This is a genomic window from Pseudosulfitobacter pseudonitzschiae (genome assembly GCF_900129395.1).
Classification (GTDB): domain Bacteria; phylum Pseudomonadota; class Alphaproteobacteria; order Rhodobacterales; family Rhodobacteraceae; genus Pseudosulfitobacter; species Pseudosulfitobacter pseudonitzschiae.
The window spans coordinates 162,987-219,486 of the sequence record NZ_FQVP01000003.1 but is presented as its reverse complement, the minus strand read 5'-3'; the positions used below and the strand labels follow the sequence as shown (position 1 = coordinate 219,486).

Sequence of the window (56,500 nt, the reverse complement as noted above, 5' to 3'; positions counted from 1 at the left end):
CCTTGTGACGCATACGGCCAGCTTTACCAAAGTTCTGGTTGCTGTTGTCGGGGTTCGACACGGCACCGACGGTGGCCATGCATTCCTGACGCACCAGACGCAGTTCGCCGGACGACAGGCGGATCTGGGCGTAGCCACCATCGCGGCCCACGAACTGGGCGTAGGTGCCTGCGGCACGTGCGATCTGACCACCCTTGCCGGGCTTCATTTCGATGTTGTGGACGATTGTACCGATGGGCATGCCGCTGAAGGGCATTGCGTTACCGGGCTTGATGTCGGCCTTTTGGCTCGACACGATCTTGTCCGCCACTGCCAGACGCTGGGGCGCGAGGATATAGGCCTGTTCGCCGTCCTCGTACTGCACCAGTGCGATGAACGCGGTCCGGTTGGGGTCATATTCGATGCGAACGACTGTGGCCGTCACGTCAAATTTGTTACGCTTGAAATCGACGATCCGGTAGAGGCGTTTCGCCCCACCGCCTTTGCGGCGCATCGTGATCCGTCCGGTGTTGTTCCGTCCGCCATTCTTGGTCAGACCCTCTGTGAGGGCTTTGACCGGGCGGCCTTTCCAAAGCTCCGAACGGTCGATCAGTACCAGCCCGCGCTGGCCCGGCGTCGTCGGCTTATACGACTTAAGTGCCATGTTTGCTGTCTTCCGTTTTGCTTGTCAGCGACCGAAGTCGCCGTGGTTGTAGGGCCCCGAAGGTCCCCGTTTGGAGTGCTCAGAGGTCAAGAATAATGTCTGGACCAAGAACAAAGGCAAAGCCCCGGACGAATCCGGGGCTGGTGCCGATGGGGTCGTTTAGGGGAGCGCGGCAGCGGGGTCAAGCGGTAAGGCTTGGAAATATGGGGATTGGGTGTTTGCACGCCCTTCCCCGTCCGGGACAAGGCGCAGCCGCCGGACGATCGTCGGCCCGCAGTCCTCAAACAGACCACTCAAGATAGGCCAGCCAGCACCCGACACCGAAGACAACCGCCAACAGCACCCACTTCAGCAGCGCGCGGCGCGCCAGCCTTCGGTCCAGCCAGTCCATCAAGGCCCCCAGAACGATCTCCATCACCACCGCCAAAACAGAAAAACCCCCGGCCACTTTCGCAGCCGGGGGTTTTCCCAATCAATACCGAACGACTTACAGTCCCGAGGACACGTCGATGGTGTTGCCCTCTTCGAGGGTCACATAGGCTTTCTTGACGTCCTTGCGACGGCCGGGCTGGCCGCGGAACCGCTTGGTCTTGCCTTTGGTGATGGACGTGTTCACGGCCTTCACCTTGACGCCAAAGACGGCCTCGACGGCCTCTTTGATCATCGGCTTGTTGCTGTCCATCGCCACTTCGAACACAACCGCGTTGGCTTCGGATGCCATGGTTGCTTTCTCGGTGATGATCGGCTTGCGGATCACGTCGTAGTGGTTTGCTTTGGCGCTCATTTCAAACGGGCCTCCAGTGCTTCGACCCCTGCTTTGGTGATCACGAGCGTGTCACTTTTCAGGATGTCATAGACGTTTGCGCCCATCGACGGCAGGATATCCAGACCTTCGATGTTGCGCGCGGCGATCAGGAACTCTTCGTTGACCGAAGCCCCGTCGACAACCAGTGTACGTTTCCAGCCCAGGTCCTTGACCTGTTTGGCCAGAGCGGCGGTTTTGCCAGCAGCGACTGCCGCGTCGATGATGACCAGTTCGCCCGCTTTCATCTTGGCGCTGAGTGCGTGACGCAGGCCCAGTTTGCGGAACTTCTTGGTCAGCTCGTGGCCGTGCGAACGCGGGGTCGGACCCTTGTAGATACCACCTTTGCGGAAGATCGGCGCGTTGCGGTCACCGTGGCGTGCGCCGCCGGTGCCTTTTTGGCGATAGATCTTCTTGGTCGAATAGGAGGTTTCCGAGCGGGTCTTGACCTTGTGCGTGCCTTGCTGGGCGTTGTTACGCTGCCAGCGCACGACGCGGTGCAGGATGTCGGCGCGCGGCTCAAGACCGAACAGGGCCTCGTCCAGCTCTACCGAACCGGCTTTGCCGCCGTCCATTTGGATGACATCGAATTTCATGCGTCACCTTCTTTCTTGTCGTCGGCGTCCGAGTTGTCGGCGTCCGAACCTTCGGCTGCGATTTCGGCTTCAGCGGCTTTCAGCGCTTCGGCTTCTGCTGCGGCTTGCTCTTCAGCCAGACGCTTTGCTTCTGCTTCGGCTTCGGCTGCTGCTGCGGCGGCTGCTTCTTCGGCTGCTTTTGCAGCTTCGTCAGCGGCGGAACGCAGGGCGGCGGGCAGGATTGCTGTTTCCGGGAACGGTTTCTTGACCGCGTCCTTGACAGTCACCCAGCCACCTTTGGAGCCGGGAACGGCGCCTTTGACCATGATCAGGCCACGGGCACTGTCTGTGCGGATCACTTGCAGGTTTTGCGTGGTGACACGGGCAGCGCCCATGTGACCGGCCATTTTCTTGCCTTTGAAAACCTTGCCGGGATCCTGACACTGGCCTGTCGAACCGTGCGAACGGTGCGAGATCGAAACACCGTGCGACGCGCGCAGACCACCGAAGTTGTGACGCTTCATCGCACCGGCAAAACCTTTACCGATGGATGTGCCTGCCACGTCCACGTACTGACCTTCAAAGTAATGGTCGGCGATGATTTCCTCGCCCACGGCCAGCATGGCCTCGGGGTCAACACGGAATTCAGCAACCTTACGCTTGGGTTCAACCGAAGCGGCGGCAAAGTGGCCGCGCATCGCCTGGCTTGTGCGTTTGACTTTGGCTGTGCCCGCGCCGAGCTGAACAGCTGTATAGCCGTCTTTCTCGGGTGTGCGTTGGGCAACAACCTGCAGTTTGTCGAGCTGGAGAACGGTCACAGGAATCTGTTTGCCGTCTTCCATGAACAGCCGGGTCATGCCGACTTTTTTCGCGATAACGCCTGAGCGCAACATATGATTACCCTCCTACGCTTACGATTGCAGCTTGATCTCGACGTCCACACCAGCGGCCAGGTCGAGCTTCATCAGCGCGTCCACGGTCTGGGGAGTCGGATCAACGATGTCCAGCAGGCGCTTGTGCGTGCGGATCTCGAACTGGTCACGGGATTTCTTGTCAACGTGGGGGCCACGCAGAACGGTGAATTTCTCGATTTTGTTCGGCAGCGGAATGGGGCCGCGAACCGAAGCGCCTGTGCGCTTCGCGGTGTTGACGATTTCCTGTGTGGAAGCATCAAGCACCCGGTAGTCAAACGCCTTGAGGCGAATGCGGATGTTTTGGCTTTGTGCCATGTGCATATCCCTTGACTTGGGATTTCAACGGATTGGAGGAAGGACGCTCATCGCCCGCCCTCTTCGCGTGTTGTGTAGAACCAAGAAGGGCACGCATAGGCGCACCCTTCAGAGAACTCGGGCCGTTTACGAGGAGTCGGATGCAAATGCAATGGGCAACTGGCAAAAACTTGCATGCGCATTAGTTACTTTGTAAGCGTCAAGTTTGCATATTCCCGCCGGTACTCTATATTAAACAAAAAAATCAAGAAGATGTTTGAGCAGGTCCATATGATTGAAGTCCTCAGAAAATTCTGGGGGGCCACCCTGGCCCCGATGTTGCAACGCCCCAAGCGTTTGCAAGTGGCGGCGCTGTGCCATCGCACCAAGGGCGACGACACCGAGGTTCTGCTGGTCACCAGCCGTGACACCGGCCGCTGGATCATTCCCAAGGGATGGCCGATCCGCGGATTGAAATCCTCGGAGGCGGCCTTGCAGGAAGCCTGGGAAGAAGCCGGCGTGCGCAACAGCAAGGCCACCCCTGCCCCGATCGGCACCTATACCTATGACAAGCGTCAAAGCACCGGCTGGGACATGCCCGTGGAAACGCTGGTCTATTCGGTGTCCGTGAACGAGTTGAGCGAAGAGTTCCCCGAGGCGCACGAGCGCACGCGCAAATGGGTATTGTCCAGGGAAGCCGCCGACATGGTGGCCGAACCCGAGCTGCAAATGATCCTGCGCCAGCTTTGATGTGCCGGCCTCAGCTGGCCGGCCACGCTTGAACACCAGCGCCTCTTCGGGCAAGTACGGTCAACGCTAAGAGGACCGAACCCATGAGCCACCCCGAAGGCGATCCGCGCCACCTTGAAACCCTCGACCGCGACCTTGCGCGCTTTTCCAACGTGGAACTGGCCGCATTGTACGTGTCGCGCCCGATGGTCAGCACCGGTATCGCGCTGATTTTCGTCGTGATGGCGGGACTTGCCGCGGCGCTGTTCTTTGAGCAGGCCAACAATTCGGTCATCGTGGTCGTGGCGGCCTGTCTGGGCGCCTATATGGCGCTGAACATCGGTGCCAACGATGTGGCCAACAACATGGGACCTGCAGTTGGGGCCAATGCGCTGACCATGGGCGGGGCCATTGCCATCGCCGTGGTGTTCGAAAGTGCGGGTGCGCTGCTGGCGGGGGGCGACGTGGTTTCGACCATCGCCAAGGGCATCATTGCCCCCGAGAGCATGGGCAACGCGACCACCTTTATCTGGGCGATGATGGCGGCGCTTTTGTCCGCCGCGCTGTGGATCAACCTGGCCACATGGGTCGGTGCGCCGGTGTCCACCACACATTCCGTCGTGGGCGGCGTCATGGGTGCAGGCATCGCCGCCGTGGGGTTTGCCGCCGTGAGCTGGCACACAATGAGCACCATCGCCGCCAGCTGGGTGATCTCTCCGGTGCTGGGCGGTGTCGTGGCCGCGCTGTTCCTGGCGCTGATCAAATCCCGCATCATCTACCGCGAGGACAAGATTGCCGCCGCCCGTACCTGGGTGCCGGTGCTGGTGGGGATCATGGCGGGGGCTTTTGCCGCCTACCTGGCACTGAAAGGGCTGAGCAAGGTCTTTAGCGTGGAGCTGCACAGCGCCCTGTTGATCGGGCTGGTCGTCGGCATCGTGACATGGGTCGTCATGATCCCGCTGATCCGCAAGCAGTCCGAAGGGCTGGAGAACCGCAACAAATCGCTCAAGGTGCTGTTCGGCATTCCGCTGATCGTCTCGGCGGCGTTGCTCAGCTTTGCCCACGGGGCCAATGACGTGGCCAATGCGGTTGGCCCGCTGGCGGCCATCGTTCAGGCCTCGGGCACCGGCAGCTTTACCGACGCGGTCAGCATCCCGACATGGGTGATGATCATGGGCGCCTTTGGCATCTCTTTCGGGCTGTTCCTGTTCGGCCCCAAGCTGATCCGCATGGTCGGCGGCCAGATCACCAAGCTGAACCCGATGCGCGCCTATTGCGTGGCGCTGTCGGCGGCCATCACCGTCATTCTGGCCAGTTGGCTGGGCCTGCCCGTCAGTTCGACCCACATCGCTGTGGGCGGCGTCTTTGGCGTCGGGTTCTTCCGCGAATGGGACGCCGAACGGCGCATCCGCAAGGCCAAGCTGGCGATGCCCGACCGCGCCAGCTATGCGCCCGAGGAACGCCGCCGCCGCAAGCTGGTGCGCCGGTCGCATTTCATGACGATCATCGCCGCATGGGTGATCACCGTCCCCGCCGCCGCGATCCTGTCCGCCGTGATCTTCTTTGGCATCCAAAGCGTGGCCGGGTGAGCCCCGGACGGACAGACCGCGGTCAAGGTGATTCGGTCTTTGAAATTCTCCCTATACGAGAATCGAGGACAGTTCACCCGATTGGCGCGGATTGATCCGAAACCGGAAACCGGATCGTTAAATCTCCGGCTCTTTTCCGCCGTTCACAGGGGATAGTTGGCGTCACGCCTCGCTCGCCTATCGCAATGCGTGTAGCTTTGTGCCAACGGACAACCTTCGGACGCCCTGCAGGGGGCCAATCCGTGCGACAGGTCTGTTCGGGCACGGCAAGGGGCCGTTCACACCGGTTCCAAGCTGCAATGACGTGAACACGCATCGCCCGGCGGCAGGATTGCCACGGGCCATCCTCGAACCAGTGGAGCCCTCGCAATGAGCCATCAAATTCCCCCGGACCAGCCCTTTTCCGGCACACGAGCAGACCGGTCTGGCACAGACCTCAAGATGACCGCCGTTCCCGACCTGGAGCGCCGCATGGTCAGCTTTACCACCGGCACGCAAATCTCCACCCGCAGGGGCCTGGTCGCCATCGAAAATCTTGAAGTCGACGACGAGGTGATCACCCGCGAACGCGGCTATCAGGCGATCCGCTGGATCGGCTCCAGCCGCCTGACCGCCGCCGAACTGGCGCAGAACCCCCATCTGCAACCGGTGCTGATCCGCAAGGGCGCGCTGGGAAAGAAACAGCCGCTGCGTGACAGCTTGCTGAACCCGAACCAGCGCATCCTGATCAACGATTCCGAGGATGACGAGAGCGACACCCCCAAGGAGCTGGTCAAGATCAGCGCGCTTCTGGATCACGACGGGGTTGAACGGGTCGTGGCATCGGACGTCACCTATATCCACCTGGTGTTTGACTTGCATCCGGTGGTGATGGGGGATGGTCTTTGGTCCGACAGCCTGCAACCCGGCAACACCAAAGCGAAACACTCCCGGTCGGATGGCGCCGTGGTGGACCTGTTCCCCGAGCTGAGCCGCGCCGCAACCGACAGCGCGGCTGTCTACGCCCAGGCCGCTGCCGAAAAGGAATACGCGGAGCGCCTGTCGAGCCAGACGCAAAAGCAGAACTGAAACGCTTCCGCCTGAAACGCAAAAAGGCCGCAGCGATTGCTGCGGCCTTTTCGTTTCAGATGTCATCCGGGCGCGGGGCCCGCATGAGGATCTTATTCGACGATTTTCGACACCACGCCGGCGCCGACGGTGCGGCCGCCTTCACGGATCGCAAAGCGCAGGCCCTGCTCCATGGCGATCGGTGCGATCAGCTCGACGTCAAACTTCAGGTTGTCGCCGGGCATAACCATTTCGGTGCCTTCGGGCAGGTTCACGGTGCCGGTCACGTCTGTGGTCCGGAAGTAGAACTGCGGACGGTAGTTCGCGAAGAACGGCGTGTGACGGCCACCTTCATCCTTGGTCAGGATATAGGCTTCGGCTTCGAACTTGGTGTGCGGGTTCACCGAACCGGGCTTGCACAGAACCTGACCACGCTCAACGCCTTCACGGTCGATGCCGCGCAGCAGGGCGCCGATGTTGTCACCAGCTTCACCACGATCCAGCAGTTTGCGGAACATTTCCACGCCTGTGCAGGTGGTTTTCTTGGTGTCGCGGATGCCGACGATTTCGATGTCGTCGCCCACGTTGATCACGCCACGCTCGATACGGCCGGTCACAACGGTACCACGGCCCGAGATCGAGAACACGTCTTCGACGGGCATCAGGAACGGCTGGTCCACGGCACGCTCGGGTGTCGGGATGTACTCGTCAACAGCGGCCATCAGCTTCTTGATCGACTCTTCGCCGATTTCCGGGTCGGTGCCGTTCATGGCGGCCAGGGCCGAACCGGGGATGATCGGAATGTCGTCGCCGGGGTACTCGTACGAGGACAGCAGCTCGCGGATTTCCATTTCCACCAGTTCCAGCAGTTCTTCGTCGTCCACCTGGTCCACTTTGTTCATGTAGACAACCATGTAGGGGATGCCCACCTGGCGGCCCAGCAGGATGTGCTCGCGGGTTTGCGGCATCGGGCCGTCGGCTGCGTTCACAACCAGGATCGCGCCGTCCATCTGTGCCGCACCGGTGATCATGTTTTTCACATAGTCAGCGTGGCCGGGGCAGTCGACGTGCGCGTAGTGGCGGGTTTCGGTTTCATATTCGACGTGGGCGGTCGAAATGGTGATGCCGCGGGCTTTTTCTTCGGGCGCGCCGTCGATCTGGTCGTACGCGCGGAAGTCACCAAAATACTTGGTGATCGCAGCCGTCAGCGTGGTTTTACCGTGGTCAACGTGGCCGATTGTGCCGATGTTCACGTGCGGTTTGTTACGTTCAAACTTTGCCTTACCCATGGGGGAGGTCTCCTATTTGTCTTGGTGGGGAGGCGGGGCGCAGGCCCCGCCCTACGAGTGGTCGGTAGGGCGGGGCATCCCCCGCCATCCCGTTAGGCGAATTTGGACTGGATCTCGTCCGAGATGTTCTGCGGAACAGCTTCGTAGTGATCGAACTGCATGGTGAAGTTCGCACGACCCGAAGACATCGACCGCAGGGTGTTGATGTAGCCGAACATGTTGGCCAACGGCACGAATGCGTCGATCGCAATCGCGTTGCCGCGGGTGTCCTGACCCTGAACCTGACCGCGACGCGATGTCAGGTCGCCGATGATGCCGCCGGTGTATTCTTCCGGTGTCACAACTTCGACTTTCATGATCGGTTCCAGCATCTTCGCACCGGCTTTGCGCATGCCTTCACGCATACACATCCGCGCCGCGATTTCGAACGCCAGAACGCTCGAGTCAACGTCGTGGAACTTACCGTCGATCAGCGCAACCTTGAAGTCGATCACGGGGAAGCCAGCCAGCGGGCCGCTGTCCATGACCGAACGGATGCCTTTTTCAACGCCCGGGATGTATTCCTTGGGCACCGAACCACCAACGATACGGCTCTCGAACGAGAAACCTTCGCCCGGCTCTGTCGGCGAGATGATCATTTTCACCTCGGCGAACTGACCCGAACCACCCGACTGTTTCTTGTGGGTGTAGGTATGCTCGGTCTCGCGGCTGATGGTCTCGCGGTAGGCCACTTGCGGGGCACCGATGTTCGCTTCGACCTTGAACTCACGACGCAGACGATCCACCAGAATGTCGAGGTGAAGTTCGCCCATGCCCTTCATGATGGTCTGACCGGATTCGATGTCGGTCTCGACGCGGAACGAGGGATCTTCGGCGGCCAGACGCTGCAGGCCCATCGACATTTTTTCCTGGTCGGCTTTGGTCTTGGGCTCGACGGCAATCTCGATCACGGGATCGGGGAATGTCATCGTTTCCAGAACGACCGGGTCGTTGACCGCGCACAGCGTGTCGCCGGTTGTGGTGTTCTTCAGACCGGCCAGCGCAATGATGTCGCCCGCGAACGCTTCGGTGATTTCTTCACGCTCGTTCGAGTGCATCATCATCATACGGCCAACACGTTCTTTGTTGCCCTTGGTCGAGTTCAACAGCGTGTCGCCCTTGTTCAGCACGCCCGAATAGATGCGTGTGAAGGTCAGGGTGCCGACGAAGGGGTCGTTCATGATTTTGAACGCCAGCGCCGAGAACGCCATTGCATCATCCGCGCGACGCGGGATGTTCCGTGTTTCTGTTTCGTCACCGGGTTTGAAGCCCATATAATCGACAACGTCCATCGGCGACGGCAGATAGTCGATCACGGCGTTCAGCAGAGGCTGGACGCCTTTGTTCTTGAACGCGGAACCACACAGGACGGGGATGAATTTGATCGCCAGAGTACCAGCACGGATCAGGCGGCGCAGAGTCGGCACGTCGGGCTCTTCGCCTTCCAGATATGCTTCCATCGCGTCGTCGTCCATTTCGACGGCCACTTCGATCATTTTCGCGCGCCATTCGTCAGCCAGATCTTTCAGGCTGTCACGGATCGGCTTCTTGACCCAGCTTGCGCCCAGATCTTCACCTTCCCAGACCCACTCTTCCATGGTGACCAAGTCAACCATGCCTTCCAGCTCGTTCTCGGAACCGATCGGAATCTGGATCGGGCAGGGTGTCGCGCCGGTGCGGTCCTGAATCATGTGAACGCAGTTGAAGAAATCCGCGCCGATCTTGTCCATCTTGTTGACGAACACGATGCGCGGAACCTTGTAGCGGTCAGCCTGACGCCACACGGTTTCGGTTTGCGGCTCGACACCGGCGTTGGCGTCGAGAACGGCAACCGCACCATCGAGAACCGCCAGCGAACGTTCGACTTCAATGGTGAAGTCCACGTGGCCGGGGGTGTCGATGATGTTCATGCGGTGCTTGGGCGTGTCGGGTGTCTCACCGTCTTCGGTGCGTTCCCAGAACGTGGTGGTCGCAGCCGAGGTGATGGTGATCCCACGCTCTTGCTCTTGTTCCATCCAGTCCATGGTTGCGGCGCCGTCGTGCACCTCACCGATGTTGTGCGACTTGCCTGTGTAGAACAGGATGCGTTCCGAACAGGTGGTTTTGCCGGCATCAATGTGCGCCATGATGCCGAAGTTGCGGTAGCGGTCGAGCGGATAATCGCGTGCCATTGGGCTGCTTCCTCAGAGATTGCGTCGGAGAACCGACGTATTACCAACGATAATGGCTGAACGCTTTGTTGGCGTCGGCCATCTTGTGTGTGTCTTCGCGCTTTTTCACCGCTGTACCGCGGGACTGAACGGCATCCATCAGCTCGCCTGCAAGGCGCTCTTCCATGGTGTTTTCGTTCCGTGCGCGGCTGGCTTTGATCAACCAGCGGATTGCCAGGGCTTCGCGGCGCTCGGGGCGCACTTCGACGGGAACCTGGTACGTGGCACCACCGACGCGGCGCGAACGCACTTCGACGGATGGTTTGATGTTGTCCAGCGCTTCGTGGAAGACTTCCACGGGGGCGCGTTTGATTTTGCCTTCAACGCGCTCAAGTGCGTTGTAGACGATGCGTTCGGCGGTCGATTTCTTACCGTCCAGCATCAGGTTGTTCATGAATTTTGTCAGAACCTTATCGCCATACTTGGCGTCGGGCAGGACTTCGCGTTTTTCAGCAGCGTGACGACGTGACATCCTCAGCTTCCCTCTACGGTGGCCGCACAGCTGTCACGATGACAGGACTGGCAGCAATTTGATTTGTTTCGCAAGATGCGAGAGCGAATTTTCAATCTGTCCCGCAGTCATGCCGCGGTAAGACCAGTGCGCTTTCACCCGTGGCGGGCAAAAGCGCGAACAATTACTTCGGACGTTTCGCGCCGTATTTCGAACGACGTTGTTTCCGGTCTTTGACGCCTTGGGTGTCCAGAACGCCACGCAGTACGTGGTAACGGACACCGGGAAGGTCTTTTACACGGCCGCCACGGATCAGAACCACAGAGTGCTCCTGAAGGTTGTGGCCTTCGCCCGGGATGTAGCTGATGACCTCGAAACCGTTGGTCAGGCGCACCTTCGCAACGCGGCGCATCGCCGAGTTCGGTTTCTTGGGTGTTGTTGTATAAACGCGTGTGCAAACGCCGCGCTTTTGCGGGCATTCTTGCAGGTGCGTCGATTTCGAACGTCGGATTTTAGGCTGGCGCGGCTTGCGGATCAGCTGTTGGATCGTTGGCATTCCGGTTTTTTCCCCGTCTTACACATGTGCTGCGGGAAGACCCCGCGGTTTCAATTCAATTGTCCGCGCGTCCACGGACCAACTCAGGTGCACCTCGAAAGATGCGTTATACGTTGCGCATAGTGCGCCAATGCAGAAATGACCGCGACGTTCCCGTACCGAGGCGAACGTTGCGGTGTGTTTCCAGAGGAACGGGTCCATAGGAGACCGGTTCGTGCGCACTTCATATCTGATTTCGGGACGAGAGCAGGCCGCTCCCTCACCGAGATGACGCGCGTATAGGGGGAGTCGCAGCGGGTGTCAACAGCACCGGTCCGGGCGCGCAGCCCATGGGAGGCATCTTGCACAGGCCCCCGCCCCTTGTCATGGTCGCCCGGCATATTTGGACAAAGGGCAGTGCAATGCAAGTGATCGGGCTGTGCCGGTTTTCGTATCCCGCGATCGGCGGTTTTCAGGTGGACCACCCCACGCTGGAAGAGCGCATTGCCTATCTCTATTCCCCTGCGCGGATGGAGGAACGCTTTGCCACCTTTGAAACCATCACCCTGCCCCCGCTGCGCGCGCAGACCGATCCCGACTTTACCTTTCTGGTGGTGATCGGCGACAGCCTGCCCGACCATTACCGCCAACGGCTCGACGCCTTGCTGGCCGATGTGCCGCAGGCGATCATTGCCGCCTATCCGCCCAAGCGGCACCGCAAGATCATGCAGGATGCGATCAACGAGGTGCGCGCCTTTGACGGGGAACACTGTCTGCAATTCCGCATGGACGACGACGACGCCGTAGGCGTGCGCTATGTCGAGCGGCTGCGCGAGGTGGCGCAGGACATCAAGGGGCTGGCGGCCAAGAACAAATATGTGGCCATCGACTTCAACCAGGGCTTTGTCGCGCGCGCCAGCGCCAAGGGGATCGAAGCGATGCCGACGAAACTGCCCTATACCACGGCCGGTCTGGGGTTGATGTTCAAACCCAAGATTGTTCAGAGCGTGATGAACTTTGCCCACGTCAAAGTGGCGCAGAACATGCCCACGGTCACCATCACCAACGAGGATATGGTGCTGCGCGGGCACAACGAATTCAACGACAGCCGTCAGAAGGGCAACGTCAAACCGGTGCCGTTGGAGTTGCTGGACGCCGAGGGCGAGGCGCATCTGCGCGACGTGTTCAACATCGACGCGGATCACGTGCGGCGGGTGTTCTCAACGCTTTAGCAACTGCCGCTCGCGGTACAGGGTGAACAGCCCCATGCCCACCACGATGGCCGCCCCCAGCAGGGTCAGCGGCGCGGGCCAGTCGCCGAACACCAGCCACCCCATCACCAGCGCCCAGATCAGACCCGTGTACCGGAACGGTGCGATGAACGCGATGTCGCCAGTGCGCATCACCTGCACACTGAAATAGTAGCCGCCAAAGATGAACACCGACGATCCCGCCAGCAAGGCCCACAGGCGCGGCGTGACCGGCTGCCATGTTTCGCCCAGACTGAAAGCGCCGAAAAACAGCAGCACTGCAAAAGCGGCGCTGAAGGTGACGGTCATGCCCGGCACATCCGGCGACAGCCGTCGCGTTGCCAGATCGCGCACGGTCACACACAGCACCGCAGCCAAACCGTACAGCGACCAGACGTTGAACCCTTCGGTTCCCGGTCGAACGATCAACAACATGCCAGCAAAGCCCACGCCAATCGCCACCGCCCGCCGCCACCCGACGGCCTCACGGAACACCAGCGCGCTGCCCAGTGTCACGGTCAGCGGCAGCGCCTGAAGGATCGACGTGATATTGGCCAGCGGCATATTCATCAGGGCCGTGATAAAGAAATAGGCCGCCACGACCTCGCTGGTCGAACGGATGCCCACCAGCACCCAATCACGCCACCGCAAATTAAACCGCAGCGCGCCCAGATAGCGGGCCAGCGCAAAGATCAGCAGAGTCGAAAAGATGCCACGCAGGGTCAGCAACTGCCCCAGTGGCAACGCCCCGTCGGTCAGTTTTATCGCAGTGTCGTTCAGCGTGAAACACGCCATCGACGCCATCATCAGCAACGCGCCCAGCACATTGGGGGACATCAGAGACCTTCCAGCATTTCGGGCGTCAGCCCAAAGCCCTTGCGCAGCACGCGCAGGATGCCGCGCGGGCGCAAGCTGCCCTCGCGCCCTGACGGCTCGGCCCCTGAATCGTTGTCCTGATGCACCGAGCGGATGAACATCGGTTCGGCCACCTCGGTGTAGCAGTCATAGTATTGCGTGAACTGGCGATGATTGCGCCGGAACACGGTCGCGTGGTCGCCCTTGCGCGCGACCAGGGTCAGGCCGATGCCCAACGGGGTCCGCTCGAACCGTTCCGTCAGCATTGGGTCAGCGCTGGTGTTCAGGTAAAAGCCACGATTGAAGCCGATGACAAACGGCGCATCGACAGGCCGCGCGGACAGCAACGCCCGCGACAGCTTGCGGATACGGGAGATGGTGCTGCGGTGCATCCCATCGTCGTCATCTTGCCGGAAGGTTGCGATGTGCGTCGCCTGCGGGTCGTCGGGCAGCGCGAAATAGGCCTGTTTCACCGCCTGCACATGGGTCATTGGCGGCAGCGACACGATCTGCGCCGGCGCGAACCCGTCGACCAGTTTTTCCAGCCGGGTGCGGTAGGCGTCGGGAAAGCTGTCACCGATCAGGATCGCGACGGAAAAATCGGTATCGTCCTGCAAGGTCAGCGTGTGAAAGGCCAGCTTTTCAAACCATGCGAACCGGCGTTCCAGCCGCGCGGGATCATAGAGCATCCGGCGCGTTTTCTCGACACCCTGCTTGGACTTGGCAAAGCCGTTTTCAGACAGGTAGGAAAACCGGATCAGCCCCTTGATCTGTACTTTTTTCTGATCCGCCATGCCCTGCCCTGCCCTGTTCGGCCTCACGCTAAGCGATGATCTTGTAACGAAAAAGCCCTCTTGCACATTTTCAGCGCTCCGCAGGGCAAACCGTGACCGGTCGGCCGCGAGAACCAAAGGTTGCGAGCAAACCGGTGCCACAGCATGCGCCGTTGCGTTTCCAGGGCTCTGGGACTTGAAACCTTGACGGCAACTGGCAGCTTTTGCTTATTTTTCCAAAGGATATTTCGAAAGGCATTCCATGCGTACAAAAAAATTTTACATCGGCTTTATGATTCTTGGTTTGGCATCGGCGATACCCGCACAGGCACAGTCACCCGAAGACCTCCTCAGGGGGCTGGTTTTGCGCGGTGTCAACGAGGCGATCCGCAACTCGAACGAGACCGAACCGCCAAGACCATCAACGCAACAGGCTGCCCCCGCACCGGGAAAGACTGTGCCGCGCGAGGTTGTGCAGCCCAGCCTCCTGATCCGCGACATACAGGCTGCTCTGGCTGCGCGTGGGTTCGATCCCGGACCGTCTGACGGCTTGATGGGGCGACGCACACGCGCAGCAATCATCGCATTTGAAAACACAACCGGCGCGCCGCAAAGCGGACAACCGACACAGGCTCTGCTGGACCAGATCCTGAAGACAAAGGCGGAAAGCCCGACCACTTTACACGCCAATGCGGGCGATTTCACGCCACAAACCCGTCTGTGGTTGTCCTATTACGATTTCGCCATATCCGAAGAAGAGAAACGCAACGACGCCCTGCGCTATGTTACCAAGGTTTTCAACCAGGCAAACGGCAAGCCGAATGTTGGAGCATTCAAGGACGATACCGGACAGTTCACGCGCAGCGAATTGCAGGGACGTGACCTGAGCTTTGTCCAGAACGAAGCCGATCTGGATGCCTTGATCGCTTATATCACGGGTTTCAAGGCCACCGAACCCGTCGCAGTGACCATCGTGGAGGACTGGCAGCCGACGCGCTATGATTTCGACAATGGTACGTTGATTTTAGCAGCCGGAACTAACTCCGTTGTCGGCGGTGCCACAAATCGTTTGTTTCGCTCGGACGTGCCTGACGCCATGGTCCCGCAATCCGACGACAGCTATTTCCAACTTCTGGCTTATGCGAATATAGGGCGGACCATTTTTCCCTTTGCGGTTCAATTTGATCGGACCCTCCCGAACCTAAGCAGAAACGGCCTGCCACTGGACGCGCAAGAGGCGGAAAGCCTTTTGGTCAATCAGGGCAGGCTGACCGCGCGCCTGGACATGGTGGTCGACCCGACCTCGTTTCACATGGCGGACAATGGGGTGACGGCGAATGCCAACGTGACGCGACTCTGGCTGGAGACAGCCGACGGGCAGCTTCTGTTGGACCTGGCCGGGGCCGAAATGCCCAAGGTAGAGCCGGAGCAACCGCCGGTGCAGGAAACCGCCACCCCAGCCGTGATCGAAACGCCCCCACCACCCGCCGACCCCGTGGCCGAGGTATCGCAGGCGCAAACCGTGCCCACCGTTCCCTTCACGCCCCGAAAGAGCGAGGGTGAAAGCGTATACCTGATCTATACCCCCGAAACGCGAAACAGAACGCAGCCGATTACTGTCCAGATGACTTGCTTGGACCAGCCAGAGGAAAACTATCTCGGGGCGGTCGAACAGGTGTTTGGCACGGACGGCAAACCACGTCTGTATGCGCAGGTCTTTCCCGAAGATGAAACCGATGCCTATATCAAACAGATTTCGACCCCGGAACATATGGCCTTTGTCGGTGTCGGGGATTGCGCCTATCGGATCCTGAAATCGGCACGCGCCCGGTATGGTTCGCAGGTTCAGCTGGTCACGCTGGTCGAGGGCACCCGCGGCAACAATGTTCTGACGCTGCTACAGCCGTCGGACAAGCAGGATCTTGCCCCTTATCAGCGGCTTTTGCTGACCAATGCAAACGATGCCATGGATGACGCCAGGCTGAAATCCATCGTCGCAAGCTATCTGACCCGTTACAAGCGACGCCCGGAAGAGGAAACTTCCGGCCTGTTCGACGCTGACAATCTGGTGGAGAAAGACCCGAATTTCCTTGCCGCAAGAGAGTTGAAAAACGTCCGTGCGCAGATTGAGCGGGCGGCGCTGACCGCTCCGGTGCGCTTTGGCTATACGATCACCGCGAAAATCACCGACTATGATTTTGACAAACAAGAGATTGTCCTGCGTGGTGACACTCTTTTCAAACTGCGCCGCGATGGGAGTTTTGAGATCAGGGCCGATAATTTTGTTCCGTTGGAAAACAACCTGATCCGTCATATTCTGGCCAAGGGGGGCGATTGGGTGACGCCCGGCCTGTTCTCTGATCGCGTCCTGTCGATGCCGCGCATCCCCGCCGATCCCGCACTTGCCGAGCAGCTGATGTCGGGACGCCAAAACATTGCGCTCTATCTGGAATTCGAGGCAGGCACCCCGACCCCGACGGGTAAAAACGGAAACATTGGCGTACCGCTGAGCTTGCTGCGCGTGGTGCCAACGTCGTCAAACGGACACAGGTTCGACCCGATCCCGGCGGAAGCCTTTGCGCTGGTCGAGGTGGCCGACGTGGAAACTGCGATACCACCCGAAAAAGAGAAGGCCGCCTCTCCAGCCCCATCCTCTGCACCAGCGACCACAGATACCCCGGTGTCCAAAGGTGACACCTTGATGCGCACCAAGGTGGAATATGACCTGCTGGGCATCCGCCTGACCGACAGCACGGCCGAGGCCCTTGGGAAGCTGGCTGAACATGGCAAGATCGTCTATCAGGCGGCGTGGCAAGGCCGCGATCCGGACCTCGTCGGTGCGACTTTGACACTTGTCGTGCTTGTGCTGGAAAACGGGACCACCGAATATTGGAACCTGACCCATATCGGCGGTGATTTTGACCATTTCGCCGCCATCAGCCGTTCATTCGCGGTGCCCGGTACAGTCCCCTTTGCAACATTGGTCTCATCCTTCCATGACAAATATGGAAAAGACGACACCGGCGCCGACATGATGGAGCCGGTGATGTTCTGGGGAACGGGCGATGCGCCTGAATGTCGAAAGACGCTGTTCATCAAATCGCATCCTGCACGCGGTACGCTGGTTTCCAGCCAGGGCAAGATCAACGACATTCCCGAGTTCAGGAATGCAGGCACCCTACCGCCAGAGGCCATCGTGTCGATGTCGGCCAGCTTCAGCATCCCCAAGGACAGCTCTGCGTGCGGGGATATCGTCATTGCCGACATTGCACCGGCGGCCGGTGCCGGTGTGACAGAGCACGGGATCGGTATTTTTCTCGCGGCGACGGACAAGTTGGTCGAGCCCCCGCAACCCGCAGCAGCACCAGAGCCAGGTTTCAAGCTCTGAAACCGCCTGCTCCGCCGGTGGACCAAGGTGTCGGCCCCTGAAACGCAAAAAGCCCCCGGCGAACCGGGGGCTTTTGCAGTTTCATGTCAGTGCGATCAATCGCGGCTGTCTTCGTCCGAAATGATGGTGTTGAACACGTCGCCACCCACCACATCGTCCTGCGCCTGCGGCTCGGGTGCGGCGAGGGCTGCTGCCTTCTCCGCCTCTTCGCGGCGCGCCTCGATCACGACATTGTCGCGGTCCGAAGCAATCTTGCGCATCTGTTGCGTTGCACCGCCGGTGCCCGCAGGGATCAGACGGCCCACGATGACGTTCTCTTTCAGGCCAACCAGCTTGTCGCGTTTGCCCTGAACCGATGCTTCGGTCAGAACGCGTGTGGTTTCCTGGAACGACGCCGCCGAGATGAAGCTGCGGGTTTGCAAGCTTGCCTTGGTGATGCCCAACAGGATCGGTTCGCCCGTTGCGGGACGGCCCTTTTTCGAAATCGCCTTGGCGTTGGCGTGATCGAATTCCTGCTTGTCGACATGTTCGCCCTTGAGCAGCGTGGTGTCGCCGCTGTCCTGGATTTCCCACTTTTGCAGCATCTGGCGCACGATGACTTCAATGTGCTTGTCGTTGATCCGCACACCTTGCAGGCGGTAAACGTCCTGCACCTCGTGGATCATGTAGTCTGCCAAAGCTTCGACACCCAGAATGGCAAGGATGTCGTGGGGGGCCGGGTTGCCATCCATGATGTAGTCGCCCTTCTGAACAAAGTCACCTTCCGCGACGGGAATGTGCTTGCCCTTGGGCACCATGTACTCAACCTTGTGATCCGGATCTTCCGAGCTTTCGATCGCGATGCGGCGCTTGTTCTTGTAGTCCTTGCCAAAGCGCACATAGCCGTCGATTTCCGCGATGATGGCGTGGTCTTTGGGGCGACGTGCCTCAAAGAGTTCGGCCACACGCGGCAGACCACCGGTGATGTCCTTGGTTTTGGACCCTTCACGCGGGATACGCGCAACGATCTCACCGGCCTTGATCTCCTGGCCGTCTTCGATCGACAGAACCGCATCCACGGACATCGGATAGGTCACCGGGTTGCCCGCTTCGTTGCGGACCGGTTCGCCATCTTCACCCACAAGGATCACTTCCGGCTTCAGCTCGTTGCCCTTGGGGGCCGCGCGCCAGTCGATCACGATCTTCTGGGTCATGCCTGTCGCATCATCGGTCTCGTCCTTGACGGCGATACCGCTGACCAGGTCGACAAACTTGGCCGTACCCGATTTCTCGGCGATGATCGGCAGGGTGTAGGGGTCCCATTCGAACAGCTTGGCCGACCGCGCAATGGTGTCGCCGTCCTTGACGAACAGTTTCGAGCCGTAACCCACCTTGTGGCTGGCACGTTCTTCACCGTTTTCGTCGAGGATCGCCAACTTCATGTTGCGTCCCATGACCATGGTTTCACCGGCTTCGTTCTCGATGGTGACACCGTTTTCGATCCGTACCGTACCGCCGTGGCTGCTTTCCAGGAAGGATTGCTGACCACCCTGGGCCACGCCACCGATGTGGAATGTCCGCATCGTCAGCTGTGTGCCGGGCTCACCGATGGATTGGGCGGCGATGATGCCGACCGCTTCGCCGGTGTTGACGCGCGTACCGCGCGCAAGGTCACGACCGTAGCAAGTGGCGCAAACGCCCTCTTCGGCTTCGCAGGTCAGCGGCGAACGGATGCGCATGGATGCAACGCCGTGCTCTTCAACGGCGTCGGACATGCGTTCGTCGATCAACGTGCCATGTGCGATCAGAACTTCGTCGGTGCCGGGTTTCAGCACGTCCTCGGCCGCGACACGGCCCAGAACACGCTCTGCCAGCGACGACACGACTTCACCGTCGTTCACAGCCGCAACAGCCGTGATCGAGTTTTCGGTGCCACAGTCGATCATGCGCACGATACAGTCTTGGGCCACGTCCACCAGACGACGGGTCAGGTAACCCGAGTTCGCTGTTTTCAACGCGGTGTCCGACAGACCCTTACGGGCGCCGTGGGTCGAGTTGAAGTATTCAAGAACGGTCAGACCTTCCTTGAAGTTCGAGATGATCGGCGTTTCGATGATGTCGCCGTTCGGCTTCGCCATCAGGCCGCGCATCCCGCCCAACTGTTTCATCTGTGTGACCGAGCCACGCGCACCGGAGTGGGCCATCATGTAGACCGAGTTCGGCTCCATTTCGGCGCCGGTTTCGTCGGTTTGCACCGCCGAAATCGCACCCATCATGGCATCAGTGACTTTGTCGTTACACTTCGACCAGGCGTCGACAACTTTGTTGTACTTTTCACCCTGAGTGATCAGGCCGTCCATGTACTGCTGTTCAAAGTCCTTCACCAGTTCGCGTGTCTCATCAACGATGGTCCACTTGGTTTCAGGGATCAGCATGTCGTCTTTGCCAAACGAAATCCCGGCCTTGAACGCCTCGCGGAAGCCCATGGTCATGATCTGGTCGCAGAAGATGACGCTCTCTTTCTGGCCGCAATACCGGTAAACGGTATCAATGATCTGCTGCACTTCTTTTTTGCGCAGCAGGCGGTTGACCAGATCGAAGGGTGCCTTGGCGTTCAGCGGCAGAAGCGCACCCAGACGGACACGGCCCGGCGTGGTTTCATAACGCTTCATGATTTCCTGACCGTCGTCGTCGATCTGCGGAATGCGCGCGGTGATCTTGGAGTGCAGGTGGATGGTACCCGCGTCCAGAGCGTGCTGCACTTCGTCGATCGAGCCGAAGACCATGCCTTCGCCCTTCATGCCGGTGCGCTCCAGGGTCGTGTAGTACAGACCCAAGATCATATCCTGCGAAGGAACGATGATCGGTGCGCCGTTGGCAGGCGACAGAACGTTGTTGGTCGACATCATCAGGACGCGCGCTTCCAGCTGGGCTTCCAGCGAGAGAGGCACGTGAACCGCCATCTGGTCACCGTCAAAGTCGGCGTTGAAAGCCGAACAGACCAGCGGGTGAAGCTGGATCGCCTTGCCTTCGATCAGGATCGGTTCGAACGCCTGAATGCCCAAACGGTGCAGCGTGGGCGCACGGTTCAGCATCACGGGGTGTTCGCGGATAACCTCGTCCAGGATGTCCCAAACCTCGGGACGTTCCTTTTCGACCAGTTTCTTGGCCTGCTTCACGGTGCTGGACAGGCCCTTGGCCTCCAGCCGCGAGTAGATGAACGGCTTGAACAATTCCAACGCCATCTTCTTGGGCAGACCACACTGGTGCAGCTTCAGCTCGGGGCCGGTCACGATGACCGAACGACCGGAGAAGTCGACGCGTTTGCCCAAAAGGTTCTGACGGAAGCGACCTTGCTTGCCTTTCAGCATGTCGGACAGCGACTTCAGCGGGCGCTTGTTGGCACCGGTGATGACGCGGCCACGACGGCCGTTGTCGAACAATGCGTCAACGGATTCCTGCAACATACGCTTTTCGTTGCGCACGATGATGTCGGGCGCACGCAGTTCGATCAGACGCTTCAAACGGTTGTTCCGGTTGATCACGCGGCGATACAGGTCGTTCAGATCCGACGTGGCAAAGCGGCCACCGTCCAGCGGCACCAGCGGGCGCAGTTCCGGCGGGATCACGGGGATCACGGTCAGAACCATCCACTCGGGGCGGTTGCCGGATTCCAGGAAGCTTTCCACGACTTTCAGACGCTTGATGATCTTCTTGGGCTTCAGCTCGCCTGTGGCCTCTTTCAGCTCCGCACGCAGGTTGTCTGCTTCGGCTTCGAGGTCGATCATCGACAGCATTTCACGGATCGCTTCGGCGCCGATGTTGGCGGTGAAAGCGTCCATGCCGTACGCGTCCTGCGCGTCCATGAACTCTTCTTCGGTCAGCATCTGACCGTATGTCAGGTCCGTCAGGCCGGGTTCGATAACGACGTAGTTTTCGAAATACAGCACGCGTTCCAGATCACGCAGGGTCATGTCCAGCATCAGACCGATGCGCGAGGGCAGCGATTTCAGGAACCAGATGTGCGCAACCGGCGAGGCCAGCTCGATGTGGCCCATCCGCTCGCGGCGGACCTTTTGCAGCGTGACTTCAACGCCGCATTTCTCGCAGACGACGCCGCGATACTTCATGCGTTTGTATTTGCCGCACAGGCATTCGTAATCCTTGATCGGGCCAAAGATACGCGCGCAGAACAGGCCGTCACGCTCAGGCTTGAACGTGCGGTAGTTGATGGTTTCGGGCTTTTTGATCTCACCAAAGGACCACGACAGGATGCGTTCCGGCGAGGCCAGCGAGACCTTGATTTCGTCAAACGTCTTGACCGGTGCGACCGGGTTGAACGGGTTGTTTGTAAGTTCCTGGTTCATTTTCAAATCCTTGAAAGGGAGGCATTGGAAGAGGGAAACGGGAGGGCGGGGTTATCCCCGCCCGCCGCCGTTATTCGTCTTCCTCAGCGTCCAGGAGTTCCATGTTCAGGCCGAGGCCACGGACTTCTTTGACCAGAACGTTGAAGCTCTCCGGCACGCCGGCTTCAAAGTTGTCCTCGCCCTTGACGATGCTCTCATAGACTTTCGTCCGTCCGGCAACGTCGTCCGACTTCACGGTCAGCATTTCCTGCAGGGTGTAGGCGGCGCCGTAGGCTTCCAGAGCCCAGACTTCCATCTCACCAAAGCGCTGGCCACCGAATTGCGCCTTACCACCCAGCGGCTGCTGGGTCACCAGGCTGTACGGCCCGGTCGAACGCGCGTGGATCTTGTCGTCCACAAGGTGGTGCAGTTTCAGCAGGTACTTCACGCCCACGGTCACGGGACGGGCAAACTGCTCGCCTGTGCGACCGTCGAACAGCACCGACTGGCCGGAGGTGTCAAAGCCTGCGCGGCTGAGCGCGTTGTTCACGTCCGCCTCTTTCGCACCGTCAAAGACGGGCGTGGCGATCGGAACACCGCGGGTCACGTTGCCCGCCGCTTCCAGCAGCACATGCTCTTCCATGTCCTTGATGCCCTCGTCGTAGACATCATCGCCGTAAGCCAACTGCATCGCTTCGCGCACCGGGGTCAGGTCACCCGACCGGCGGTATTCCTGCAATGCTTCGTCCACGTTGACGCCCAGACCACGCGATGCCCAGCCCATGTGGGTTTCGAGGATCTGACCGACGTTCATGCGCGACGGCACGCCCAGCGGGTTCAGACAGAAGTCGACAGGTGTACCGTCCGCAAGGAACGGCATGTCCTCCATGGGAACCACTTTGGAGATAACCCCTTTGTTCCCGTGGCGGCCCGCCATTTTGTCGCCCGGCTGCAGCTTGCGTTTGACCGCGACAAAGACTTTGACCATCTTCATCACGCCCGGCGGCAGGTCGTCGCCACGGCGGACTTTTTCGACCTTGTCCTCGAAACGGGCGTCCAGAGTGCGCTTTTGCACTTCGTACTGCTCGTTCAGGGCCTCGATCACCTGTGCCGACTGCTCGTCTTTCACGGCAATCTGCCACCATGCAGAACGCGGGTATGCGTCCAGCATGTCGGCATCGACGGTGCTGCCGGCTTTCACGCCTTTCGGACCCTTGGCCACTTCCTTGCCCAACAGCATGTCACCCAGACGGGCATAGATGTTGCGGTCAAGGATCGCGAGTTCGTCGTCGCGGTCACGGGCCAGGCTTTCGACTTCTTCACGCTCGATTTGCAGGGCGCGTTCGTCTTTTTCCACGCCGTGACGGTTGAACACGCGCACTTCGACGACTGTGCCGAAGTCACCCGGTTTCACCCGCAGCGATGTATCGCGGACGTCCGATGCCTTTTCACCAAAGATGGCGCGCAGCAGTTTTTCTTCCGGCGTCATCGGGCTTTCGCCTTTGGGTGTGATCTTGCCCACCAGAATATCGCCCGGTTCAACATCCGCGCCGATGTACACGATGCCCGCCTCGTCGAGGTTGCGCAGCGCTTCTTCACCGACGTTGGGAATGTCGCGGGTGATTTCCTCTGGCCCAAGCTTGGTGTCACGGGCGGCGACTTCGAATTCCTCGATGTGGATCGAGGTAAAGACGTCATCGCGCGACACGCGCTCGGAAATCAGGATCGAGTCTTCGTAGTTGTAGCCGTTCCAGGGCATGAACGCGACGACCACGTTTTTACCCAAGGCCAGTTCGCCCATATCGGTGGACGGACCATCGGCAATCACTTCGCCCTTCTGAACGGTGTCACCCACTTTGACCAGCGGACGCTGGTTGATACAGGTGTTCTGGTTCGAACGCTGGAATTTGCGCATGCGGTAGATGTCCACACCCGCGTCGCCCAGTTCCAGATCGGACGTGGCACGCACAACGATACGGGTCGCATCGACCTGGTCGATGATACCGGCACGTTTCGCCATGATCGCAGCGCCGGAATCGCGCGCCACGACTTCTTCGATGCCGGTGCCGACCAGCGGCGCCTCGGCCCGCAGAAGCGGCACGGCCTGACGTTGCATGTTCGAGCCCATCAAGGCGCGGTTGGCGTCGTCGTTTTCAAGGAACGGGATCAGCGATGCGGCGACCGAAACCAACTGTTTCGGCGACACGTCGATCAGATCAACGTTTTCGTTCGGGGACAGCGTGTAATCGCCCGATTTCCGTGTCGACACCAGATCGTTCACAAAGCGCATGTTCTCGTCGAGGTTGGCGTTCGCCTGCGCCACGGTGTGACGCATTTCCTCGGTCGCGGACATGTAGTGCACTTCATCCGTCACCACCGAGTCCTTGACGACACGGTAGGGTGTTTCGATGAAACCGTATTTGTTCACGCGGGCAAAGGTCGCCAGCGAGTTGATCAGACCAATGTTCGGACCTTCGGGCGTTTCAATCGGGCACATCCGGCCATAGTGGGTCGGGTGAACGTCACGCACCTCAAAGCCTGCACGCTCGCGGGTCAGACCGCCCGGCCCAAGCGCCGACAGGCGGCGTTTGTGTGTCACTTCGGACAGCGGGTTGGTTTGGTCCATGAACTGCGACAGCTGCGAAGAGCCAAAGAATTCGCGTACGGCAGCAGCCGCCGGTTTGGCGTTGATCAGATCCTGCGGCATCACGGTGTCGATTTCGACCGAGGACATACGTTCCTTGATCGCACGTTCCATGCGCAGCAGGCCGACGCGGTACTGGTTTTCCATCAGCTCGCCAACGGAACGCACACGACGGTTGCCCAAGTGGTCAATGTCGTCGATGTCGCCACGGCCATCGCGCAGATCGACCAGCGCCTTGACGCAGGCCACGATATCTTCGCGGCGCAGCGTACGCTGGGTGTCGTCTGCATCCAGGTCCAGACGCATGTTCATTTTCACACGACCCACAGCGGACAGGTCGTAACGCTCGCTGTCAAAGAACAGCGTGTCGAACAGGTTCGACGCTGCTTCGACGGTGGGCGGCTCGCCCGGGCGCATCACGCGATAGATGTCCATGAGCGCGGTGTCGCGGTTCATGTTCTTGTCCATCGCCATGGTGTTGCGCATGTACGGACCGACGTTGATGTTGTCGATGTCCAGCACGGGGATCTCGGTGATGCCTGCGTCAATCAGCTCTTTGGCTGTGCCGCCGATCAGGTCGCCGTCTTTGTCATACTCAAGCGTCAGCTCGTCACCGGCTTCGATGTAGATCGCACCGGTTTCCTCGTTGATCATGTCCTTGGCTGCAAATTTGCCAATGATGTGATCGAAGGGAACCAGCAGATTTTCCACGTCGCCTGCGTCGATCATCTGCTTGACCGCGCGGGGGGTGATTTTCTTGCCCGCTTCGGCAATCACTTCGCCCGAAGCTGCGTTTACCAGATCATATGTGGGACGGGTGCCGCGCACACGGTCGGGGAAGAACGGCGTGACCCAGCCCTTGTTCTTCTCCAGCTTGAACGTGACGGTCTTGTAGTAGGCGTCCATGATCGCTTCTTGGTCCAGACCCAGCGCATACAGCAGGGTCGTGACAGGAAGCTTACGACGACGGTCGATACGTGCGAACACGATGTCCTTGGCGTCGAATTCAAAGTCCAGCCAGCTGCCGCGATAGGGAATGATGCGGCAGGCGAACAGCAGTTTGCCCGAAGAGTGGGTTTTGCCCTTGTCGTGGTCAAAGAACACGCCCGGCGAACGGTGCATCTGGGAAACGATCACACGTTCGGTGCCGTTCACGACAAAAGTGCCGTTCGGCGTCATCAGGGGCATGTCGCCCATGAACACGTCTTGTTCCTTGATGTCCTTGACCGATTTCGCGCCTGTGTCTTCATCGACATCAAACACGATCAGGCGCAGCGTCACTTTCAACGGCGCGCTGTAGGTCATGTCACGTTGCTGGCATTCCTCAACGTCGTATTTCGGCTTTTCCAGCTCGTATTTGACGTATTCCAGCACGGATGTTTCGTTGAAATCCTTGATCGGGAAAACCGATTGGAACACGCCTTGGATACCATCACCATCGGTGGGGGTTTCAGCGTCGCCGGAGTTCAGGAAAAGATCGTACGAGGATTTTTGAACCTCAATCAGGTTCGGCATTTCCAGCACTTCGCGGATTTTGCCGTAATATTTACGAAGACGTTTCTGGCCAAGGAAGGATTGCGCCATGTGAACTGTCACCTTTCAGATTCTCTGCGAGCGCGCGCACCGTCGGGCCACGGTACACCGCCCAGTCGAGATGGTTGGGTTTCGGTCAATTCATGGCCCTCGTCCCACCGAGTGCCTCCCGACCTTTGAAACCACATCCTGGAAAACGCTTCATTCAGAAGCCCTTGCCAAGACAGGTTCGGCTGGACCCGGAAAAACTCCGGGTCCAGCCTTGAATGCGACATGAGGCAAGCCCCATGCGTTTGGCTTACGCCAGTTCGACCTCAGCGCCAGCTGCTTCCAGCTTGGTTTTGATTTCTTCGGCTTCGTCTTTCGACACGCCTTCTTTGATCTTGCCACCGGCTTCGACCAGGTCTTTGGCTTCTTTCAGGCCCAGGCCTGTGATGCCGCGGACTTCTTTGATGACGTTGATTTTCGATGCGCCTGCGTTTTTCAGAACGACGTCGAATTCAGTCTTCTCTTCCTCGGCTGCGCCACCGGCGTCAGCAGGACCAGCCATCATCACAGCGCCGCCAGCGGCGGGCTCGATGCCGTACTCGTCTTTGAGGATTGTTTTCAGTTCTTGTGCTTCCAGCAGGGTCAGACCAACGATGTCTTCTGCCAGTTTTTTCAGATCAGCCATGTTCAGCTCTTTCCGTTACGATATGTGTGTTCCAACGTGATGGGTCAACCACACGCCAGTATGACGTTGCTTTATGCAGCCGCCTTGTCCTCGATTGTGGACAAGATGGATGCGATGTTGCTTGCAGGCGCGCCAATGGCCCCGGCGATGTTGCTTGCAGGTGCGCCGATGCAGCCCACGATCGAAGCAATAAGCTCCTCGCGCGAAGGCATTTTCGACACAGCTGTAACACCAGCCCGGTCCAGAGCGTTCTCACCCATGGCACCGCCAAGGATCACGAATTTGTCGTGGTCTTTGGCGAAGTCCTCAGACACCTTGGCCGCAGCCACGGGATCTTCGGAGAAGGTCAGAACGGTCATACCCGTCAGGAGGTCACCGATGCTTTCGCACGGCTTTCCACCAAGGGCGATTTTGGCGAGCCTGTTTTTGGCAACACGCACTGCGCTTCCGTGCTCAGCGGCACGGGCACGCAGTTCTTGCATGTTCGCAACTGTCAGACCGGCGTAGTGGGCAACCACAACGACGCCAGAGCTTTCGAAGATTTGGCCGAGTTCCTCGACCACTTTCTCTTTCTGGGCTCTATCCACAGTTTCACTCCAAGTATGGGGGTTTCCCCCCGGCTCAATTCAGCAACCCCGAGGGGCCACCACTTAGGTCCGCTTCAGGGACCGAGGCCAAAATCACCGCGATGCGGATCCTTTAAATCTCGTTTCCCATCTCAGGAAGGAATTATGAATGCGGCTGCATCCACCCTCCGTCTCGGACAGAACGGGGGAACCTTGCAAAAGGCGTCCCCGCCAACCCGCTTGCGCGGGATCTTGTGCGGGGCAAGGTTTCCCCTGCCCCGAATTCCTTACTCGGTGACCGCGTTGTCCACGTCAACCGACACGCCCGGGCCCATTGTCGAGCTGAGCGAGACCTTTTTCATGTATGTGCCTTTGGCACCGGCGGGACGCGCCTTGGCCACGGCACCGACAAAGGCGCGGATGTTTTCGGCCAGCTTGTCCGTGTCGAACGAAACCTTGCCAACACCGGCGTGCACGACGCCCGCTTTCTCGGCCTTGAACTGGACTTCACCGCCTTTGGCAGCTTTGACCGCGTCCGCCACATCCATGGTGACCGTACCCACTTTGGGGTTCGGCATCAGGTTGCGGGGGCCCAGAACCTTGCCCAGACGGCCGACGATCGGCATCATGTCGGGCGTTGCAATGCAGCGATCAAACTCGATCTTGCCGCCTTGCACGATTTCCATCAGGTCCTCGGCGCCAACGATGTCGGCTCCGGCTGCTTTGGCTTCGTCGGCTTTGGGGCCACGGGCAAAGACAGCGACGCGCACGTCTTTGCCTGTACCGTTCGGCAGACCAACCACGCCGCGCACCATCTGGTCCGCGTGACGGGGGTCAACACCCAGGTTCATCGAAATCTCGACGGTTTCGTCGAACTTGGCTTTTGCGTTGCTCTTGATCAGCGCGACAGCATCTTCAACCGTCAGGTTGTCCTTGCCGGCGAAAGCTTCACGGGCGGCGACGGTGCGTTTTCCGAATTTTGCCATCTTACTTCACCTCGATGCCCATAGAGCGGGCAGAGCCCAGGATGATCTGCATCGCCGCTTCGATCGAATTGGCGTTCAGGTCTTTCATCTTCGCTTCGGCGATTTCGCGGATCTGCTTGGTTGTCACAGTACCGACGGTTTCACGGCTGGGCGTTTTCGCACCAGACTTCACCTTGGCCGCTTTTTTCAGGAAATACGACGCCGGGGGCGTCTTGATGTCCATGGTGAAGGACTTGTCCTGGTAATATGTGATCACGGTCGGGCACGGCGCACCGGGCTCCATGTCAGCTGTCTTGGCGTTGAACGCCTTGCAGAATTCCATGATGTTGATGCCGCGCTGACCCAGCGCCGGACCGACCGGCGGGGAGGGGTTTGCTTGACCGGCGGGCACTTGCAACTTCATAGTGCCGACGAGTTTCTTGGCCATGGGCCTTCTCCTGTTTCAACCCCCGCAGGACGCGTCCCTTGGGGCTTTGCGTTGTGTGGTCCGGTCCGGATGCCGCGGCACCCTCGCCTCCCACAATTCACACTCACATCTGCTTGGTGACCTGAGTGAATTCCAGCTCCACGGGCGTTTCGCGCCCGAAGATCGACACCGTCACCTTGAGGCGCTGCGCATCTTCATCAACTTCTTCGACCATGCCGTCGAAATCTTCGAACGGTCCGTCGTTCACCTTGACGCGCTCGCCCACTTCAAAGTGGATCAGAGTGCGCGGGCTTTCTTCGCCTTCCTGAACGCGGTTCAGGATCTGGTTCACCTCGGCGTCGCGCATCGGCATCGGGCGACCTTGCGGGCCCAGGAAACCGGTGACGCGGTTGATCGAGCTGATCAGGTGATATCCGCGGTCGGACATCTCCATGTGGACCAGCACGTAACCGGGCATAAAGCGACGCTCGGTCGTGACCTTCTTGCCGCGGCGCACCTCGATGACCTCTTCGGTCGGCACCAGAACTTCGTCGATCTCACCCTCGAGCTGCTGCTCGGCGGCGGTTGTACGAATTTGTTCGGCAATTTTCTTTTCGAAGTTCGAAAGAACGCTGACCGAATACCATCGTTTCGCCATAAGCTCGTCTGCCTCTCTTGGTGCGACACGCGGACGTGCCAAATTCTTAATAATTTTCAGACACTTGGCCCGAACGACTTGAACAAAAAATCGGCGCGCAACACGAATCGCCGCACGCCCTCTGTCAGGTCAGGGTTGCCATCTACTCCGACAACCGCAGAGTTTCAAGGCCTTGATCGGGTTTGTTAGGCTTTTGGCAAGGACCGGCGCAGGGGGCGCGGGTCAGCCGAAGTAGGTCAGGATCTGCTGCAGACCGCCACGGATCAGAATGTCGACCAGCGCGAAAAACACGGCAACCAGCGCGGCCATGATGAACACCATCACAGTGGTCAGCATCACCTCGCGCCGCGTGGGCCATACGACCTTGCTGATTTCGGTACGCACTTGCTGAATGAATTGCAGCGGATTGGTGGTGGCCATGACAGGCTCCTATCGGATTGGTCCGGCCCATGTAACGGGCCGCGGTCGTGAATTCAAGGCCTGTTGCGGGGTCTCGCCTCAGGCCGCCGCCTCGTGATCCGCCGCCTGTGTCTGCATTCGTTGCAGGCGGGTGGCCAGGACAGCGTCATGCCGATCATCCGCCTCCAGCAGCGATTGCAGGTCAGGCAGATACAGACCATCGACCCAGCCATCGGGGAAGCGGTCCAGCAGTTTGTCCCAGCGACATGCAAAACGGTCCATGCGCTCCACCAGCCGTGCGCCGCGCTCCGGGGCACGCGCGATATACCATTTCAGCAGATCCACAGCGCCGGACCAGACCCGGTCCGCACCAAAGGCCACGAAGACACCCAGGATCAAGAAAGCGCCCAGCACCAGCATCAGCACGATCCACGCAGGCCGCAGCAGAACGATCAACGCGAACGTGGCCCACAGGATCTGACGGCGGCTGGGACGGAACTTGCGCGCGCGTAAGATGGATTGATGTGCCATCTGTCTTGCGAAATCAGGTTGAAGGGGTTGCGCCCCTGCATCAGTAAGCGCCTGTGCCACCGCAGCGCGCGGGCGCGCCGCAGGGCGGTCCAAAGGTGTATCCGCCGTATCGGCTTCGGCCACCATGTTGCGAATGAGCGAAAGAGTGTCCGGACCAAGTCCCGCTTTGACGGAATCGGACATTGGGAAACCTCTTGGCACTCGTTAACGAACATCCGCTGGATAATCGCAAAATATGTGCGTGACGTGTCCGAATTGCGGCAAAAGCATGGCAATGTTTACGTAAGGTGAACGTGGCCTGTCCAACCTTGCAGAGCGTGCAGTATCAGCGCTTTGCCCTACGGCGCCGTCGTCGGGACACGCAGCGGTGCCGGGTATTCAGGTCGACGTCATGTCACCGCAATACTGTTCAGGAAGATGATGGCAGGGGCAGAAGGGTTCGAACCCTCGACCTACGGTTTTGGAGACCGTCGCTCTACCAGCTGAGCTATACCCCTACGCGATCGCTGCGTGATTACGCGGCACGCGGACGCATTGCAAGTGTGTTTTGACCATAAATGCCAAGGATCGTCAGCGACGGGTCTCCGCTTGCATCACCGCCAGTCCCACCAACAGCAAGGCCGCGCCGCTTGTCAGCGTGCGCAGCGTGTTCCACAGCTGCCAGGGGCCGGAATATGCATCCCAAATCGCGTCCGCCTGTTCCAAAGGCAATTTGACCTGAGCCAACGCCTCGTTCATCGGGACGTTGACCGACATCGTGGCCAGCACGGACGCCACGGCAAACCCCAAAGCCGCCACCAGAATCACCCCTGCCCTGCGATGGCCCGTGGCAAAGGCCAGAATCACCGTCAGCAACAGCACCACCGGCGTGCCGAAAAAGCTGATCGCAAAGACGCCGTTGCGCACGGAGGCGTTCATCGCCTGCATCGCCGCGATGGCGACCTCGGGCGGGGCGGCGTCCAGCCCCCACATGGTCGAACAGACCCAAGCGTAGAAAAATCCAAAGATCGCGCCCGCCTCCAGCAGGCTGAGGATCAGGAATGAGCGAAAGACAATTGGCATCGGAAAACTCCCTTGGGATCAATGCCGGGTTGAACGCAGTACCCGCGCCATTCCGTCGCCTAACGGCGCAAGGCCGCCAGTTCACCGCCGCAAATCGCGGCCTCGCGGTCCAGAATACGGTCGATAGGCCAGTCCCACCATGCGATCTCCAGCAGCGCCGCGATGGTGTCCGGGTCAAAGCGCATCCTGACCACGCGCGCCGGATTGCCGCTGACGATGGCGTAATCCGGCACCTGCCCCGACACCACGGCCCCCGCGCCCACGATCACCCCTGATCCGATCTGCGCGCCCGGCAGGATGCGCGCGCCCTGCCCGATCCACACGTCGTGGCCGATCACCGTGTCCGGTCCCGGACCCGGCATCGACGGACGGCCCGCCATGTCGCCGCCGCCGAAGATGGCAAAGGGAAAGGACGAGAACCCGTCATAGCGGTGGTTGGCCGAGGCGGTGATGAATTGCACGCCGTCGGCAAACTGGCAGAATTTTCCGATGTGCAGCGCTTCGGGCGAGAAGTCGTAGAGATAGGGGGCCAGATGCGCGGCCCAGTCGGCGGGGGGCACATGGGCGCTGGCATAGCTGTAATCGCCCACCGTGATGCGCGGATGCGACAGGGCAGGTTTCAGAAACACCGTGCCAAGGTGCGGCGTGCCGTCGGGCAACAAGACGGGATGTGTCAGGGTCGGGTCTGCAAAGGGACGTGTCATGGGCCAGATGTGCCAGCACATGGGACTCTTGTCACCCGATTTGCGCGATTGCCGGGTCACATGTTCGGAACTCTAAGCCTTGCCGACGTGTTGAGCCAACGAAGCCAACGCACACCCGCAAGAGGAGATCACCATGACCATCAACAATCTCAAAGACGTCTATTTCGACCAGCTTCAGGACCTGCACAGTGCCTGCAGCCAGTCGATGGAAGCCACCGCCGAACTGGGCCGCGCCGCCAAGAATGAAGAGTTGAGCAAGGCCCTGATCGCCGGCGTCAACGGCATTTCCGAAGGTCTGGACGTGCTGAAAACCATCTGCGCCACCCACGACTTGGACCCCAAAGGCGAACATTGCAAAGGCATGGAAGGCCTGGTGACCGAAGCCCGCGCGCATGGGATCAAGGCCGACATTTCGGACGATGACGCGCGCGACGCTGTGATCATCACGCAGTACCAGCGCATGGTGCACTATGCCCTTGCCGGATACGGCAGCGTCGTGGCCTTTGCCAACCGGCTGGGTCTGGACGATGACGCGGCCAAGCTGCAAAAGCTGCTGGATGAAACCTATGATGGCGACCGCCACATGACGGCGATTGCCACAGGCGGCGTGAACAAGGCTGCCGCGTAAACCACTCTTACCACCCGAAAAGGCCAGCCTTCGCGCTGGCCTTTTTTTATGCCGTCACTAATACGGCCCCTGTGACTTTGCAGTCTCGCCGGCCTTGCGCGTGCCGGTCAGTTTCATCATCGGTTCGGCCAACCGCCCTGCGGAACCGGTCCAGGCATAGGCCAGAAGGCAGGGGTCCAATTCACCCGTGGTGATCCGGTGCTCGTCCCCCGGTCGGTTCAGGATCAGCGATCCCGGCGCATAGACCGCCGTGTCATTCTCGGACCACGCGCCCGCGACCGAGATATAGCTTTCCTCGATCTCCTGATGGCTGTGCTGTGGATATGTCGTGGCGGGCGCAAACAGCACAAAACCGAGGATCAGCGTGTCGGACTGAACCGGACCCTTCGGTCCCAGAACCTCGCAATAGGCATATTTTTGCGCCAGCACCTTGGGCAGCTTATCATAGCCATATTCCCACGTCAGATCATCGCGCACCTCGCGCAGCGCACGCGCCATGCCCTGCATTGCGGACCGCTCGCCCAGATCCAGCGCCCGGGCAAAATGGGCGGTCACCGGCTTTGCCTCGTGCGGGCGCGGCAGCACCGCCGGGTTCGCTGCCACGCAGGCCGACAGCCTGTCACGCACGCGCTTGCGGTGGCTGCGGATCGACGGGCTGCCACCGGCAGTGCCGTTGCGGTACAGCACATCGAACTCGCGCAGCAGATAGGTCCAGTTCGGACAATCGCGCAGCCGCAGCTGCGTCGAAGGGGACGTGTCGGTCATGTGCATCGGGTCCTTCGCGTTGGCGGGTGTCGTTTCACCAACACCCGATTGCAAATCGCCTGCGCGACGGCTTGCGTCCCCAAGGGGTATATCCGCGACACGGGATACAAAAAAGGCCGCAGCGATTGCTGCGGCCTTTTCGTTTCAGATGTCATCCGGGCGCGGGGCCCGCATAGGATCTTATTCGACGATTTTCGACACCACGCCGGCGCCGACGGTGCGGCCGCCTTCACGGATCGCAAAGCGCAGGCCCTGCTCCATGGCGATCGGTGCGATCAGCTCGACGTCGAACTTCAGGTTGTCGCCGGGCATAACCATTTCGGTGCCTTCGGGCAGGTTCACGGTGCCGGTCACGTCTGTGGTCCGGAAGTAGAACTGCGGACGGTAGTTCGCGAAGAACGGCGTGTGACGGCCACCTTCATCCTTGGTCAGGATATAGGCTTCGGCTTCGAACTTGGTGTGCGGGTTCACCGAACCGGGCTTGCACAGAACCTGACCACGCTCAACGCCTTCACGGTCGATGCCGCGCAGCAGGGCGCCGATGTTGTCACCAGCTTCACCACGATCCAGCAGTTTGCGGAACATTTCCACGCCTGTGCAGGTGGTTTTCTTGGTGTCGCGGATGCCGACGATTTCGATGTCGTCGCCCACGTTGATCACGCCACGCTCGATACGGCCGGTCACAACGGTACCACGGCCCGAGATCGAGAACACGTCTTCGACGGGCATCAGGAACGGCTGGTCCACGGCACGCTCGGGTGTCGGGATGTACTCGTCAACAGCGGCCATCAGCTTCTTGATCGACTCTTCGCCGATTTCCGGGTCGGTGCCGTTCATGGCGGCCAGGGCCGAACCGGGGATGATCGGAATGTCGTCGCCGGGGTACTCGTACGAGGACAGCAGCTCGCGGATTTCCATTTCCACCAGTTCCAGCAGTTCTTCGTCGTCCACCTGGTCCACTTTGTTCATGTAGACAACCATGTAGGGGATGCCCACCTGGCGGCCCAGCAGGATGTGCTCGCGGGTTTGCGGCATCGGGCCGTCGGCTGCGTTCACAACCAGGATCGCGCCGTCCATCTGTGCCGCACCGGTGATCATGTTTTTCACATAGTCAGCGTGGCCGGGGCAGTCGACGTGCGCGTAGTGGCGGGTTTCGGTTTCATATTCGACGTGGGCGGTCGAAATGGTGATGCCGCGGGCTTTCTCTTCGGGCGCGCCGTCGATCTGGTCGTACGCGCGGAAGTCACCAAAATACTTGGTGATCGCAGCCGTCAGCGTGGTTTTACCGTGGTCAACGTGGCCGATTGTGCCGATGTTCACGTGCGGTTTGTTACGTTCAAACTTTGCCTTAGCCATAAGAGGCACCCTTTTTGTTTGTGGAATCCCAGCGGACCCAAATGCATTCCGCGCGGCATGTATTGCCATTGCGCAGGAAAATCAAGCGGTCTTCGCCGTTTTGCTACGCTGGCCGTCCCCGTCAGGGACGCGACCACGAAGCGATGCGCCGGTTACTCTGCCGCGACAACCTTGGCCGGTGTGGCCGCAGGCGCGTCAGCCCCGGCGGCCCCCGGACGGCCCGATCCGGTCGTGACGAACCAGCCTTCTTCCTTCATCTGCTTGACCAGATAGCGTTCGATCGCCTTGGCCGCATTCGCGGACAGCTGTTCCAGCTGCTCTTCGGCGGACAGCGTATAGCCTGAGCCAACCACGGTGCCAGTGCCAAAGGTTTCCAGAACGGTGATCGTGTGCGGCTTGTCGGTCAGCTTCTTGCCCGCCGCATCGTCCCAGACTGTCAGGTTGATAATCAGGATCGACTTGGGCGACAGCACCAGCGGCACGCCGGGTGCGGCCAGAACGTAGCCTTCAACGGACACGCCGAAGTGATAGTTGCTGTCGCCTTCGTAACGGTCGAACCGCTGGGCGATGGCCTTCTGTACGGCTGTCGTCAGCTGTTCCTCGGTGGCGTCACGGCTGAGCGGACCTTTTTGCGCCTTCGGGGCCACGACCACATTGTGCAGGAGGTTGAAGTTCCCCAGAGGCACAGGTTTTTCGTTCAGATCCTTGGCACCGCCACAGGCCGTCAACAGACCCATCACGCACATCATCATCGCAAGCCGCAGCATCGCAGTCCCCTCAAAAGGATTGTTTCGGCAAAGGCCTAACGGATGAAGGCCACAGGTGCAATTGGCCGCAGGCCGATTGCAGCGTGGGCAGATGCACTTATATCATGGTGCAAAAGGAGAGCACGATGCCCGACACGGTTCTGCCACAAGCCACCCACAGCCCCCTGCCCGTCCGCGTGCCGTTGGTCACCGAACCCTGGGGCCTGTTGAAAAGCCTGCAAGAAGCGCGGCGCAACGTGTTGTCGATCATCCCCGAGATCGCGACAACGCAACCGATGGTGTCCGGCAAGACCGGAAAGCGCTGGCACATGGTGATGGACCCTGCGGCCATACGCGAAATTCTGCTCGACCGGCTGGACCAGTACCCCAAATCGCTGGTGACAAAGAACCTTTTGAAGCCTGCCATCGGAGAGTCGCTGTTCATTGCCGAAGGCGCGCACTGGCGCTGGCAACGGCGTACCGCGGCCCCGGTTTTCTCGCACCGCAACGTCTCGGCCCTGGCGCCGATCATGTCGGATGCGGCAGAGCGGGCCTGCGACCGGATCGCGGCGGCGGGGCCGCGTGCGGTGAACCTGCTGGACGAGATGGTGACAACCACATTCGACGTGATCGCGGATGTGACCTTTTCCGGCGGCGACACCTTTGATCGCGACGCGGTACACGGGGCGATTGACGATTACATTGCCGAAGCGGGCAAGATTTCGCTGTTCGACATCCTGGGCTTTCCCGACTGGGTGCCCCGCCCCGGCAGGGTCATGTCGGGCAAGGCGCTGAAAGAGATGAAATCCGTGGCGGACCAGGCCATCGAGGCGCGCGCGGAACGCGGCACCAGCGCCGTGCCCGACCTGCTGGACCTGCTGCTGGCGGGCGAGGACCCCAAGTCGGGGCGCACCATGTCTACGGCCGAGCTGCGCGACAACCTGCTGACCTTTATCGTTGCAGGTCACGAGACCACAGCGCTGACGCTGGCGTGGTCAATGTATCTGGTCGCGTTCGACCAAGACGTGCAGGACCGCGCCCGCGCCGAGGCGCAACAGGTCTTGCAGGGCCGCGCAGCTGGGGCCGATGACGTGGCCGACCTGCCCTTTATTCGCCAGATCGTCGACGAGGCGCTGCGCCTGTATCCGCCTGCCGGGGTGGTGTCGCGCACGGCGTTGAAAAAGGACACGCTGGGTGGGCGCGAGATCCTGCCGGGCGATACGGTGATGATCCCGATCTATGCACTGGGGCGGTCCAAGCTGCTGTGGGAGGATGCCGACGCCTTCCGGCCCGAACGTTTCGCCGACCGCAAGGCGATTGACCGCTATGCCTATTTGCCCTTTGGCGACGGGCCACGCATCTGCATCGGGGCGTCGTTCGCGCTGCAAGAAGCGGTGATTATCCTCGCAACCCTGCTGTCGCGGTTCCGGTTCAAACCGGTCGCGGGGCGCGATCCTGAACCGGTGATGATCCTGACGCTGCGCCCAGAGGGTGGGGTCTGGTTAACGGCCGAGCCGGTTTAGAGGGGCGCTGCCCCCGGCCTGCGGCCTCCCCCGGAGTTTAACCGGCAAGATGAAGCGTGATCAGTCGCAGATGGATTGCAGGGCCGCGAACTCGGCTGGTGTCAGCAACGGCTGTGTCGGTCCTTGGGTCGCGGCAAATGCGCGGGCAGCGTCCGCGCGGGCGGCGGTTTGCGGGTGGCTGGACATATAGACCGGAAGATCTGGCATTATGCTTTCGATCTCGGCCAGGCTGTCAAAGAAATCTGCAAATCCCTCGGCGGTGACATCGGCGTTGTCCAGCATAGTCAACGCATAGGTGTCGGCCTTGGCCTCGGCCTCGCGGGTGTAGCTGGAATTCAGCATCCATTCGGCCATGGCCACCGCAACGGTGCCGCCTGCGAAATCGCCCAGCACAAGCCCCAACAGCCCTGCCGACCCAGCGGCACGCAGTGCGCCGCGCGTGCTGTCACGGTGTTCGACGTGGGCGATTTCATGGGCCAGGACCGCGCCGACCGCCTCGGGTGTTTCCGCGGCCTCAAGAAGCCCGCGCACCATGACGATCTGCCCCCCGGGCGCGGCAAAGGCGTTGACCATGTCATGGTCCATCACCGAGACATTCAGGTCGTATTCAACACCGGTCGCGCCGGTCAGCCGTGCGGTCAGCTTTTCCAACGCGGCATCGCCCTCGGGAGAAGAGCAGACCAGCCCGCCCGCCTCGGTTCCGCCCAGGATGCGCTCCATCTGGCGGACCATGGATTTGCCCCAGGCGACTTCGCTGTCGATGGGGATGATCTGGGCCATGGTGCCGGCCATTGCGGGCAGGATGACAAAGATCATCAGCACAAGCGCCCCGACAGCCAGCCCCAGACGGGTCACAACCCGACGCGCAGTGCCGGGGGGCACCTCGCGGCGTTTCAGATCGGGGCACAGCCGCGTGATGTCCTGAACCATCTGCGGGTCGGACACGGTCAGACGGCCCGTGGCAATCAGGGCGCTGTCATAGGAATGATCGGCGCGCAGGCTCAGCACCAACTGGTCGGTGCGGGCCTGATCGGCCAGCATACGCAGCGCGGCGAGCGGCCAGTGTTGCACCCCGCCCGGCAGGTCGGGATGCAACAGGATCAGCGCCTGCGCAGGCACGTCCAGTGTCAGGTCCACGTCCAGACGCAGACCTGTTTCACCGTCGAAATACCGCGCAGGGGCCTCCACCTCAGATTGCCCCGCCAATGTCCAGGGCGTCAGCAAAGCCTTCGGCGTCGGCACCAGGATCGGCGGCGCGCTGCCTGACGTGATCCAGATGCGGGGCATTGGCCACCACGACAGAGGACACAACATGGCTGATGATCCGCTGGGTGATCATGACCAGCGACAAGCCCCCCAAGGCGAGAATCAGCGCCACATAGAGAACCGCGATCACGATGCTGCCCACAAGACCGCTGGCGGCGTTAAAGTCGCCCGGATCGGCGTAACCTCCGAACAACGCCCCCAACGAGCCGAAGCTGAGACCGAAAGTGGCCATCAGGATCAGCCCCATCAGAAAGATGCCGACGATGGTCGCACCGATGATGGCCAGGATACCCGTCAGCACGATGCCGATCACGCGGCCCGTGCGCGCGCCGGAATCAAAGGTCACCGCGCCATCCAGCATTTTTGCACGCGTCAGGACATTAAACGCATATATGCGGTAATAGACGCCGCCCACGATCAGCCAGATATACCCGACAAAGACCGAAGTCCCCGCCAACACCGGGCTCTGGAGCTTAATGCCAAGCGTCATGCCGATCACGAGGACCAGCACGGCGATCAACACGTGCTTCAACCCCGGATACAGCGACTGCCAGCGTCCGGTCTGTTCGAACTTGGCATCGCCATACCACGTGCGGTCGGTCATGTATTTTTCCAGCCAGAAGGTCTGGCGTGGCAACATTATGCCCAGGGTAATCAGGCTCAGAAACCCGTGCCCCAGCGCGCGCCAGACATAGCCCCACGCACCGTTGTCCATGCCAAAACGCAGGCCGCGCCAACGGGTGCGGGCGGTTTTGTATCGACGCGCGCGGTAGGTTGCGAACAACAGCAGCGGCAGCACCGCCAAGAGGGTGATATAGATCGCCCCCACTTGCGCCAGCGCCTCGATCTGGTTGCGCGGTTCAACGAACAGGTTCAGGCCGAAATAGAACAACGCCATCTGCACGATGCCCAGATAGATCGCCAGCACCACGATGGCGAAAAGAAAGCCCAGCAGCTTTTCCAGCCCGGTGCCCGTGTATTCAAAGCTGTCGCCGTCGCCCGCAGTCGCCGACCAGATGTATTTGCGCAACCGGGTCTTGGCCCAGAAGCGATAGATCCCCAATGTAATCAGGGTCAAAAATGCCGTTTTGAAATAGAGCGAGAACAAAGGTCCCGCCTTGCCATGATACTGGCCATGAATGGTTGCACTCATTTATCTGTCCTTCGTGAAAACGTAACGTATTGCCTGCGCATGTTTTCTGCGCATTCTCGGTCCGCCGGTTGATGAATAAACCGACCTACGGTTGCAAGAATAACTTTAGTTGAATCGGTTGTCGCGGGGAAATCCGCGTGGGGCCATCCGGCCAGAGCCGGCACGTTTGCCGCGCCATTCGTCCAGCTCCAATTCGGTGCGCGTACGCCCAGCCGGGTCCAGCCATGTCAGCCCGTCCGCAAGGGTAAAGGTGGTGGCATCGGACAGGCCGCCATCCTTGTATTTCTGCAAACGCACGCCTTTGCCACGGCCCATTTCAGGCAGTTCGGCCAGATCGAACACCAGAACCTTGCGATTCTCGCCTACAACGGCCACGGCGTCGCCGGCCACCCGTTTGCACACCAGTGCCGACACTTCACCGCGTACGTTCAGCACCTGTTTGCCGCTGCGGGTCTGGGCGATCACGTCGTTCTCGGGCACGACAAAACCGTCGCCCGCCGTCGAGGCGACCAGCAAACGCGCGTCGGGTTGGTGATTGAACAGATCGACAATCTGCGCCTCGTTCGGCAGATCGACCATCAGGCGCAGCGGTTCGCCCATGCCACGCCCGCCGGGCAGATTGGCAGCGGACAGCGTATAGAACCGCCCGTTCGATCCAAAAACCAGCAACCGGTCGGTGGTTTCGGCATGGAACACAAAGCGCGGACCGTCGCCGTCCTTGAATTTCAGCTCGCGGTTCAGGTCGATGTGGCCGGTCATCGCACGAATCCAGCCCATCTGGCTGCACACAACGGTGATCGGCTCGCGGTCGATCATCGCTTCCAGCGGCACGTCCTCGACCTGTCCGGCTTCGGCGAACGTGGTGCGCCGTGCGCCTGCATTCGGCGTGTCGCCAATCGACCAGTCCTTGCCGAACTGTTTCTTGGTCTCTTTCAACTGGGCGCTGATCGCGTCCCATTGCAGGTGCGGATTTTCCAGCAGGTCATCGAGGCCAGCGCGCTCTTCCATCAATGCGGATTGCTCGCGCAGCAACTCAAGTTCTTCAAGGCGGCGCAAGCTGCGCAGGCGCATGTTCAGGATGGCGTCGGCCTGCACCTCGGTCAGCGATTCCTCGGTGGCGGGGGGCGGCGTCTGATAGTCTTTCTCGTCCATCGCCCGAACATGATCGCGGCCCCAGTCCTCGCGCATCAGCGCAGCCTTGGGTTCGTCGTCATAGCGGATGATGTCGATCACGCGGTCCAGGTTCAGGAAGGCAACGATAAACCCTTCCAACACCTCCAACCGGTGGTCGATCTTTTCCATGCGGTGGCGGCTGCGCCGTTCCAGCACTTCGCGGCGGAAATCAAGGAAGGCCCGCAGCACTTCCTTCATCGAGCAGACCTTGGGCGTGACGCCGTCGATCAGCACGTTCATGTTCATCGAGAACCGCACTTCGAGATCGGAGTTGCGGTACAGCATGCCCATCAGCACATCGGGATCGACGTTCTTCGAACGCGGTTCCAGCACCAGCCGGATGTCATCGGCGCTTTCGTCGCGCACGTCCGCCAGGATCGGAACCTTCTTGGTCTGGATGACCTCGGCCAGCTTCTCGATCAGCTTGGATTTCTGCACCTGATAGGGAATTTCGGTGACGACGATCTGCCATTGGCCACGGCCCAGATCCTCGACCTCGTACCGGCAGCGCAGGCGAAAGCCGCCTTTGCCGGTGCGATAGTTCTCGGCGATGCTTTCGGGCGGCTCAACGATGATCCCGCCGGTGGGGAAATCGGGGCCTTTGACGAAATTCAGCAGCGTGTCGTCGCGCGCGTCCGGTGTCTTGATCAGATGCAGACAGGCATCGCACAGCTCGGCGATGTTGTGCGGCGGAATGTTGGTGGCCATGCCCACGGCAATGCCCGACGACCCGTTGGCCAGCAGGTTGGGAAATTGCGCGGGCAACACGACCGGCTCGGTCAGCGTGCCGTCATAGTTGTCGCGGAAATCAACGGCGTTTTCGTTCAGCCCGTCCAACAGCGCCTCGGCCACGGCGGTCATGCGCGCTTCGGTGTATCGGCTGGCGGCGGGGTTGTCGCCGTCGATGTTGCCAAAGTTGCCCTGACCGTCAACCAGCGGGTAGCGGACGTTGAAGTCCTGCGCCAAACGCGCCATCGCATCATAAATCGCGGCATCGCCGTGCGGGTGATAGTTCCCCATCACGTCGCCCGAGATTTTGGCCGACTTGCGGAAGCCGCCCTTGGACGACAGGCGCAGTTCGCGCATCGCAAAGAGGATTCGCCGGTGTACCGGCTTCAGCCCGTCACGCGCGTCAGGCAGTGCGCGGTGCATGATCGTGGACAGCGCATAGGTCAGATACCGATCACCCAGCGCGCGGCGCAGGGGTTCGGACAGGTCCATATTGGGGGGCTCGGTAATATCTGACATAGATGCTGTGTAGCCATGTGACCCAAACGGGACAAGAGGTCAAAACACCTGAACTTTTGCGCGGAACAACTTGCGCGGTAGCAGCGTTGCCTTTTCAACACGGCGATGCGCGCGGGGAACAATTGTCCGGTTTTCTCACTGCGCGCTCTGCGGCCGCCTGATAAGATTAATCAACCCGTGCTTTAGCTGCCGCACATGCCGGGTATATCCTGGGGGATTTGATGATGTTCCGCTTTATTGTTTTGACGTTCCTGTTTCTGGGCGTGGCCTTTTATGAAATGAGCGGTGGGGCCGATTTTGACGGCGAAGCCCTGCGGATATCACGCCTTGATCCGGTCGAACCCAGCCCGATTGACGCTGACACGCCGAAAACCCTGCTGGCCGACGTAGACACTCGGGGCGCAGCCTCTGCAGAAGTGTCCCGCGTTTCGCTGAACCTGACCACGACCCGCGACGTGATCAAACCAACCAAGCCCCTGCCGACAACCACGACCGCCTCGGTCAGCACTGCCGTTGCAAGCCCTGCCCAATTCGGTGGCGCCACGCTCAGCACCGCGTCGCTGGACACCACCGACACCAACAGCATCGTCATTCCCAGCCTGATTCCCGCGGCTCAACCTGCCATCGAGATGTCGCAGGATGAACTGCCCCCGACCGACATCATGCCAGATGAGGACGCCATCGCCCTGGACGTGCGCGCCGTTTCCGGCAACCGCGTGAACCTGCGCGGCGGCCCCGGCACCAACTTTGGCGTGGTCGACAGCCTGACACGCGGCGCACAGGTTGAAATCCTGCAAGACCCCGGCAACGGTTGGGTCAAGCTGCGCCCGCTGGACGGTGGCCCAGAGGGCTGGATGGCCGACTTTTTGCTGTCCAGCAGTTGATTGCCAAACCCAAAAACCCGTGACACACCTGCCCGCATGAATTTGCGGGCAGTTTTATTATGAAAACCATTCTGATCACTGGGTGTTCATCCGGCATCGGTTATGCTGCGGCTCACGGGCTGCGCGCGCGGGGCTGGCGTGTCTTTGCTGCCTGCCGACAGGCGCAGGACTGCACACGGCTGCAAGCCGAAGGGTTCGAGAGCCCGCGCATAGACTATGCGGACGAAGACAGCATCGCCACCGGCCTGGCCGAAGTCCTTGAGGCGACCGGCGGCACGCTGGATGCACTGTTCAACAATGGTGCCCACGCCTGTCCCGGCGCGGTCGAGGATCTGCCCACCGACGCCCTGCGTGCCATTTTCGAGGCGAATTTCTTTGGCTGGCACACGCTGACCCACGCCGTTGTCCCGGTGATGCGCGCCCAAGGACATGGTCGGATTGTCCAATGTTCTTCCATACTTGGCTTTATCACCTTGCCTCTGCGCGGTGCCTACAACGCCACGAAGCACGCTCTTGAGGGTCTAAGCAGCACCATGCGCATCGAAATGCGTGGCACCGGCGTGCACGTTTGCCTGATCGAGCCCGGCCCCATCACCAGCCGCTTTCGCATCAACGCGGTGGACCATTTCGAACGCTGGATCGACTGGAAATCCTCGGCCAGGTCGGCGCAATACGAAACCGAACTGCGCGCACGGCTTTATGCGCAAGACAGCGGGCCGGACAGTTTCGAGCTGCCACCCGAGGCCGTGGTGAAAAAGCTGATCCACGCCATCGAAAGCCCCCGCCCCCGTCCGCGTTATTTTGTGACGGTCCCCACACATTTCATGGGCGCGATGCGGCGCATCCTGTCCACCCGTGCGATGGACTGGTTGCTGACACGTGTCTAATTGGCGCAAGGTGAATTGCCGAAACGGGTTCGCTTTCGGCCAGCGGGCCGCTACATCTGCTAACAACGACGCAATAAGGAAACGGGCATGACCTCTGATCCAATGTTCATCTTGATCCTGCTGGCCTGCGCGGCGGTCGTTCTGGTGCTGGTCACCGGAATGGGCGGCTTTGCCAAGGGTGACGGCTGGGCGTCAAAGAATTCGAACAAACTGATGCGGATGCGGATCATTGCGCAATTCGTCGCCGTGGTGTTGATCGTGATCGCGGTTTTGTGGCGACAGTCAGGGGGCTGAAATGGTTGTACTGAACAAGATATACACCCGCACCGGTGACAAGGGCGAAACCGCGCTGGGTGACGGCACGCGGGTGGTCAAGCACGCCGCGCGGGTCAACGCCTATGGCACCTCGGACGAGCTGAATGCCTTTGTCGGTGTCGCGCGGCTTGAGGCGACGGGCGAAACAGACGCGGCGCTGGCGCGCATCCAGAACGACCTGTTCGATCTGGGCGCAGATCTGTGCCGCCCGGACATGGAAAGCGACGCCAAGGCGGAATACCCGCCCCTGCGCATGATCGACGCCCAGGTAAAGCGACTGGAAGAAGAGATCGACGTGATGAACGCCGCTCTTGAACCCCTGCGCAGTTTTGTATTGCCCGGCGGGGCCGCGTTGGCCGCGCATCTGCATGTGTGCCGCACCGTTTCGCGGCGCGCGGAACGGCTGGCGGTAGAACTTGCCACGCTGGAACAGGTTAATCCGGCAGCGGTGAAATACCTGAACCGGCTCAGCGACTGGTTTTTTGTCGCCTCCCGGATCGCCAACAACGGCGGCAAGGATGATGTATTGTGGGTCCCCGGCGCGAACCGCTGAGGTCGAAATCAGGTGCCCTGACGCCGAAACGCGGCGTCGCCGGACCATATAGTGACGATTTTACCCTGTTTCCCCAACGCGGGCTTGGGTAAACCGTGCGGAATGAATTGTTGGCTTGCCATTTGGTGAGTCGGATTTTGTCAAGGAAGGAACGCTCATGAAGGTATTGGTGCCTGTCAAACGCGTGATCGACTATAACGTGAAAGTCCGTGTGAAATCGGATGGATCGGGTGTTGATCTTGCAAACGTGAAAATGTCGATGAACCCGTTCGACGAGATTGCTGTCGAACAGGCAATCCGTTTGAAAGAAGCCGGTCAGGCCGAAGAAATCGTCGCGGTTTCCATCGGCGTGAAGCAGGCGCAGGAAACCCTGCGCACAGCTCTGGCGATGGGTGCGGACCGGGCGATCCTGGTGGTTGCCGCCGACGACGTTCATCAGGACATTGAACCGCTGACCGTTGCCAAGATCCTCAAGGCGATCGTCGACGAAGAGCAGCCCGGCCTTGTGCTGTGCGGCAAACAGGCGATCGACAACGACATGAACGCGACCGGCCAGATGCTGGCAGCCCTGCTGGGCTGGAGCCAGGCGACATTCGCCTCCGAAGTCGAAATCGCTGGCGACAAGGCCAAGGTCACGCGCGAAGTCGATGGCGGTCTGCAAACCATCGAGGTCAACATGCCGACCGTAATCTCGGTCGACCTGCGCCTGAACGAGCCGCGCTATGCGTCGCTGCCCAACATCATGAAGGCGAAGAAAAAGCCGCTGGATGAGAAAACCGCAGCCGATTACGGCGTCGATACGGCGCTGCACCTGGAAGTGGTCAGCACGAAAGAGCCCGAAGCCCGCGCGGCAGGTGAAATCGTGGCAGACGTGGACGCACTGGTTGCGAAACTCAAAGAAAAGGGAGTGGTGTAATGGCTGTTCTGCTTCTTGCCGAAGTCAACAATGGCGAACTGGCGATGGACGCCACCGCCAAGGCTGTCACCGCCGCCAAGGCGCTCGGTGATGTGACCGTTCTGTGCGCGGGCGGCTCTGCTGCTGCGGCAGGCGACGCGGCTGCGAAAATCGACGGCGTGTCCAAGGTGCTGGTCGCCGAGGACGCAACGCTGGGCCACCGTCTGGCGGAATCCACTGCCGCGTTGATCGTGTCGTTGGCCGATGACTACGAACACATCGTCGCCCCCGCCACCACCGACGCGAAAAACGTGATGCCCCGCGTCGCGGCGCTGCTGGATGTGATGATCATTTCCGACGCTTCCGGCGTCGTAGATGGCGACACGTTCGAGCGCCCGATCTACGCAGGCAACGCGATCCAGACTGTTAAGTCGAAAGACGCCAAGAAGGTCATCACCTTCCGCACATCGACATTTGATGCTGCCGGTGAAGGTGGCTCTGCCTCGGTCGAAACCGTGTCGGCCGCCGCCGATCCCGGTCTGTCGTCCTGGGTCGAGGACAAGGTTGCCGCCAGCGACCGCCCCGAACTGACATCGGCCGGTGTGGTCGTGTCCGGTGGCCGTGGCGTCGGCTCGGAAGAAGACTTCAAACTGATCGAACAGCTGGCCGACAAACTGGGTGCCGCCGTTGGCGCGTCCCGTGCTGCGGTCGACAGTGGCTATGCCCCGAACGACTGGCAAGTTGGCCAGACCGGCAAGGTCGTCGCCCCCGAACTGTATGTCGCCGTCGGCATCTCGGGTGCGATCCAGCACCTTGCAGGCATGAAGGACAGCAAGATCATCGTTGCGATCAACAAGGACGAAGAGGCGCCAATCTTCCAGGTGGCCGATTACGGCCTGGTTGCCGACCTGTTCACCGCTGTGCCCGAACTGATCGAGAAACTGTAATCCGTCACAGGATCACGAATAAAAGGCCCGCCTGAAACGGCGGGCCTTTTTGCTGTCAGGTGTCTGCACAGGCCGCCTGCCCCACCAGCTTGCGCAGTACCGGTGCCAGGGCCGCTGCGGCCTCCTGATGGGCCACCGGCCCCAGCATGGTCTCCGCCGCCGGACGCTCAAGCTCGGAAAACACCATGCCTTCGGTGCCCTGTTCCCGTGCGTAATCCGAAGGCATGACTTCAACGATCTCGGTGACCTCGGTGCGCAACATCTCGATCATCTCGCGGGTGATGAACCACGGATCACGGCCCATTCCGTTGTCGCGGTTGTCGGGGTCCGCCTCGCCGAACCACAACAGCACCGTCCGCCCCGTGATGCGCCCCAGCAGATGCCGCATACGGGCAACCCACGCGCTTTGCAGTTCTTCGCGCACTGTGCGGAAACGCTCGGGCGACACCGTGTTGAGATGCGTCAACAGGTGTTTGTTGAAGTTGAACTCGGCAAAGTCCACATCGCGAAAGATCGCCTCAAGCAAGCCGGACGGCTTCAGGAACCGGTCATTGCGGCGCGGATGGACCGAATAGAACCGGTTCGACATATTCTGCGCACTCAGCACCTGCAGAACAGTCACCTTGGCCCCCGCGCCGATTTCGGTCAGATTTGGATCGGACGCGAACACCTCGATCCCGGCATTGGTGCAGCCCAGGTTAACGCAGGGCATGCCCAGCTTTTCCTCAAGCAGGTCCGGGAACGGTTTTGCCACGAATTTCCCGTAGGTTTCGGTGCCTCCGAAGAAAGCGATATACGGTTTTTTCAAGGATTTCCGCGGCCCGCGAAACAACACCTTGGATGTGCCATAACGGCACGGAAGATAGTCAAGGGACCCTTGGCCCACAGCATCATAGGTCATTACACCCACCTCTCAATTTCACCCGAGGTTGGGTATAGCGCGCAGGTCCTTAGAAAATGCTAACAGGGTCTGACTGAACAGTACGGCCGTTCACACCTTGCAGCCAGACAGGCGGCGCGGATATGGTGCGCTGACACAAAAGGGGCATCGCATGGACATCAAGACAGTCGGGATCGTAGGCGCAGGGCAAATGGGCAACGGGATTGCCCACGTCATGGCGCTGGCAGGCTATGACGTGACCATGACAGACATCAGCGAGGACGCGCTGCAAGCGGCCATCAAGCTGATCGACAGCAACATGGAACGGCAGGTCAGCCGCGACAAGATCACAGCCGAGGCCAAGGCCGACGCGATGGCGCGAATCGCCACCACGGTGACGCTGACCGATCTGGGACCCAGCGATCTGATCATCGAGGCCGCGACCGAGCGCGAGACCGTCAAACAGGCGATCTTCGAGGATCTGCTGCCCCACCTGAAGCCGCATACGATCCTGACGTCGAACACGTCGTCCATCTCGATCACCCGGCTGGCCAGCCGCACGGACCGGCCGGAAAAATTCATGGGTTTCCATTTCATGAACCCGGTGCCGGTCATGCAGCTGGTGGAACTGATCCGCGGCATTGCCACGGACAGCGAAACCTATGACGCCTGCAAGCAGGTCGTGGACAAACTGGGCAAGACCGCCGCCAGCGCCGAGGATTTTCCGGCCTTTATCGTCAATCGCATCCTGATGCCGATGATCAACGAGGCCGTCTATACGCTGTACGAAGGCGTGGGCAACGTACAGTCCATCGACAGCTCCATGAAACTGGGCGCGAACCACCCGATGGGGCCGCTGGAACTGGCGGATTTCATCGGGTTGGATACCTGTCTGGCCATCATGAACGTGCTGCACGACGGGTTGGCCGATACGAAATACCGCCCCTGCCCGCTGTTGACCAAATACGTCGAAGCCGGCTGGCTGGGCCGCAAGACCCAGCGCGGGTTCTATGACTATCGGGGCGAGACGCCTGTTCCGACGCGCTAAGGCGCTGTTCAAGAATATTCCAGACTGGGGGCGCTGCCCCCGGCGCGCTGCGCCTGTCCCGAAGTTTATCCGGCAAGTTAAAGAAGCTTTCAGCCCTTGAGGTTGAGTGTGTGCTCGCGCAGCCATGCCATAAAGCCGCGCGGGTCGTCGGCCCAGGCTTTGACATCTTCCTGCGGGATCGGATCGCCAACGATGGGGCCTTGCGGCTTGTTCAACGAATAGACGATTTCATGAAGCAACAGCCCCTGGCGCAGCATCGGCGAGAGTTTGTTGGCAATCTGATAGGCGCGGCTGTTCTGGCCGGGGAATTTCATCGGTACGACCCTGGCACCGGACCGACGGATCAGTGCCGCCGTAAAGACGTTCCATTCCGCCTCGACCGCAGGGCCGAAATAAGTCTCCGAGGCCGCGACCTGTCCTGAAGGGAACAGCGCCACAACGCCCCCCTCTTTGAGGTGCTTCATCGCCTTGGCGCGCATCTCGACACCCTTGCGTTGCGCGTCGGGGTCGTGGGGGAACGGCACGGGGATCATATAGCTGCCGGCCACCTCGTCGATGGCAGTCAGCAACGAGCGGGTCAGGATGCGGTAGTCGGGGCGCACGCGGCCGATCAGGTCGCCAAAGATCATCCCGTCGACCATGCCGTGCGGATGGTTCGCCACCACGATCACCGGTCCCTCTTTCGGGATACGGTCAAGCTGAACCTGCGGTGTCGTCAGCTGAATGCCCATGACATCCAGGCAGGCGCGCCAAAAGGCCTGGCCTTGCGGCGCACCCTGGCGTTCGAATTTGCGGATCAGGCGCAGGATCGTCAGCTTGCCGGTAAAGGCCTCCATGACGCGTATGAACGTCGCTTTCCACGGGTCGTCAAAGGTCGACGCATAGGACAGGCTGCGACGATCATATTTGGTAAACGTGACCGTTTCATCCTGTGCCTGCGTAAAGCCTTGTGCGCCCTGCGAGCTGTCAACCACGTCTGTTTCACCTTTTGTCATGCTGTCAGGTCTGAGATCGCCGATGGTCTCAGGCACCTTCGCCGAACTTGTCCGCGACCAAAGCAGTCAGCGCCTCTGCCAGCGCGTCAGCATCGGGTCCGGAGGTTTCAACGTCAATAAAGGTTCCTTTTGAGGCTGCCAACATCAAAAGACCCATAATACTGTCACCCGAGGCGGACATGCCGTCCTTGACCACTTCGGCCTGGGCGTCAAAGGCTTCGACAACCTCGACCAGTTTGGCCGAGGCGCGGGCGTGCAAGCCCTTTTCGTTGACGATCTTCAAAGTGCATTTGGTCATACGTGGTTTGGGCTTTCTGCGCTGACATTCTGGCTGTCGATGTATTTCTTGCCAGCGTCCAGTGCGGCACGTACCGCATCACCGACGGGTTTGTGACGGCTTTTGGCCAGTTTGATCAACATCGGCAGATTCGCGCCGTAAAGGATGCGGCGCCCCTGTGGCTGACAGGCCAGCAGCGACAGGTTGGACGGCGAGCCGCCAAAAAGGTCGGTGACCACCACGACGCCACTGCCATCGTCGACTTCGTCCGCGGCGGCGCAAATCTCGGACTGTTTGGCGGCGCGGTCGTGGTTGGCCTCGATCGCGATGGCGCGGACGCCCGATTGCGATCCGACAACATGTTCGATGGCAGCGAGATACTCTCGTGCCAGTCCACCATGCGCCACAATCACAATTCCGATCACTCTGCCCCGTCCTTTTTCCGGCGGTCCAATTCGCGATGTCTAATTGACACTTGCCAGCCTGCCTTCGCAAGGGCCACTGCGCAGGTTTCCGCTATGGCAACCGACCTATGTTGCCCGCCGGTACACCCGAAAGCGATGGACAGGTGTGATTTCCCTTCCTCGGCGAAGGCCGGCAACAACCATAGCGCGAGATCCGTGGTCTTCGCGACAAAGTCAGCATAACGCGAATCTGTTGCGATATGGTCCTGCACACGCTTTTCCGTACCGTTCGCGGCCCGCAGGGATGGCTCCCAATAAGGGTTTTTCAGAAAGCGACAGTCAAACACCATGTCCACGCTGCGCGGCAGCCCGCGTTTGTAGGAAAAGCTTTCGACAGAAACCGACAGGTGCGCCTGATCACCCGGTGCGAACCACTCTTCAACCGCAGCGCGCAATTGGTGAACGTTCAACTGCGAGGTGTCGATCAGGATATCTGCGCGTGCGCGCAGCGGGCCCAGCATCTCAAGCTCGCGTGCGATGCCTGCCTCGGGGCGGTCACCGTCCGCCAGCGGATGCCTGCGCCGGGTTTCCGAGAAACGGCGCAGCAGCACATCCGTGTCGCAGTCCAGGTACAGCAGTTCGGGCACCAGCCCCGGCACGGCGGCGATCTGGCCGATGGCGTCCATCACCGCGTTCACGGAAAAATCGCGGGTGCGTGGGTCGATCCCCAGCGCCAGCGGCCGCGTGCTTGACGGATCGTCCAGCAGGGGCCGTATCAGGCGCAGCGGCATGTTGTCGATGACCTCGAACCCCAGGTCCTCAAGCACGCGGATCGCACTTGACCGGCCGGCCCCAGAGGGTCCGGTGATCAGCACAAGGCGGCGGTGTGTGGGTTCTGTCTGGGTCATGGCTCCGAGCTTCCGGCCTTAAGATATTGCATGATCGCCGCAGGCCAAGCTGGAGTATCGCATTTGTGAAGGCAAGGCAGCACCACGCCCAACACGCTGTGACCGTGCGCCGCAGGCAGCCGTTGGGATTCTGTCTGGTCCAGATCAATCACCACCGAAACCGGCACCGCCCCCGCCGCCTCAGCCTTCAGGATGCCGACACCGCGCGCCTCTATCAGGCCGCGCAGGGTGTCAGGCGCGTCCGCGACCAATCCGTCGCCATCGCGATGCACCATGGTGCGGTCGTCTGACACCAGCACGGCGCCCAGAGCCATCAGCTGCAACGCCAGAGATGATTTTCCCGCACCGGATGCGCCAAGGATCAGAGCCGCCCGGCCCCCTACTGCCACCGTCGTTGCATGAAGCGTGACCGAGGCCCCGAGGGTCGACATATCAAACCGGCAGGCCCACGACGAAACGAGCACCCAGGGGGTCGCTGGTGATGTCCGCATCGGTCGGGCGGATGTTCTCGGCCCAGATCACGCCGCCATGTGCTTCGACGATCTGTTTCGAGATGGCCAGCCCGAGGCCCGAGTTGTTGCCGAAATGCTCTTCGGGACGTTGGGAATAGAAACGTTTGAAGATCTTCGACAAGGCCTGATCGGGAATGCCCGGGCCGGTATCCTCGACGACGACCAGCACGCGGTTTTCCTTTTTGCGGGCCCAGACACGGATCGCATCACCATCTTCGCAGAAAGAAATCGCGTTGGTGATCAGGTTGACGAACACCTGCGCCAGCCGCGCCTCCAGCCCGTGCACCAGCAGGGGCTGAGCCGGCAGGTCGGTGATGAAATCAATGCCCTTCGACTTGGCATCCTCGCCCAGATACTGGCTGAGGTTGCCCAGCATCTTGAGCAGGTCAAAGGGTTCTTCCTCTTCCTTGACCAATTCGGAATCCAGCCGCGAGGCGTTTGAAATATCGCTGACCAACCGGTCGAGCCGCCGCACGTCATGGTCGATCACATCCAGCAGCTTTTCACGCTGGTCCTCGCGTTTGATCAGCCGCAGCGTGCCCACAGCCGAGCGCAGCGATGCCAGCGGATTCTTGATCTCGTGGGCCACGTCAGCGGCAAACTGTTCGTTGCCGTCGATACGATTGTACAAGGCCGCGATCATGCCGCGCAGGGCACCGGACAAACGCCCGATCTCGTCAGGCCGTGCGGTCAGGTCTGGAATGCGGATGCGTCCGGGGTTCACCTTGCGCTGGTTGCGGTCGCGGCCCAGTTCGGCGGCGGCGGCCAGATCGGCCAGCGGGTTGGCAATCGTCGACGCCAACACGAGGCTGAGGCCGACGGAAACCAGCGTTGCAATCACGAACATCTGCAACACGCGCTCGCGTTCGCCACGCACCAGCGCGTCGATCTCGCCCGCGGCAGAGGTGATGCCAACAACGCCAACCGGTGTCGTTCCCTGCACAATGGGCGTTACGACGCTGAACAAAGTGCCGCCGACCGTATCAAGGCTGTCTTTCACCTGTGTCCCGCCCGTCAGGCTGCCGGGAACCATGGTGCGCAACTGCTCTTCGACCGTGGAAGCGTCAGCAGGGACGTCAGAATCGAAAGGCGATGACAGTTTGTCCCAAAGCCAGTTGAGGCCATCGGTCAGAATGGTGCGATTTGCGCCGCCGGACTGTGCGCCGCTCGGCTGGGCCGAAGCCCCTTCGATGCTGGACACAAGGGCGCCCGAGGGGTCGAAGACCAGAACTTCGATGCCACTGCGCAGGTCCAGCGCCTGGAGGGTGGCGGCAACGTCAACGCCATCCCCCGTCGCCAGATTGACAGGTGCGCCCGCAGGAAGCTGTGCTTCGATTACATCGGCAATCAGCTCTGCCTCGCTGACCATCGATGTGGCGCGCTGCACGGCAAGGCTGTCGCGTGAGGAATTCAGATAGAGGATACCCGCAACCAGCACATTCAACGCAATCAGGTTGAAGGTGATGATCTTGCGTGTCAGCGGCGAAGCGCGCAGGGAAAACAGGCCACGCCGTTCCCGCTTGGCCCGGATTTCATTGCCGGTTTCCGAGCGGTCCGGGGCGACCCAATCGTCACCCAGCACAACATCGCCGTCACGTGATGGAGGTGGGGCCATATCCCGCACGAAGTTCCTTTCGGCCAGAGCCATTTGCGCGCATCAGTCTTCGTTGTACCGATAGCCGATCCCGTACAGCGTCTCAATTGCCGAAAAGGAATCATCCGCCGTACGCATCTTCTTGCGCAGACGCTTGATGTGGCTGTCGATGGTGCGATCGTCCACGTAAACTTGGTCGTCATAGGCCACGTCCATCAGCTGGTCGCGCGATTTCACGAAGCCGGGACGTTGGGCCAATGCCTGCAACAGCAGGAATTCGGTGACGGTCAGCGAGACATCATTGCCCTTCCAGCTGACCGAATGGCGCAGCGGGTCCATCCGCAGGTCGCCGCGCTCCATCACTTTGGTATCTTCGGTGTCGCCCACTTCATCCGTGGCGACCGCATCCTGCCGACGCAACAATGCGCGGATGCGTTCGACCAGCAAACGCTGGCTGAACGGTTTCTTGACGTAATCGTCCGCGCCCATGCGCAAACCCAGCACTTCGTCGATCTCGTCATCCTTGGATGTCAGAAAGATCACCGGCATCGAGGTTTTCTGGCGCAGCCGCTGCAACAGATCCATCCCGTCCATGCGGGGCATCTTGATATCCAGAACCGCCATATCCGGCAGCCCCTTGTTAAAGGCGTCCAATGCCGCCTGACCGTCATTATAAGTTTCGACCTCGAAGCCTTCAGCCTCAAGCGTCATAGAAACAGACGTAAGAATGTTCCTGTCGTCGTCCACCAACGCAATCTTCGACATTGCCTGTACCCTTTTATTGCTGCTCAATATAGTTTTTTGACCATACATCCAGATTTTATCGGGCCGAATCAATCCTTAAGTGCGAATCACCAGCCCCTAATGCCCCAATTGCGCCACAATTTGATTAGGAATGGCTAAATTGACGCACTTTCCCGATTTACGAGAAGCCGGAAAAAGGGCTGTGGCAACCCGCATGGGCCAAAGATCGCGGTGATGGCGCTAACTGTGCCAAAGCGTCCTGTTCATGTCTGGAAACGTCATGTTATGAGGCGCTCAGGCCATGACGGCCGCGACGCTGACGCGCCTAAACTTAGTACCATCCGCCCGTGGCGGCGACAGGGAGACGACATATGACATCTGGACGGGTGAACCCGAATTTCCGGCTTGAAGATCAAGGGATCAAGGAGCTGGGCAATGTCTATTACAACCTGATCGAGCCTGCGCTGGTTGAAACCGCGCTCGCCCGTGGCGAGGGCACTTTGGGCAAAGGTGGCTCGTTCCTGGTGACCACCGGCAAATTCACCGGCCGCTCGCCCAAGGACAAACACGTTGTCAAAACTGACAGTGTTGCCGACAACATCTGGTGGGAAAACAACGCCGAGATGTCCGAAGAAGGCTTTGACGCGCTTTACAATGACATGCTGGCCCACATGAAGGGCCGCGACTATTTCGTGCAGGACCTGGTGGGCGGTGCCGACCCCGCTTATGCCATCAACGTCCGCATGGTGACCGAGCTGGCATGGCACGGCCTGTTCATCCGCCACCTGCTGCGTCGCCCGGACCGTGAGGACCTGGACGATTTCACCGCGGATTTCACCATCATCAACTGCCCCTCGTTCAAGGCAGACCCGGCAAAGCATGATTGCAAGTCCGACACGGTGATCGCACTGAACTTTGACCGCAAGATCATCCTGATCGGCGGCACCGAATATGCGGGCGAGAACAAGAAATCCGTGTTCACCCTGCTGAACTACATGTTGCCCGAAAAAGGTGTGATGCCGATGCACTGCTCGGCCAACCATGCGACGGGCAACCCCGTCGACACGGCCGTGTTCTTTGGCCTCAGCGGCACCGGCAAGACCACGCTTTCGGCTGACCCGTCGCGCACGCTGATCGGCGATGACGAACATGGCTGGTCCGACCGCGGCACGTTCAACTTCGAAGGTGGCTGCTATGCCAAGACGATCAACCTGAGCGCCGAGGCCGAGCCGGAAATCTATGCCACGACCGAGAAATTCGGCACCGTGATCGAAAACATGATCTTTGATGAAGAAACCAAGGATCTGGATTTCGCCGACGACAGTCTGACCGCGAACATGCGCTGCGCTTACCCGCTGCACTATATCTCGAACGCATCGAAAAGCGCGCTTGGCGGCCATCCCAAGAACATCATCATGCTGACTTGCGATGCCTTTGGCGTCCTGCCCCCCATCGCGCGCCTGACACCGGCGCAAGCGATGTACCACTTCCTGTCCGGCTTCACCTCGAAAGTCGCCGGAACAGAACGCGGCGTGACCGAGCCCGAGCCCACCTTCTCGACCTGCTTTGGCGCGCCCTTCATGCCCCGTCGCCCCGAGGTCTACGGCAACCTGCTGCGCGAAAAGATCGCCCAGCACGGTGCGACCTGCTGGCTGGTCAACACCGGCTGGACCGGTGGCGCCTATGGCACAGGCAGCCGGATGCCAATCCGCGCCACCCGCGCCCTGTTGACCGCCGCACTGGATGGCAGCCTGGCCAACGCCAAATTCCGCAAAGACCCGAACTTTGGCTTCGAAGTGCCGGTCGCCGTGGACGGCGTGGCCGACATCCTGCTGGACCCGCGCCGCACATGGGACAACCCCGAAAGCTATGACCGTCAGGCCAACAAGCTGGTCGAAATGTTCGCAACGAACTTCGAGCAGTACCTGCCCCACATCGACGACGACGTCCGCGCCGCCGCCATCGGCTAGGGTCTGCGGCCCGAGGCCCGGAAAGACAAAAGCCCCCGCGGCCATCCGGCGCGGGGGCTTTTTCATGGGATGTCACAACAGGATCAGGCGGCAAGCTCCAGTGGCACCTGAATGATATGCTGAATATCCTCGTGGCCCATATAGACCATGTTCCCCTCGACCGGCTTGTTCTGACCGGTGATTTTCCAGCTCAGGCAATAGGGGTCCACATGCATGTACCCCTCGCGCTCGGCCAGCCCCCGACGGGCAATGGTGCGCGGCATGAACCCAAAAACATAGTCGGGCTGCCAGTGTAGCTGGCTGCTGAGAAAGGCAAAACGCGCGAGAATATCAACAATGCCCCGCCCGCGATAATTGCCCTCTTCGGGGTTGATCCACATCTCGCCGTGATAGCAGACCCGCCCCGATATCCGCCGCGCGCCCGGACCCGACCTGTACCACGAATCGTCCAGATCAATCGGCACGCCCGACGGCGGATAGGCGCGGAAGTTGCGGTTCATATGATCGGCCAGCGTCTGCCCTTGCAGGTCGATCAATCGCACCGCCTGCGTCTGCACGATCTTGCCCTGCGGATTGCGCCCCACCGACCAGAACCCTTTGCCGTCGGACAGGTCCGACCGGGCCGGATCGAACGGCAGGCTGACCGGTTGGCTGGGTCGAAATTCGGAAATCAACGCCTTGTAGAGATCAAAGTCTTCCCCGACCGTCAGATACAACTGGCGTTGCGCCAGCAAATCAACTGTCTCGGTCAACAGACGCGACCCCTCGAATACGTCGTGTATGCTCATCAGGATTCTCCCGGTTTGCCGCAGGGTTTCAAAGAACAACCAGACGCGAACAGCCCTTTTGGCGTTCGTATCGGAAACAATTACACTGAGGCACATACACCAGATCGACGCCATTTGCATCGTCGCAAACAGCGAACGACACGCTCAGGCCTGCGTCTGCCGCGCAAGAGC

At 60.3% G+C, this 56,500-nt stretch carries 53 protein-coding genes and 1 tRNA gene (1 of these 54 running past the window's edge); 15 read left to right on the top strand and 39 right to left on the bottom strand.

The features are described 5' to 3' along the window. From rplB to rpsJ, 6 genes are all read right to left on the bottom strand, one after another. Positions 1-643: the 5' portion of a 50S ribosomal protein L2 gene (gene rplB / locus BUC08_RS09105; protein ID WP_037924538.1), read on the bottom strand. It extends 200 nt beyond the left edge of the window; the window shows 643 of its 843 coding nt (coding positions 1-643); it begins with the start codon at positions 641-643; its stop codon lies beyond the left edge, outside the window. 280 nt (positions 644-923) lie between these two features. Beyond that, positions 924-1,091 (bottom strand): hypothetical protein, encoded by a 168-nt coding sequence (locus BUC08_RS24595; protein WP_159436689.1) that lies wholly within the window; start codon positions 1,089-1,091, stop codon positions 924-926. Between the two features lie 39 nt (positions 1,092-1,130). Further along, positions 1,131-1,427, bottom strand: a complete 297-nt coding sequence (locus BUC08_RS09100; protein WP_028957236.1) for a 50S ribosomal protein L23 — start codon at positions 1,425-1,427, stop codon at positions 1,131-1,133. Beyond that, entirely contained in the window at positions 1,424-2,041 is a 618-nt protein-coding gene (gene rplD / locus BUC08_RS09095) for a 50S ribosomal protein L4 (RefSeq protein ID WP_037924539.1), read from the bottom strand. Before rplD ends, BUC08_RS09100 begins: the two co-directional genes overlap by 4 nt. Continuing rightward, on the bottom strand, positions 2,038-2,913 hold the full coding sequence (gene rplC, locus BUC08_RS09090; RefSeq protein WP_037924540.1) for a 50S ribosomal protein L3: 876 nt from the start codon (positions 2,911-2,913) through the stop codon (positions 2,038-2,040). Before rplC ends, rplD begins: the two co-directional genes overlap by 4 nt. Positions 2,914-2,931: 18 nt before the next feature. Further along, positions 2,932-3,249 carry a 30S ribosomal protein S10 gene (gene rpsJ / locus BUC08_RS09085; protein ID WP_005849850.1) on the bottom strand — a complete coding sequence of 106 codons (318 nt, stop codon included), beginning with the start codon at positions 3,247-3,249 and terminating at the stop codon, positions 2,932-2,934. Positions 3,250-3,519: 270 nt separating this feature from the next. On the opposite strand from rpsJ, the gene BUC08_RS09080 reads away from it, so the two are divergent. From BUC08_RS09080 to BUC08_RS09070, 3 genes are all read left to right on the top strand, one after another. Continuing rightward, positions 3,520-3,978 (top strand): NUDIX hydrolase, encoded by a 459-nt coding sequence (locus tag BUC08_RS09080; protein ID WP_037924708.1) that lies wholly within the window; start codon positions 3,520-3,522, stop codon positions 3,976-3,978. An 83-nt stretch (positions 3,979-4,061) separates the two neighbouring features. After that, positions 4,062-5,546 carry an inorganic phosphate transporter gene (locus BUC08_RS09075; protein WP_037924541.1) on the top strand — a complete coding sequence of 495 codons (1,485 nt, stop codon included), beginning with the start codon at positions 4,062-4,064 and terminating at the stop codon, positions 5,544-5,546. Positions 5,547-5,915: 369 nt separating this feature from the next. Further along, positions 5,916-6,614 carry a Hint domain-containing protein gene (locus BUC08_RS09070; RefSeq protein WP_081855349.1) on the top strand — a complete coding sequence of 233 codons (699 nt, stop codon included), beginning with the start codon at positions 5,916-5,918 and terminating at the stop codon, positions 6,612-6,614. A 92-nt stretch (positions 6,615-6,706) separates the two neighbouring features. On the opposite strand, the gene tuf (BUC08_RS09065) is transcribed toward BUC08_RS09070, so the two are convergent. From tuf (BUC08_RS09065) to rpsL, 4 genes are all read right to left on the bottom strand, one after another. Further along, positions 6,707-7,882, bottom strand: a complete 1,176-nt coding sequence (tuf, locus tag BUC08_RS09065) for an elongation factor Tu (protein WP_073194193.1) — start codon at positions 7,880-7,882, stop codon at positions 6,707-6,709. 92 nt (positions 7,883-7,974) lie between these two features. After that, on the bottom strand, positions 7,975-10,092 hold the full coding sequence (gene fusA, locus BUC08_RS09060; protein WP_037931606.1) for an elongation factor G: 2,118 nt from the start codon (positions 10,090-10,092) through the stop codon (positions 7,975-7,977). 40 nt (positions 10,093-10,132) lie between these two features. Further along, complete coding sequence (rpsG, locus tag BUC08_RS09055; protein ID WP_028957956.1) at positions 10,133-10,603, bottom strand: 30S ribosomal protein S7; 471 nt, start codon at positions 10,601-10,603, stop codon at positions 10,133-10,135. Between the two features lie 163 nt (positions 10,604-10,766). Further along, positions 10,767-11,138, bottom strand: a complete 372-nt coding sequence (rpsL, locus tag BUC08_RS09050) for a 30S ribosomal protein S12 (RefSeq protein WP_028957955.1) — start codon at positions 11,136-11,138, stop codon at positions 10,767-10,769. A gap of 401 nt (positions 11,139-11,539) precedes the next feature. Between rpsL and BUC08_RS09045 the strand changes: the two genes are divergently transcribed. Further along, positions 11,540-12,349 (top strand): putative rhamnosyl transferase, encoded by an 810-nt coding sequence (locus BUC08_RS09045; protein ID WP_037931603.1) that lies wholly within the window; start codon positions 11,540-11,542, stop codon positions 12,347-12,349. On the opposite strand, the gene BUC08_RS09040 is transcribed toward BUC08_RS09045, so the two are convergent. Together BUC08_RS09040 and BUC08_RS09035 are read right to left on the bottom strand one after the other, a co-directional pair. Then, positions 12,338-13,204, bottom strand: a complete 867-nt coding sequence (locus BUC08_RS09040; protein ID WP_037931600.1) for a DMT family transporter — start codon at positions 13,202-13,204, stop codon at positions 12,338-12,340. The two genes, BUC08_RS09045 and BUC08_RS09040, sit on opposite strands and share 12 nt — an antisense overlap. After that, a complete protein-coding gene (locus BUC08_RS09035; protein WP_037931598.1) occupies positions 13,204-14,016 on the bottom strand; it encodes a glycosyltransferase in 813 nt (270 codons plus the stop codon). Before BUC08_RS09035 ends, BUC08_RS09040 begins: the two co-directional genes overlap by 1 nt. A 241-nt stretch (positions 14,017-14,257) precedes the next feature. Between BUC08_RS09035 and BUC08_RS09030 the strand changes: the two genes are divergently transcribed. Then, the gene (locus BUC08_RS09030; RefSeq protein WP_051694705.1) at positions 14,258-17,383 is read left to right on the top strand and encodes a peptidoglycan-binding domain-containing protein; all 3,126 of its coding nucleotides are present in this window, start codon (positions 14,258-14,260) and stop codon (positions 17,381-17,383) included. Positions 17,384-17,478: 95 nt separating this feature from the next. On the opposite strand, the gene rpoC is transcribed toward BUC08_RS09030, so the two are convergent. From rpoC to BUC08_RS08970, 12 genes are all read right to left on the bottom strand, one after another. Further along, on the bottom strand, positions 17,479-21,729 hold the full coding sequence (gene rpoC, locus BUC08_RS09025) for a DNA-directed RNA polymerase subunit beta' (RefSeq protein ID WP_037931595.1): 4,251 nt from the start codon (positions 21,727-21,729) through the stop codon (positions 17,479-17,481). 70 nt (positions 21,730-21,799) lie between these two features. Further along, positions 21,800-25,936, bottom strand: coding sequence for a DNA-directed RNA polymerase subunit beta (gene rpoB, locus BUC08_RS09020; RefSeq protein WP_037931592.1), 4,137 nt, complete (start codon positions 25,934-25,936; stop codon positions 21,800-21,802). Positions 25,937-26,183: 247 nt separating this feature from the next. Then, a complete protein-coding gene (gene rplL, locus BUC08_RS09015) occupies positions 26,184-26,558 on the bottom strand; it encodes a 50S ribosomal protein L7/L12 (protein WP_028957949.1) in 375 nt (124 codons plus the stop codon). A gap of 71 nt (positions 26,559-26,629) precedes the next feature. Then, positions 26,630-27,145 carry a 50S ribosomal protein L10 gene (gene rplJ / locus BUC08_RS09010; protein WP_037931589.1) on the bottom strand — a complete coding sequence of 172 codons (516 nt, stop codon included), beginning with the start codon at positions 27,143-27,145 and terminating at the stop codon, positions 26,630-26,632. Between the two features lie 266 nt (positions 27,146-27,411). Further along, positions 27,412-28,110 (bottom strand): 50S ribosomal protein L1, encoded by a 699-nt coding sequence (gene rplA / locus BUC08_RS09005; RefSeq protein WP_028957947.1) that lies wholly within the window; start codon positions 28,108-28,110, stop codon positions 27,412-27,414. A gap of 1 nt (position 28,111) precedes the next feature. Then, positions 28,112-28,537 carry a 50S ribosomal protein L11 gene (gene rplK, locus BUC08_RS09000; RefSeq protein ID WP_028957946.1) on the bottom strand — a complete coding sequence of 142 codons (426 nt, stop codon included), beginning with the start codon at positions 28,535-28,537 and terminating at the stop codon, positions 28,112-28,114. Between the two features lie 103 nt (positions 28,538-28,640). Then, complete coding sequence (nusG, locus tag BUC08_RS08995) at positions 28,641-29,174, bottom strand: transcription termination/antitermination protein NusG (protein WP_037931586.1); 534 nt, start codon at positions 29,172-29,174, stop codon at positions 28,641-28,643. A 222-nt stretch (positions 29,175-29,396) separates the two neighbouring features. After that, the gene (secE, locus tag BUC08_RS08990; protein WP_037931583.1) at positions 29,397-29,594 is read right to left on the bottom strand and encodes a preprotein translocase subunit SecE; all 198 of its coding nucleotides are present in this window, start codon (positions 29,592-29,594) and stop codon (positions 29,397-29,399) included. 78 nt (positions 29,595-29,672) lie between these two features. Then, the gene (locus BUC08_RS08985) at positions 29,673-30,287 is read right to left on the bottom strand and encodes a hypothetical protein (RefSeq protein ID WP_037931580.1); all 615 of its coding nucleotides are present in this window, start codon (positions 30,285-30,287) and stop codon (positions 29,673-29,675) included. 238 nt (positions 30,288-30,525) lie between these two features. Further along, positions 30,526-30,601: transfer RNA gene (locus BUC08_RS08980), tRNA-Trp, on the bottom strand. A 73-nt stretch (positions 30,602-30,674) separates the two neighbouring features. After that, positions 30,675-31,166: an anthrone oxygenase family protein gene (locus BUC08_RS08975; RefSeq protein WP_037931578.1), complete on the bottom strand. Its 492-nt coding sequence runs from the start codon at positions 31,164-31,166 to the stop codon at positions 30,675-30,677. 59 nt (positions 31,167-31,225) lie between these two features. Then, entirely contained in the window at positions 31,226-31,870 is a 645-nt protein-coding gene (locus BUC08_RS08970) for a CatB-related O-acetyltransferase (protein ID WP_037931612.1), read from the bottom strand. Between the two features lie 133 nt (positions 31,871-32,003). Between BUC08_RS08970 and BUC08_RS08965 the strand changes: the two genes are divergently transcribed. Continuing rightward, a complete protein-coding gene (locus BUC08_RS08965) occupies positions 32,004-32,498 on the top strand; it encodes a DUF892 family protein (protein ID WP_037931575.1) in 495 nt (164 codons plus the stop codon). A gap of 57 nt (positions 32,499-32,555) precedes the next feature. On the opposite strand, the gene BUC08_RS08960 is transcribed toward BUC08_RS08965, so the two are convergent. The 3 genes from BUC08_RS08960 to BUC08_RS08950 all read right to left on the bottom strand — a co-directional run bounded on the left by BUC08_RS08960 (position 32,556) and on the right by BUC08_RS08950 (position 35,386). Continuing rightward, complete coding sequence (locus BUC08_RS08960; protein ID WP_143186708.1) at positions 32,556-33,263, bottom strand: dimethylsulfonioproprionate lyase family protein; 708 nt, start codon at positions 33,261-33,263, stop codon at positions 32,556-32,558. Between the two features lie 180 nt (positions 33,264-33,443). Beyond that, positions 33,444-34,619 carry an elongation factor Tu gene (gene tuf / locus BUC08_RS08955; RefSeq protein ID WP_073194192.1) on the bottom strand — a complete coding sequence of 392 codons (1,176 nt, stop codon included), beginning with the start codon at positions 34,617-34,619 and terminating at the stop codon, positions 33,444-33,446. A gap of 152 nt (positions 34,620-34,771) precedes the next feature. Then, entirely contained in the window at positions 34,772-35,386 is a 615-nt protein-coding gene (locus BUC08_RS08950; protein ID WP_081855422.1) for a hypothetical protein, read from the bottom strand. Between the two features lie 125 nt (positions 35,387-35,511). Here BUC08_RS08950 and BUC08_RS08945 point away from each other — a divergent pair, with 125 nt between their 5' ends. Continuing rightward, positions 35,512-36,888, top strand: coding sequence for a cytochrome P450 (locus BUC08_RS08945; protein ID WP_051694530.1), 1,377 nt, complete (start codon positions 35,512-35,514; stop codon positions 36,886-36,888). Positions 36,889-36,948: 60 nt separating this feature from the next. On the opposite strand, the gene BUC08_RS08940 is transcribed toward BUC08_RS08945, so the two are convergent. From BUC08_RS08940 to parC, 3 genes are all read right to left on the bottom strand, one after another. Further along, positions 36,949-38,175 carry a M48 family metallopeptidase gene (locus tag BUC08_RS08940; protein WP_081855421.1) on the bottom strand — a complete coding sequence of 409 codons (1,227 nt, stop codon included), beginning with the start codon at positions 38,173-38,175 and terminating at the stop codon, positions 36,949-36,951. Next, entirely contained in the window at positions 38,078-39,307 is a 1,230-nt protein-coding gene (locus BUC08_RS08935) for a YjgN family protein (protein ID WP_037928157.1), read from the bottom strand. The genes BUC08_RS08940 and BUC08_RS08935 overlap by 98 nt, the downstream gene beginning before the upstream one ends. Before the next feature lie 105 nt (positions 39,308-39,412). Next, on the bottom strand, positions 39,413-41,728 hold the full coding sequence (gene parC, locus BUC08_RS08930; protein ID WP_037928154.1) for a DNA topoisomerase IV subunit A: 2,316 nt from the start codon (positions 41,726-41,728) through the stop codon (positions 39,413-39,415). Positions 41,729-41,952: 224 nt separating this feature from the next. On the opposite strand from parC, the gene BUC08_RS08925 reads away from it, so the two are divergent. From BUC08_RS08925 to BUC08_RS08900, 6 genes are all read left to right on the top strand, one after another. Beyond that, on the top strand, positions 41,953-42,612 hold the full coding sequence (locus BUC08_RS08925; RefSeq protein ID WP_037928216.1) for an SH3 domain-containing protein: 660 nt from the start codon (positions 41,953-41,955) through the stop codon (positions 42,610-42,612). A 59-nt stretch (positions 42,613-42,671) separates the two neighbouring features. Next, positions 42,672-43,499, top strand: a complete 828-nt coding sequence (locus BUC08_RS08920; protein ID WP_073194190.1) for an SDR family NAD(P)-dependent oxidoreductase — start codon at positions 42,672-42,674, stop codon at positions 43,497-43,499. Positions 43,500-43,586: 87 nt separating this feature from the next. After that, positions 43,587-43,793, top strand: coding sequence for a twin transmembrane helix small protein (locus BUC08_RS08915; protein ID WP_037928147.1), 207 nt, complete (start codon positions 43,587-43,589; stop codon positions 43,791-43,793). Position 43,794: 1 nt separating this feature from the next. Continuing rightward, positions 43,795-44,367 (top strand): cob(I)yrinic acid a,c-diamide adenosyltransferase, encoded by a 573-nt coding sequence (locus tag BUC08_RS08910; protein ID WP_037928144.1) that lies wholly within the window; start codon positions 43,795-43,797, stop codon positions 44,365-44,367. 157 nt (positions 44,368-44,524) lie between these two features. Next, complete coding sequence (locus BUC08_RS08905) at positions 44,525-45,283, top strand: electron transfer flavoprotein subunit beta/FixA family protein (RefSeq protein ID WP_028957222.1); 759 nt, start codon at positions 44,525-44,527, stop codon at positions 45,281-45,283. After that, the gene (locus BUC08_RS08900; RefSeq protein ID WP_037928142.1) at positions 45,283-46,209 is read left to right on the top strand and encodes an electron transfer flavoprotein subunit alpha/FixB family protein; all 927 of its coding nucleotides are present in this window, start codon (positions 45,283-45,285) and stop codon (positions 46,207-46,209) included. Before BUC08_RS08905 ends, BUC08_RS08900 begins: the two co-directional genes overlap by 1 nt. A 55-nt stretch (positions 46,210-46,264) precedes the next feature. Here the strand turns inward: BUC08_RS08900 and BUC08_RS08895 are convergent, their stop codons facing one another. After that, positions 46,265-47,110 (bottom strand): DUF6473 family protein, encoded by an 846-nt coding sequence (locus BUC08_RS08895; protein WP_037928139.1) that lies wholly within the window; start codon positions 47,108-47,110, stop codon positions 46,265-46,267. A 151-nt stretch (positions 47,111-47,261) separates the two neighbouring features. Here BUC08_RS08895 and BUC08_RS08890 point away from each other — a divergent pair, with 151 nt between their 5' ends. Further along, positions 47,262-48,137, top strand: coding sequence for a 3-hydroxybutyryl-CoA dehydrogenase (locus BUC08_RS08890; protein ID WP_037928137.1), 876 nt, complete (start codon positions 47,262-47,264; stop codon positions 48,135-48,137). A gap of 89 nt (positions 48,138-48,226) precedes the next feature. On the opposite strand, the gene BUC08_RS08885 is transcribed toward BUC08_RS08890, so the two are convergent. Genes BUC08_RS08885 through BUC08_RS08855 form a run of 7 tightly spaced genes read right to left on the bottom strand, consistent with a single transcriptional unit; the run spans position 48,227 to position 53,592 of the window. Then, entirely contained in the window at positions 48,227-49,132 is a 906-nt protein-coding gene (locus tag BUC08_RS08885) for a lysophospholipid acyltransferase family protein (RefSeq protein WP_174861633.1), read from the bottom strand. A gap of 28 nt (positions 49,133-49,160) precedes the next feature. After that, positions 49,161-49,430 (bottom strand): HPr family phosphocarrier protein, encoded by a 270-nt coding sequence (locus BUC08_RS08880; protein WP_037928133.1) that lies wholly within the window; start codon positions 49,428-49,430, stop codon positions 49,161-49,163. Further along, positions 49,427-49,834 (bottom strand): PTS sugar transporter subunit IIA, encoded by a 408-nt coding sequence (locus BUC08_RS08875; protein WP_028957216.1) that lies wholly within the window; start codon positions 49,832-49,834, stop codon positions 49,427-49,429. The genes BUC08_RS08880 and BUC08_RS08875 overlap by 4 nt, the downstream gene beginning before the upstream one ends. After that, positions 49,831-50,721 carry an RNase adapter RapZ gene (gene rapZ / locus BUC08_RS08870; RefSeq protein WP_037928129.1) on the bottom strand — a complete coding sequence of 297 codons (891 nt, stop codon included), beginning with the start codon at positions 50,719-50,721 and terminating at the stop codon, positions 49,831-49,833. Before rapZ ends, BUC08_RS08875 begins: the two co-directional genes overlap by 4 nt. Further along, the gene (locus BUC08_RS08865) at positions 50,718-51,152 is read right to left on the bottom strand and encodes an HPr kinase/phosphorylase (protein ID WP_037928125.1); all 435 of its coding nucleotides are present in this window, start codon (positions 51,150-51,152) and stop codon (positions 50,718-50,720) included. Before BUC08_RS08865 ends, rapZ begins: the two co-directional genes overlap by 4 nt. 1 nt (position 51,153) lies before the next feature. Next, positions 51,154-52,848: a sensor histidine kinase gene (locus BUC08_RS08860; RefSeq protein WP_037928122.1), complete on the bottom strand. Its 1,695-nt coding sequence runs from the start codon at positions 52,846-52,848 to the stop codon at positions 51,154-51,156. Between the two features lie 42 nt (positions 52,849-52,890). After that, entirely contained in the window at positions 52,891-53,592 is a 702-nt protein-coding gene (locus BUC08_RS08855) for a response regulator transcription factor (RefSeq protein WP_037928118.1), read from the bottom strand. Positions 53,593-53,942: 350 nt separating this feature from the next. On the opposite strand from BUC08_RS08855, the gene BUC08_RS08850 reads away from it, so the two are divergent. Continuing rightward, entirely contained in the window at positions 53,943-55,541 is a 1,599-nt protein-coding gene (locus tag BUC08_RS08850; protein WP_037928116.1) for a phosphoenolpyruvate carboxykinase, read from the top strand. A gap of 83 nt (positions 55,542-55,624) precedes the next feature. Here BUC08_RS08850 and BUC08_RS08845 read toward each other — a convergent pair whose 3' ends face one another. Further along, on the bottom strand, positions 55,625-56,329 hold the full coding sequence (locus tag BUC08_RS08845) for a hypothetical protein (RefSeq protein ID WP_037928210.1): 705 nt from the start codon (positions 56,327-56,329) through the stop codon (positions 55,625-55,627). Positions 56,330-56,500: the final 171 nt, after the last annotated feature.

Excerpts from the sequence above, each read along its gene's own strand:
- BUC08_RS09100 (WP_028957236.1), bottom strand. The coding sequence starts at position 1,427 with ATGAGCGCCAAAGCAAACCACTACGACGTGATCCGCAAGCCGATCATC.
- rplD (WP_037924539.1), bottom strand. The coding sequence starts at position 2,041 with ATGAAATTCGATGTCATCCAAATGGACGGCGGCAAAGCCGGTTCGGTA.
- rplC (WP_037924540.1), bottom strand. The coding sequence starts at position 2,913 with ATGTTGCGCTCAGGCGTTATCGCGAAAAAAGTCGGCATGACCCGGCTG.
- rpsJ (WP_005849850.1), bottom strand. The coding sequence starts at position 3,249 with ATGGCACAAAGCCAAAACATCCGCATTCGCCTCAAGGCGTTTGACTAC.
- BUC08_RS09080 (WP_037924708.1), top strand. The coding sequence starts at position 3,520 with ATGATTGAAGTCCTCAGAAAATTCTGGGGGGCCACCCTGGCCCCGATG.
- BUC08_RS09075 (WP_037924541.1), top strand. The coding sequence starts at position 4,062 with ATGAGCCACCCCGAAGGCGATCCGCGCCACCTTGAAACCCTCGACCGC.
- BUC08_RS09070 (WP_081855349.1), top strand. The coding sequence starts at position 5,916 with ATGAGCCATCAAATTCCCCCGGACCAGCCCTTTTCCGGCACACGAGCA.
- tuf (WP_073194193.1), bottom strand. The coding sequence starts at position 7,882 with ATGGGTAAGGCAAAGTTTGAACGTAACAAACCGCACGTGAACATCGGC.
- fusA (WP_037931606.1), bottom strand. The coding sequence starts at position 10,092 with ATGGCACGCGATTATCCGCTCGACCGCTACCGCAACTTCGGCATCATG.
- rpsG (WP_028957956.1), bottom strand. The coding sequence starts at position 10,603 with ATGTCACGTCGTCACGCTGCTGAAAAACGCGAAGTCCTGCCCGACGCC.
- rpsL (WP_028957955.1), bottom strand. The coding sequence starts at position 11,138 with ATGCCAACGATCCAACAGCTGATCCGCAAGCCGCGCCAGCCTAAAATC.
- BUC08_RS09045 (WP_037931603.1), top strand. The coding sequence starts at position 11,540 with ATGCAAGTGATCGGGCTGTGCCGGTTTTCGTATCCCGCGATCGGCGGT.
- BUC08_RS09040 (WP_037931600.1), bottom strand. The coding sequence starts at position 13,204 with ATGTCCCCCAATGTGCTGGGCGCGTTGCTGATGATGGCGTCGATGGCG.
- BUC08_RS09035 (WP_037931598.1), bottom strand. The coding sequence starts at position 14,016 with ATGGCGGATCAGAAAAAAGTACAGATCAAGGGGCTGATCCGGTTTTCC.
- BUC08_RS09030 (WP_051694705.1), top strand. The coding sequence starts at position 14,258 with ATGCGTACAAAAAAATTTTACATCGGCTTTATGATTCTTGGTTTGGCA.
- rpoC (WP_037931595.1), bottom strand. The coding sequence starts at position 21,729 with ATGAACCAGGAACTTACAAACAACCCGTTCAACCCGGTCGCACCGGTC.
- rpoB (WP_037931592.1), bottom strand. The coding sequence starts at position 25,936 with ATGGCGCAATCCTTCCTTGGCCAGAAACGTCTTCGTAAATATTACGGC.
- rplL (WP_028957949.1), bottom strand. The coding sequence starts at position 26,558 with ATGGCTGATCTGAAAAAACTGGCAGAAGACATCGTTGGTCTGACCCTG.
- rplA (WP_028957947.1), bottom strand. The coding sequence starts at position 28,110 with ATGGCAAAATTCGGAAAACGCACCGTCGCCGCCCGTGAAGCTTTCGCC.
- rplK (WP_028957946.1), bottom strand. The coding sequence starts at position 28,537 with ATGGCCAAGAAACTCGTCGGCACTATGAAGTTGCAAGTGCCCGCCGGT.
- nusG (WP_037931586.1), bottom strand. The coding sequence starts at position 29,174 with ATGGCGAAACGATGGTATTCGGTCAGCGTTCTTTCGAACTTCGAAAAG.
- secE (WP_037931583.1), bottom strand. The coding sequence starts at position 29,594 with ATGGCCACCACCAATCCGCTGCAATTCATTCAGCAAGTGCGTACCGAA.
- BUC08_RS08985 (WP_037931580.1), bottom strand. The coding sequence starts at position 30,287 with ATGTCCGATTCCGTCAAAGCGGGACTTGGTCCGGACACTCTTTCGCTC.
- BUC08_RS08975 (WP_037931578.1), bottom strand. The coding sequence starts at position 31,166 with ATGCCAATTGTCTTTCGCTCATTCCTGATCCTCAGCCTGCTGGAGGCG.
- BUC08_RS08970 (WP_037931612.1), bottom strand. The coding sequence starts at position 31,870 with ATGACACGTCCCTTTGCAGACCCGACCCTGACACATCCCGTCTTGTTG.
- BUC08_RS08965 (WP_037931575.1), top strand. The coding sequence starts at position 32,004 with ATGACCATCAACAATCTCAAAGACGTCTATTTCGACCAGCTTCAGGAC.
- BUC08_RS08960 (WP_143186708.1), bottom strand. The coding sequence starts at position 33,263 with ATGACCGACACGTCCCCTTCGACGCAGCTGCGGCTGCGCGATTGTCCG.
- tuf (WP_073194192.1), bottom strand. The coding sequence starts at position 34,619 with ATGGCTAAGGCAAAGTTTGAACGTAACAAACCGCACGTGAACATCGGC.
- BUC08_RS08950 (WP_081855422.1), bottom strand. The coding sequence starts at position 35,386 with ATGCTGCGGCTTGCGATGATGATGTGCGTGATGGGTCTGTTGACGGCC.
- BUC08_RS08945 (WP_051694530.1), top strand. The coding sequence starts at position 35,512 with ATGCCCGACACGGTTCTGCCACAAGCCACCCACAGCCCCCTGCCCGTC.
- BUC08_RS08940 (WP_081855421.1), bottom strand. The coding sequence starts at position 38,175 with ATGCCCCGCATCTGGATCACGTCAGGCAGCGCGCCGCCGATCCTGGTG.
- BUC08_RS08935 (WP_037928157.1), bottom strand. The coding sequence starts at position 39,307 with ATGAGTGCAACCATTCATGGCCAGTATCATGGCAAGGCGGGACCTTTG.
- parC (WP_037928154.1), bottom strand. The coding sequence starts at position 41,728 with ATGTCAGATATTACCGAGCCCCCCAATATGGACCTGTCCGAACCCCTG.
- BUC08_RS08925 (WP_037928216.1), top strand. The coding sequence starts at position 41,953 with ATGTTCCGCTTTATTGTTTTGACGTTCCTGTTTCTGGGCGTGGCCTTT.
- BUC08_RS08920 (WP_073194190.1), top strand. The coding sequence starts at position 42,672 with ATGAAAACCATTCTGATCACTGGGTGTTCATCCGGCATCGGTTATGCT.
- BUC08_RS08915 (WP_037928147.1), top strand. The coding sequence starts at position 43,587 with ATGACCTCTGATCCAATGTTCATCTTGATCCTGCTGGCCTGCGCGGCG.
- BUC08_RS08910 (WP_037928144.1), top strand. The coding sequence starts at position 43,795 with ATGGTTGTACTGAACAAGATATACACCCGCACCGGTGACAAGGGCGAA.
- BUC08_RS08905 (WP_028957222.1), top strand. The coding sequence starts at position 44,525 with ATGAAGGTATTGGTGCCTGTCAAACGCGTGATCGACTATAACGTGAAA.
- BUC08_RS08900 (WP_037928142.1), top strand. The coding sequence starts at position 45,283 with ATGGCTGTTCTGCTTCTTGCCGAAGTCAACAATGGCGAACTGGCGATG.
- BUC08_RS08895 (WP_037928139.1), bottom strand. The coding sequence starts at position 47,110 with ATGACCTATGATGCTGTGGGCCAAGGGTCCCTTGACTATCTTCCGTGC.
- BUC08_RS08890 (WP_037928137.1), top strand. The coding sequence starts at position 47,262 with ATGGACATCAAGACAGTCGGGATCGTAGGCGCAGGGCAAATGGGCAAC.
- BUC08_RS08885 (WP_174861633.1), bottom strand. The coding sequence starts at position 49,132 with ATGACAAAAGGTGAAACAGACGTGGTTGACAGCTCGCAGGGCGCACAA.
- BUC08_RS08880 (WP_037928133.1), bottom strand. The coding sequence starts at position 49,430 with ATGACCAAATGCACTTTGAAGATCGTCAACGAAAAGGGCTTGCACGCC.
- rapZ (WP_037928129.1), bottom strand. The coding sequence starts at position 50,721 with ATGACCCAGACAGAACCCACACACCGCCGCCTTGTGCTGATCACCGGA.
- BUC08_RS08865 (WP_037928125.1), bottom strand. The coding sequence starts at position 51,152 with ATGTCGACCCTCGGGGCCTCGGTCACGCTTCATGCAACGACGGTGGCA.
- BUC08_RS08860 (WP_037928122.1), bottom strand. The coding sequence starts at position 52,848 with ATGGCCCCACCTCCATCACGTGACGGCGATGTTGTGCTGGGTGACGAT.
- BUC08_RS08855 (WP_037928118.1), bottom strand. The coding sequence starts at position 53,592 with ATGTCGAAGATTGCGTTGGTGGACGACGACAGGAACATTCTTACGTCT.
- BUC08_RS08850 (WP_037928116.1), top strand. The coding sequence starts at position 53,943 with ATGACATCTGGACGGGTGAACCCGAATTTCCGGCTTGAAGATCAAGGG.
- BUC08_RS08845 (WP_037928210.1), bottom strand. The coding sequence starts at position 56,329 with ATGAGCATACACGACGTATTCGAGGGGTCGCGTCTGTTGACCGAGACA.